Origin of the sequence: Pandoraea sp. PE-S2T-3 (assembly GCF_002179965.1) — a bacterium.
In the GTDB taxonomy this organism is placed as follows: domain Bacteria; phylum Pseudomonadota; class Gammaproteobacteria; order Burkholderiales; family Burkholderiaceae; genus Pandoraea.
In genome coordinates this window covers 343,636-401,306 of the sequence record NZ_NGUQ01000035.1, presented here as the reverse complement: position 1 = coordinate 401,306, position 57,671 = coordinate 343,636, and the positions used below count along the sequence as shown (strand labels likewise).

Here is a 57,671-nt window from a genome sequence, read left to right as displayed (position 1 = left end):
TGGCCCTTGCATGCGGGGCAACGCACCGGCGGCGCCATGGGCGGCATCTCTCGTGAAAAGGCACACCTCACGGGCCTGCTCGAGAACATCGTCAACATGGGCTTGCGCACCACGGTCTCAGTGCTGGAATCGTCGCTCGTCGGCGCCAGCGACGCGGTGGCCGACGCTCTCGCGCTCGCCCCCGGTGCACCGGTCTACAAGAGCATCCGTGTGCGAAGCACGCAAGCGGGACCGCTCTCTTACATCACCACGCACGTGCCCGAGGGCATTGCAAAGATCAGTCGCGAAGAGCTGGAGCGCAAGCCGCTGCTCATGCTTCTCGAAGAAGCCGGTGTCGAACTCGGTGGCGCCACCCAAACCATCTCTGCGCGTCTGGCCGATGCCGTCGTGGCGCGCCATCTCGACATTGCCGTCGGCTCCGCGTTGCTGGCGGTCACGCGCCTCGTACGCGACGTTGCCGAGCGCCCGGTGCAACTGCTGCAAGGCCTGTATCGCCCCGATCGCTACCAGTACCAGCTTCAGCTCTCGCGCGTCGGCGACATCGACGCCAAGGTCTGGGTCAGCGAAGAACTATCCGCTCAATTCCACTGATCCACCGCTTGTAACTGCCCACTACCGCACACCACCGCACACCACCGCACATCACCGCACACCACCGCTTAAGCCCGGAGAATCGTCAATGAGTTCGCGTCGCACGTTCCTGCGTCAGTCCACCGCTCTGGCCGCGCTCGCCGCTGCCACCACCGCCCCCTTTGCCGCGCGCGCAGCGGGCAAGCCCGTCAAGATCGGCGTATTGCACCCGGTCACCGGCGCGCTCGCGTATTCGGGCCAGCAGTGCCGCCTCGGCGCGCTGCTCGCCATTGACGACATCAACGCGGCCGGTGGCATCAAGTCGCTCGGCGGCGCACCCATCGAAGCCGTGCTTGGCGATGCGCAATCGCGGCCGGAAGCCGGCTCGGCCGAAGTGGAGAAGATGAACGAAGCGGGCGTGTCGGCAATCGTCGGCGCCTACGCATCGGCGATCTGTCTGGCGACGACGCAGACCGCAGCGAAGTACGGCCTGCCGCACGTAGTGGATGTCGGTGTCGCCGATCAGATCGTCGAGCGCGGTCTCACCAACACCTTCCGCTTTGGCCCGGGTTATCGCATGTGTTCGATGCGCGCGGTCGACGACCTTGCGGCACTGAACGACGCTGCCGGCAAGCCGGCCAAAACTGTGATGATCGTGCATGAAGAGTCGCTCTTCGGCACCGGTACCGCTGCCTTGTTGCAGAAGGAGTTGCCGGCGCGCGGCTTCGAAGTGAAAGAAGTCATCAAGCACGCCAACCCGACGCGCGACTTCAACAACATCGTGCTGCGCATGCGCTCGGTGAACCCGGACATCGTGATTCCGGCGAACTACTACAACGAATACGCGCTGCTGCTGCGCGCCATGAAGCAGCAGAAGATTCGCCCGAAAGCAATCTACTCGGTGCTGGGCGGTGCGGCGTCGAGCTACAAGTTCCTGAAGGAGTTTCCCGAGATCGCCGACGGCATCATCGATTGCAACCACTGGTTCAATCCGAAGGATGCGCGCGTGGCCTCGCTCAAGAAGCGCACGGAAGCCAAGGGCGCGTTCTTCAGCTACGAAGTCTTCATGACGTACACCGCCATGATGCTGCTGGCCGACGCCATCGAGCATGCCAAGTCGGTCGATCGCGCGGCGATCACGGCGGCGCTCGCCGCCAGCACGTTCAGGGATCACCTGATGCCTTACGGCGCCACGAAGTTCGTGAACGGCCAGAACACGGGCGCGCAGCCGCTGCTCACGCAAGTCTCCGGCGGCGATATCAAGGTGATTCTGCCGGACAGCTACCGTCAGGTCGCCCCGGTCTTCCCGCTCAAGGCCTGACGCGATGCTCGACCCGGTCATTCTGCTCTCGGCCCTGCTCAACGGGCTGACGACCGGCGCGGTGTATGCCCTTATCGCGCTCGGTCTCACGCTCGTCTACGGCGTGTTGCACATCATCAACTTCGCGCACGGCGCAGCGCTCATGGTGGCGCTGTACGCCGTCTGGCTGCTTCGCGAGAAGCTCGGCATCGACCCCTATCTGGCGCTGCCGTTCGTCACGCTCGGCATGTTTGCGCTCGGCTATGCGTTGCAGCGAGTGGTCATCGAGCGGGCGAGTCATGGCAAGGACGAGAACATTCTGCTCGTCACGCTCGGGCTGGCCATCGTGCTCGAGAACCTGGCCCTCGTGTGGTTCAAGTCGGACACCCACACCATCGACACGCCGTACACGCTCGCCACCGTCGACATCGGGCCGGTCATGCTGGCCGTGCCAAAGCTGATCGCCTTCGGCGGTGCGCTGGCGACGGCCGCGATCCTGTTCTGGATCATGCGCGCCACCGATCTCGGCCGCGCGATCCGTGCGGTCGCGAAAGAGAAGCACGGCGCGAAGCTCATGGGCATCGACGTGGAGCGCGTGTATGCGGTGTCGTTCGGCATCGGTATGGCCTGCGTCGGGGCGGCGGCGTGCTTCCTGTTGCCGACGTACTACGTCAATCCGCAGGTGGGCGGTGGCTTCGTGCTGGTGGCCTTCACGATCGTCGTGCTTGGCGGCATGGGCAGTTTTACCGGCGCGCTGGTCGGCGGCTTGCTCATCGGTGTGGTCGAGTCGCTCGGTGGCCTGTGGCTGGGTGATTCGCTCGGCCAGATGGGCATCTTCGCCATTTTCATCATCGTCGTGCTGCTGCGTCCGCAGGGGCTGTTCGGTGCGCGCGCCTAGGGGGCCTGAAGACATGTGCAGGAGCAAACGATGAAGGATCTTCGATTAATTGTGCTGTTCGGCGTCGTCGTCACGGCGCTGCTCGCTACGTTGCAGTCGGGCGTGTGGTTGTCGTTTCTGATGATGACGCTCTATACCGTGCTGCTGTCGCAGTCGTGGAACATTCTGGGTGGTTTTGGCGGGCAACTGTCGTTTGGCCATGCGCTGTTTTTCGGCGTGGGAGCCTACGCGCAGGCGATTGCACAACTGCAATGGGGCTGGAATCCGTGGCTGGCGATGCCGTTCGCCATTGCGATGGGCACGCTCGTTGCTGTGGTTGTGGGGGCAGTGACGTTCCGCTACGGCCTCAAGGGTTCGTACTTCGCGCTTGTGACGCTGGCGTTTGCCGAGGTTTTTCGCATTCTTGCCGTGTCGTTGCCGTTCACCGGCGCAGGCGTCGGCTTGATGGTGCCGCTGCATCAAAGCGCCGCGAATCTGCAATTCGCTTCGCCGCGCGGCTACGCCTTTGTGCTGCTGACCTTCGTCATGGGCGCCTTGCTGGTCACGGCATGGTTGCGCCATTCACGCTTCGGCGCGTGGTTGCAGGCCGTGCGTGATAACGAAAACGCGGCCCGTGCAGTCGGCGTCAACCCGCTGCGTGTGAAGCTCGGAGCCATCGCGTTGTCGGGCGCGTTCATGAGTGCGGCAGGCGTTTGCTACGTGCAGATGTTCCAGTACATCGACGCCGGTATTGCTTTCGGCTCGACCATCTCGGTCGAGGCGCTGGTGGGCGTGATCGTCGGCGGCTTGGGCACGTTGTGGGGGCCCGTGCTTGGCGCGGCCGTGCTGTACACGCTCGGCGAACTTACACGCAACCTGTTTGGCGAATTGCCCGGCCTGTCGATGGTGATCTATGGGGCGGTGCTGATTCTGATCGTGATGTTCCTGCCGCGCGGCATCACCGGCGCGGGCGCTTCGGTGCGCCGTGCACTGGGCATGGGGAAAGACAAGCCGCAAGCGGATGGCACGTTCCGCGCGAGCGACGCCAGCATTGCGAGCGCTACGAGTGTTGCGGCAAGTAAGGAGAAGGCCCGTGTCTGACGCCTTGTTGAAAGCCGATGGCCTGTCCATCACGTTTGGTGGTCTGAAGGCCGTGCAGGACGTCAGCCTGAGCATTCGGCCGGGCACGCTCACGGCGCTCGTGGGGCCCAACGGTGCGGGCAAGACGACGTTGTTCGGTTTGCTCTCGGGGTTTTTGACACCCACTGCTGGCCGCGTCGAGTTTCAGGGGCGGGACATCACCGGACAGGCACCGTTTGTGACCGCGCGTCAGGGCCTGACCCGTACGTTTCAGATCGTGCAGCCGTTCGGCGCACAAACCGTGCGCGAGAACATTGCCGTGGGCGCGCATCTTCACCAAGGCAATCGCCGCGCGGCCTTGCACGAAGCCGAGGAGATCGCGTTTCGCACGAACCTGCAAGCGCAGCTGGATAAACCGGCCGCCGACCTGACCGTGTGCGGGCGCAAGCGTTTGGAACTCGCGCGTGCACTGGCCACTCGCCCGCGCTTGCTGCTGCTCGACGAAGTGCTCGCCGGGCTGAATCCGAGCGAGATCGACGAAATGATTCCGGTGGTGCGTGAGATTGCGGCAAGCGGTGTGACGGTGCTGATGATCGAGCACGTCATGCGCGCCGTGATGAGTCTGGCCGAACATGTGTGGGTGCTGGCGCAAGGCAAGCTGATTGCCGCAGGTACGCCGCAGGAAGTGACGTCCGATCCGGCAGTGGTGGAAGCTTATCTCGGGCATGGCACAGCGGCGCGGCTGGCGGCACAGGCGGCCCAGTCGGCACAGGCCGGAGGTGCGCGATGAGCCATTTGCTCGAAGTCGAAGGCCTGCGCACAGGTTACGGACGCGTGGAGGTGCTGCGCGGCGTCGATCTGACGGTCGGCGAAGGCGAGATCGTGGTGCTGCTCGGCAGCAATGGCGCAGGCAAATCCACGCTGAACAACACGCTCTCGGGGATCAATCCGGTCTGGGCGGGGAAGGTGCGCTTCGACGGTCATGACCTGACCGGCCGCCACTACCGCGAAGTGGTGAAGGCCGGGTTGATTCAGGTGCCTGAAGGGCGTCGCATTTTCCCGAACCTGAGTGTGCGTGAAAACCTGGCGCTCGGTGCGTTCGCGCGAGGCCGCGCCGGTCGCGAGCGCAGTCTGGAACGCATGCTCGATCTGTTTCCGCGTCTGCGTGAGCGCATCGCGCAGCCGGCCGGGACGATGTCCGGCGGCGAGCAGCAGATGCTGGCCATCGGGCGAGGGCTGATGGCCGAGCCGCGACTGCTGATTCTCGATGAGCCGTCGCTGGGGCTCTCGCCCCTCATGGTCGAAGAGCTGTTCGCCCTGATCGCACGTCTGCAACGCGACGGCCTGTCGATTCTGCTCGTCGAGCAGAACGTGGGGCAGTCGCTCGAAACCGGCCAGCGTGGCTACGTGCTGGAGAACGGTTCGATCCGTCACAGCGGCACGTGCGCGGAGTTGCTTGCGAGCAGCGAGCTTCGCCGTGCCTATCTCGGAATGTAAGGGACTTACCGTGGCTCAAACTCTGACGCAAAAGCTGCTGGCCGCCGCCTGCGGGCGCGCCGAGGTAGCGGTGGGCGAGATCGTGACCTGCCGGGTCGATCTCGCGATGTTTCACGACTCCAGCGGCCCGCGCCGTCTGCAACCGATGCTCGAATCGCTCGGCGCGCAATTGTGGGACAAGTCGAAGGTCGTGCTGGTGATCGACCATTACGTGCCCGAATCGGACGACGAATCGCGCCGCATCGTGCGCATCGCCCGCGATTGGGCGCAGGCACAGGCGTTGCCCAACGTCTACGACTCGGTCGGTATTTGTCACGTGGTCGTGCCCGAGCACGGACACCTTCGCCCCGGCATGTTCTGCGTGGGCGGCGATTCGCACTCGCCGACGGGCGGTGCGTTCGGTGCCTACATGTTCGGCATCGGCAGCACGGAGATGCTGGGCGTGGCGGTGTCCGGCGAAATCTGGGTGAAGGTGCCCACGACGATCCAGATGCGCTGGGACGGCCGTCTGGCCGACGGTGTGACGGCCAAAGACATGATGCTGCACATGATCGGCTGCTTCGGCATGAACGGCGGACGCTATCAGGCGATCGAGTTTTGTGGCGAAGCCGTGCGCGCGCTGTCGATGCAGGAGCGCATGACGCTCTCGAACATGAGTGCCGAGCTGGGCTCGCAGGTGGGATTGGTCGCGCCGGATGCGACGACCGTCGAGTATCTGCGCTCGGTTGGTGTCACCGATGGCATCGACGCCATTGACATCGCGCGCTGGCAAAGCGATGTGGACGCGGTGGCCGAAGTGCACACGTTCGACGCCAATACGTTGGCGCCGCAAGTCGCCGCGCCGCACAGCCCGGCGAACACGCGCGCGATCGATGCCTTTGCCGACATCCCCGTGGACGTGGCCTATCTGGGCGCATGCACTGGCGCGAAGCTCGAAGATTTGCGGGCGGCCGCGCGCGTGCTCAAGGGCCGCCGCGTGGCCGAGGGCATGCGCTTCGTCGTCGCACCGGCCTCCGCGCGCGATCAGGCGCAGGCCGCGCGCGAGGGCGTGATGGACGTGCTGGTGGCGGCTGGCGCACAGGTGCTCGCCAATACCTGCGGCGCTTGCGCGGGCTATGGCGGCTCGATTCCCGAAGGGGCAACGGTGATGTCGAGCACGGCGCGCAACTTCAAGGGCCGCATGGGCGCGGAGACCGCACAGGTCTATCTCGGTTCGCCCTACGCGGTGGCCGCTGCCGCGCTCACGGGCCGCATTGCCGATCCGCGCGACCTTCTCGCCTGAACCCGTTCTTTCAACGCCACTCATGACATTGCCAACGTCTTCTACCGACGCACTCGCTCCCGGCCACCGCACCTGGGTGGTGGGGGCCGACATCGACACCGATGCGCTTGCCCCGGGCGCCTACATGAAATTCGGCATCGACGAGATCGCTCGCCATTGCCTGCATCGCGTACGCCCTGAATTTGCCGCGCAAGTCAGACCGGGCGACGTGCTGGTGGCCGGGCCGAATTTCGGCATCGGCTCGTCGCGCGAACAGGCCGCCGCTGCGCTGGTGCATCTGGGCGTGCGTGCCGTGATCGCACCGTCGTTCAACGGACTCTATTTTCGCAACGCCTTCAATGTGGGGCTGTTGCTGCTGACCTGCGCCGACGCGCAGTGCATTGCCGAGGGCGAGACCCTGCGGCTGGCACCGCGCGATGGTTTTATCGAACGCGCCGACGGCAGCCGGCTCGCTTGCGAGAACGTGCCCGGCTTCCTGCTCGACATGGTCGAGGCGGGCGGCCTGCTCAATCTGCTCAAGCGGCGCAGTTCGACATCTCACGCGACACCTAACGGAGCTTCTTCATGCTAGATCCCGTCACCCTGGCGGTCCTCAAGGGCCGGCTGGAGCAGATCGCCGACGAAATGGACGCGACGCTCTACCGCAGTGCCTTCAACCCGATCATTGCCGAGGCGCACGACGCCTGCCACGGCATCTACGACGCGGCGACCGGTGCCACGCTCGTGCAAGGCAAGTCGGGCCTGCCGGTTTTCGTCGGTGCGATGGCCTTCGCCGTGCAGGCGGCGGCGCGCGCTGCGGCCGAGCGCGGCGGCATGGTGGACGGCGACGTGTGGCTCTTCAACGATCCGTACGAAGGCGGCACGCATGCCAACGACTTCAAGCTCGTGCGCCCCGTGTTTCGCAATGGCAAGTTGTATTGCTTTCTCGCGTCTGCCGCCCATTGGCACGACGTAGGCGGTGCGGTGCCGGGCAACTACAACCCGGCGGCCACCGAGTGCTGGCAAGAGGCCGTGCAGATTCCGCCGGTACGCATCCTGCGACGCGGTGAACTCGACGCCGATGTGCTCGCGATTCTCAAGGCCAACACCCGCTTGCCCGATAGCCTTTGGGGCGATTTGAACGGGCAACTGGCGGCGCTGGAGCTCGGCGCACGACGGCTGGCCAACCTGCTCGACGAGTACGGCGACGGCACGGTGCAGGACGCGCTGGTGCAACTGCGCGAGCGGGCGGTGAAACTCATGCGCGCGCATGTCGCGGCGCTGCCCGATGGCGAATATACCTATCACGACACGCTCGACAACGACGGCGTACGCGACGAGCCGCTGACCATCGCGCTACGCATGCGTGTGGCGGGCGACACGCTGACGCTGGACTTCACCGGCACGTCGCCGGCTTGCATGGGGCCCGTGAATATCTCGCGCGCCACGGCCATTGCGGCGTGTTACGTCGCGCTCAAACATCTGTTCCCTGATGTCCCGGCCAATGCGGGCGTGCTCGATGCCGTGAAGTTCGAACTGCCCGAAGGGCTGCTGATCTCGGCGCAGCGGCCGCGTCCGGTCGGTGGCTACACCGAAACCATTCTGCGCATGATCGACGTGATCTTCTGCGCGATGGCGCAAGCCGCCCCCGAGCGGGCGATGGCGCAGGCCTACGGCACGATCAACGCCCTGTCGATTGCGGGCTATCGCACGGACGCCGAGCGCAAAGGCCAGCGCTGGGTGATGTTCAGCTTCTTCGGCGGCGGCCACGGCGGGCATTGCGATGGTGACGGTCTCTCGCACGGCAACGCGCCGATTTCGACCGCCACGATTCCGCCGGTCGAGATTCTCGAGGCAGCGTATCCGGTGCGCTTCACGCAATGGGCGCTGCGTCCGGACTCGGCCGGTGACGGTGAGCATCGCGGCGGGCTCGGGGCTATCTACGAAATCGAATTGCTGGAAGACAGTGCCGAAGCGTTTGTCTTCGGCGAGCGTGGACGCTCGGCACCACAAGGCATCGCGGGTGGCGAGGCGTCGGTGCCTAACGTCTTCCAATATCAGAACGAAGGCGAGTGGCATACGCCGCCGATGGCCTCGAAGATGCTCGGCATCAAGCTCGCGCGCGGCGAGCGCGTGCGTCTTGAGACGCCGGGCGGGGGCGGGTATGGCGATCCGGCGCGGCGCGATGCAGGCGCGCGTGCGCACGATCGGGCGATGGGGTATGTGACCAACGCGGTGACCAAAGCGGTGACGAAAGCAGTGACGAAAGCAGTGACGGCGGCGGGCGAGAGCACGGTCGTCGACGCCAAAGCAACGAAGGAGCAACAGGCATGAGCGCAGCAGCCAACCCGAACCCCTCGCTGGTCGTCGGTGTCGACGTCGGCGGGACGTTTACCGATCTGTTCGTGCTCGACGAAGCGGCCGGCGTGGCGCGCATCGTGAAGGTGCCGTCGACGCGTGGCGAAGAGGCGCGCGGCTTCATGAACGGTATCGAACGTGTCGAATCTGCCGGGCGCGGCGGGGCGGCAGCGATTGCCACCATCGTGCACGGCACGACGGTGGGCACCAACGCACTGCTGGAGCGCAAGGTGGCGCGTACCGGCATCATCACCACGACGGGCTTTCGCGACGTGCTGGAAATGCGCCGCCGCGACCGGCCGGCAACGTGGGGGCTGCGCGGCAATTTCACGCCCATCGTGCCGCGCGATCTGCGTCTGGAGGTCGATGAGCGCGTGTTGGCCGACGGCACAGTTCACACCGATGTCGATATCGCGCAGGTGGAAGCGGCCGCGCGTGCGCTGCTCGAAGCCGGCTGCGAGGCCGTGTGCGTGTTCTTCGTCAATGCATACGCCAACCCGGTCAACGAGCAACGCGCAGTGGCGGCGGTGCGCGCACTCTGGCCCAACGGGAATGTGACGGCGGCCACGGAAGTGCTGCCGGAAATTCGCGAATTCGAACGCTGCTCGACGGCAACCCTCAACGCGTCGCTGCAACCGGTGGTCGGCGGCTATCTGACGCGTCTGGCGCGCGATCTGAAAGCGCAAGGTTTTGAGGGCGAGTTGCTGGTCGTGCAGAGCAATGGCGGGATCATGTCGCGTGAGACAGCAAGCGATGTGCCGGTGCGCACAGCACTTTCCGGGCCGGCGGCCGGGGTGATCGCCTGCGCGGCCATTGCGCGCGCAGCAGGCTTCCCGAATGCCGTGACGGGCGACATGGGCGGTACGTCGTTCGATGTCTCGCTGGTGGCGGGCGGCGAGGCGTCGCTCTCGGCCCAGACGTCCATCGAATTCGGCATGGTGGTGCGCTCGCCGATGATTCAGATCGAAACGATTGGCGCCGGGGGCGGATCGATTGCCTCGGTCGATGCCGGTGGCCTGCTTCAGGTGGGGCCGGAATCGGCTGGCAGTATTCCGGGGCCCGCGTGTTACGGGCACGGCAATCTTCGCCCGACGGTGACCGACGCCAATGTGCTGCTTGGACGTATCGCCGCCGACCGGCCGCTCGGTGGCGGTCTGCTGGGCAAGCTCGATAGCGATCTCTCGGCGCAGGCCATCGGCAAGCACGTGGCCGAGCCGCTCGGGCTCGATGTCTACGCCGCCGCCGAAGCCATTCTCACGGTCGCCAACGCCAAGATGGCCGGGGCGATTCGTCTGGTGTCCATCGAGCGCGGTCACGATCCGCGTCAGTTCGCGTATATGCCGTTCGGCGGCGGTGGTGCGCTGCACGTGTGCGCGATGATGCGCGAAGTCGGGACGACCACCGGCATCGTGCCGCGCTATCCGGGGGTGACCTCGGCACTGGGCTGTGTGATCGCCGACATGCGCCACGACAGCGTACAGACGCTCAACAAGCCGCTCGCCGCGCTCGACACCGACGATCTCGTCGCCCGCGTCGAGGCGTTGCAGGTCGCGTGTCAGCAACGTCTCGATTCGGCGGGAGTGCGTTTCGATGCGGTCAAGGAAGTCATCGAACTCGACATGCTCTACGTGGGCCAAAGCCACACGGTGCGCGTGCCGGTGGCGCGTGAGGCGCTGCACCGCGAAGGCATCGCGCAGGCATTCGAGACGGCGTATCGCGAAGCGTTCGGCCGCGCGCTCGACGGGATTGCCGTGCGCATCATGAATCTGCGTTATGCCCGCATCGGCGTGCGTCCGAAGTTCGATCTCGGTGTGCTCGCACCACAAGCCACCGAGATGCCGTCATCGCTCGGCACGCAGCGGGTGTATCACGCCGGGCAGTGGTGGGATGCCGTACGGTTTGCGCGGCTCGATCTGCCGGTCGGCGCGAGCGTTGCCGGTCCCGCGATTCTCGAGCAGTCGGACACGACGATCTGGCTCGAACCGGGGTTCTCCGGGCGCGTGGATGCGCTGGGCAACCTCCTCATCACGCGCGACGCGTGAACTGCCTCCCGGGAGTCATGTCATGAGCCAGACTAACGTGCTCGATGCGGCGCGCACGGCGCTCGTCATCGTGGATTTGCAAAACGACTTTATTACCCTCGGCGGGGCTTATGACCGGGGCGGCGCGGCAACGCCGCAAGCGCAGGCGCTGCCGGCGCGCATTGCGCCGATTGCCCGCTCGCTCAAGGCGGCAGGCGGTTTTGTTGCGGCGAGCCAGTTCACGCTCTGGCCGGATGCACAGGGCGAGCCGATGATTTCGCCGCACCTGAAGCAATTGCGGCCGTTTCTGCGGCGCGGTGATTTTGTGGCCGGCTCGGATGGGCATGCGACGGTGGCGTCGCTCGCGGAACACGTGGATGTCTCGGTGTGGAAGGTCGCGTATTCGGCGTTCTTCAACACGCAACTCGACTGGGTGCTGCGACGCGCGGGCATCGAAACGGTGGCCGTGTGCGGCATTGTGACCAATGGCGGCGTGGCCAGCACTGCGCGCGATGCCCACATGCGCGACTACCGTGTGCTGGTGCTCTCGGACGGCTGTGCCGCGCCCACGCCGGTGGCACATGACGCGGCACTGGCCGACCTGCGCACGGTCGGTGAGATCGTGACCTGCGAGGCCTTCGCCGGCCGGATTACGGCATGAGCGCGCCGCTTGCCCCGGTGATTCGCAAGGGGCGTCCGCCCGTCGACGATTTGCCGCAACTGAGCGTGGTGATCGTAGGCGCGGGGGCTTGCGGGCTGACCGCCGCGCTGGTCTTGCAGGACGCTGGCATCGACTGTGTGCTGCTGGAGCGTGACGCGGTGCCGAGCGGGTCGACGGCGCTGTCGTCAGGTTTCATCCCGGCCGCTGGCAGTGAGGTGCAGCAGGCGGCAGGTATCGACGATAGCCCGGCGCAGTTCGCACACGACATCTTGCGCAAGACCGAGGGCACGGCGGCCGCCCATCTGGTGGATGCGTATGCGCGGGCGTCCGGGCCGGCCATGGACGCGTTGGCGCGCCACGGTCTGACGTTCGAGATTCTCGATGGGTTTCTGTATCCGGGACATAGCGTGCGCCGCATGCACAGCTTGCCTGAGCGCACCGGGGCTGCGCTGATGGCGGCGCTCGAGCGCGCCGTGCAGGCGACGGATGCACCTGTGCTGACGCGAACTGTCGTGCGCGAACTCTGGATCGATGACGACGGCCGCGTGAGCGCCGTGGGTGGCGTGCGGCCCGACGGAGCGATGGAGTATCTGGGCTGCGACATGCTGCTGCTCGCCTGTAACGGCTTCGGCGGGAATGCCACGCTCAGGGCCGAGTGGTTGCCTGAGATGGCGCAGGCGGTCTACGGCGGTCACGAAGGCAACGACGGCAGCGCGCTGCTTTGGGGGCAAGCGCTGGGGGCGGCACAGGCTGATCTCGGTGGTTATCAGGGACACGGCTCGTGGGCGACGCCGCACGGTGTGCTGATTTCGTGGGCCGTCATCATGGACGGCGGCGTGCAAATCAATCGCGACGGCAAGCGCTTTCACGACGAGACGCATGGCTATTCCGAAGCTGCGGTGAATGTGCTGGCGCAGCCCGGCGGCGTCGCATGGAACGTGTTCGACGCGCAGACGCTCGCGCTGGCGCGCACGTTTCCCGATTTTCAAGAGGCCGAAGCGGCGGGGGCGCTCAAGACCTGCGGCGATATCGATGCGCTTGCCGCGGTCATCGGGTGCGACGCGCAGACGCTGCGCACGACGCTGAACGAGATTGTCCCGGGGGGCACGGCAGATGACGGACGCCGGTTTGCCCGTACGTTGAGTGCACCGTATTACGCCGTCAAGGTCACCGGTGCGCTGTTCCACACGCAGGGCGGCCTCGATATCGACGCCCACTGTCGCGTGTTGCACCCGGACGGCAAACCGTTTCCGAACTTGCTTGCCGCCGGTGGGGCGGCACGTGGGGTGTCGGGCAATGCCGTGTGGGGCTACTTGTCGGGCAATGGACTGCTCTCGGCCGTCGCGGGCGGTTATCTGGCGGCGAAGACTGCCATCGATGCGTTGTCCGGCGCTTCAGCGTCGGCACTCGCCACCCAATCAAAGGAGATTTCCGAATGACGTTGTCGTCATCTCTCAAACACCGGCTCGGCGAGGGTGTGCTGCTCGCGCCGGGTGTCTACGATGCATTGTCGGCGCTGATCGCCGAACAAGCGGGCTTCGAAGCGCTTTACCTCTCCGGTGCGTCGATCGCCTATACCCGGCTTGGCCGATCGGACATCGGACTGACGACCTATCCGGAGGTGGAGGACACCCTCGCGCGAATCGCAGAGCGTGTGTCGGTGCCGGTGATCGTCGACGCGGATACGGGCTTCGGCAATGCGCTCAACGTCAAGCGCACCGTGCGCGGGTTCGAGCGCGCGGGTGCGGCGATGATCCAACTGGAAGATCAGACGTTTCCGAAGCGTTGCGGGCATCTCGACGGCAAGGGCGTGGTGAGCTTGCAGGAAATGACGGGCAAGGTACGCGCGGCCGTTGATGCACGTCACGACGCCCGTACGCTCATTCTGGCGCGCACCGATGCGGTCGCGGTTGAAGGTCTCGACGCCGCGCTCGATCGTGCGGAACAGTATCTGGAAGCCGGTGCGGACGCGTTGTTCATCGAGGCGCTGCGCACGACGGAACAGATGGTGGCGGCATGCGAGCGATTTGCGGGCCGTGTGCCATTGCTCGCCAATATGGTGGAGGGCGGCAAAACGCCGGTGCAAAGTGCGCAGGCGCTGGCCGACATCGGCTTTCGTATCGTCATCTTCCCGGGTGGCACGGCGCGTGCCGTGGCGCACACGTTGCGGGGTTACTACGCCAATTTGCACACGCAAGGCACGACGGCCGCATGGCGCGAACGCATGCTCGATTTCGACGGACTCAATGCCGTCATCGGCACGCCGGAATTGCTGGCAGAAGGGAAGCAGTACGAGTAAGCAAGATGCGTGAGGTGCCCGCCCAGTAGGGCGGCGGGCACGGCACCGAAAGCATCGGCGCGTGACGTGGGTCGCGCTGGTAGGTGAGCCCGTCGCGGATGGCTTCGCGACGGGCCTTTTTCGTGTCAGACGATGCCAGTCTCGCGCAGCGCCGCGATCTTCGCTTCGTCGAAGCCCAGCCGTTCACGCAGAATGTCGTCGCTGTGCTGGCCGAGCGTGGGCGGTGCCGTGCGTGCGACCGGCGGGGTTTCGCTCATCTTCATCGGGCTGGCCACGAGGCGCGCGACGCCGCCTGACGGATGCGGCAATTCGATGGCCATTTCCCGTGCGACCACTTGCGGGTGGGCAAACACTTCCGGCAGCGTGTTGATCGGGCCGCACGGCACGCCTGCGGCTTCGAGCTTGTCGATCCACACGTCCTTGCTGAACTTGCGCACCATCTCGACGAGGATCGGCACCAGCACTTCACGATGGCGCACGCGCGACGGATTCGCGGCAAAGCGCGCGTCGTCCGCGAGCGCGGCTTCTTCACCGGCTTCCACGAACTTGCGGAACTGGCCGTCGTTGCCCACGGCGACGATGATCCAGCCGTCGTCGCCCGTCTGGAAGGTTTGATAAGGCACGATGTTCGGATGCGCGTTGCCCCAACGTACCGGCGCCTTTTCACTGGCGAGATAGTTGGTGTTCATGTTGGCGAGCATGGCGACCTGCGTGTCGAGCAGCGCCATGTCAATGTACTGGCCCACGCCGGTGCGGTCGCGATGGGTGAGGGCGGCCATGATCGCCAGACTCGCGTACATGCCGGTCATCAGATCGGCAATCGCTACGCCGGCCTTTTGCGGGCCACCGCCGGGCAAGCCGTCACGCTCGCCCGTGATGCTCATGAAGCCGCCAATCCCCTGAATGATGAAGTCGTAGCCGGCGCGTGAGGCGTGCGGGCCATTCTGGCCGAAGCCGGTAACCGAGCAGTAGACGAGATCGGGTTTGACGGCCTTGAGCGAGGCGTAGTCCAGACCGTACTTCGCGAGCTGGCCCACCTTGTAGTTCTCGACGACGACATCGCTTTGCGCGGCGAGCGCACGGACGATGGCCTGCCCCTCAGGGCGCGAGATATCCAGCGTGAGCGAGCGCTTGTTGCGGTTTGCCGCGAGGTAGTAGGCGGCCTCGGCGGTATCGTGGCCGTCGGCATCGCGCTGGTAGGGCGGCCCCCAACTGCGTGTGTCGTCGCCCACGCCGGGACGCTCGACCTTGATCACGTCCGCGCCCAGATCGGCCAGATTCTGCGTGGCCCATGGACCGGCCAGCACACGTGAAAGGTCCAGCACCCGGATATGACTCAGCGCGCCCATCGTTATCTCTCTCCTTGATCGCTTCGCGCGGTGACGGCGTTGCACGTCATGTGCGAAACATTGTTTTGCAATGCGGAACTTGTGGCGAAGAGTCTATGGCGGAGTCTCGGCGTCTGACCAGCGCCGTTTCGCACTGCGGTTGGCGCGCCGACGCTGTGTGGGTGCCGATTTCCCGTATAATCAAAAGTTTGCAAAATATCCCGCCAGGCGCAGCCAGCCCGGCCCCCACGCTCTCAAGCACGCTATGAAAGTCGCAGACATTCGGGAAAAATTTCTTAACTTCTTCGAGTCGAAGGGCCACACGATCGTGCGCTCGTCGAGCCTCGTGCCGTCCAATGACCCCACGCTGCTGTTCACGAACTCCGGCATGGTGCAGTTCAAGGACGTCTTCCTCGGGCTTGAGACGCGCCCCTACAAGCGAGCGACCACGGCACAGCGCAGCGTGCGCGCCGGCGGCAAGCACAACGATCTGGAGAACGTGGGCTACACCGCCCGTCACCATACGTTCTTCGAGATGCTGGGCAACTTCTCGTTCGGCGACTACTTCAAGCGTGAAGCGATCCAGTACGCATGGGAACTGCTGACCACGGTCTACCAGCTTCCCAAGGACAAGCTCTGGGTCACCGTCTATCAGGAAGACGACGAAGCCTACGACATCTGGGCGAAGGAAGTCGGCGTGCCGACCGAGCGCATCATCCGCATCGGCGACAACAAGGGCGCGCGCTACGCGTCGGACAACTTCTGGCAGATGGCCGACACCGGCCCGTGCGGTCCGTGCTCGGAAATCTTTTTCGACCACGGCGCCGACGTGTGGGGTGGCCCGCCGGGATCGCCGGAAGAAGACGGCGACCGCTACATCGAGATCTGGAATCTCGTGTTCATGCAGTTCAACCGCGACGAGCAGGGCAACATGACGCCACTGCCCAAGCCGTGCGTTGACACCGGCATGGGGCTGGAGCGCATCGCCGCTGTGCTGCAACACGTGCACAGCAACTACGAAATCGATCTGTTCCAGCACCTGATCAAGGCCGCTGGCCGCGAGACCGGCGTGACCGACCTGAGCGCCAACTCGCTCAAGGTGATCGCCGATCACATCCGCGCGTGCTCGTTCCTGATCGTCGACGGCGTGATTCCGGGCAATGAAGGCCGCGGCTACGTGCTGCGCCGTATCATCCGGCGCGCCATTCGTCACGGCTACAAGCTTGGCCGCAAACAACCGTTCTTCTACAAGCTGGTGCCGGATCTGGTGGCCGAGATGGGCGTGGCCTATCCGGAACTGGCGCAGGCACAGCAGCGCGTGACCGACGTGCTCAAGCAGGAAGAAGAGCGCTTTGGCGAAACCATCGAGAACGGCATGGAGATTCTCGAAGGCGCGCTGGCCGATCTGGCCAAGCGCGGCGTGACGACGCTCGACGGCGAACTCGCGTTCAAGCTGCACGACACGTACGGCTTCCCGCTCGACCTGACGGCAGACGTCTGCCGCGAGCGCAGCATCACGGTCGACGAGGCTGCCTTTGACGCCGCCATGGCGCGTCAGCGCGAGCAGGCCCGCGCGGCCGGCAAGTTCAAGATGGCCACGGCGCTGGAGTACGACGGCGACAAGACGCGTTTCCAGGGTTACGACCGCCTCGCGATCGAAGGCGCGAAGGTCACGGCACTGTATGTCGACGGCACGAGCGTGACCTCGCTCAAGGCCGGCCAGCAGGGCATCGTGGTGCTCGATACCACGCCGTTCTACGCCGAGTCGGGCGGTCAGGTGGGCGATCAAGGGTTGATCACCACGGCCGGTGCGCGTTTCGGTGTGTCTGACACGCAGAAGATTCAGGCCGACGTGTTCGGTCACTACGGCAAGCTCGAATCGGGCGAGTTGACGGTGGGCGAAACGGTGACGGCGCAAGTCGACGCCGTGCGCCGCGCGCGCACCGTGCGCAACCACTCGGCCACTCACCTGATGCACAAGGCCCTGCGTGAAGTGCTCGGCGGCCACGTGCAACAGAAGGGCTCGCTGGTCGATGCCGACAAGACGCGTTTCGACTTCGCCCACAACGCAGCGATGACCGCTGACGACATTCGCCGTGTGGAAGACATCGTCAATGCGGAAGTGCTGGCCAATGCGCCGGTGCAGGCGGCGCTGATGTCGTTCGACGACGCGGTCAAGGGCGGTGCGATGGCCCTGTTCGGCGAGAAGTACGGCGACGAAGTGCGCGTACTCGACATCGGTTCGTCGCGCGAACTGTGCGGTGGTACGCACGTGGCACGTACGGGCGATATCGGTCTGTTCAAGATCGTGATGGAAGGCGGTGTTGCCGCCGGTATCCGTCGCGTGGAAGCGATCACCGGCGACAACTCGGTGCGCTTCGTGCAGAAGCTCGACGATCAGGTGAATGAAGCTGCTGCGGCCCTCAAGACGCAGCCCGCAGAACTGACGCCGCGTATCGCGCAGGTGCAGGAACAGGTCAAGTCGCTCGAGAAGGAACTGGCCGCGCTCAAGTCGAAGCTCGCATCGAGCCAAGGCGACGAACTGGCCGAGCAGGCCGTGGACGTCAATGGCCTGAAGGTGCTGGCCGCGCAACTCGAAGGCGCCGACGTCAAGACGCTGCGCGAGACGATGGACAAGCTCAAGGACAAGCTTAAGAGCGCGGCCATCGTGCTGGCCGCCGTCGAAGGCGGCAAGGTCAGCCTGATCGCGGGCGTGACGGCGGATGCCACGGGCAAGGTCAAGGCGGGCGAGCTGGTCAACTTTGTGGCCCAGCAGGTGGGCGGCAAGGGCGGTGGCCGTCCCGACATGGCACAGGCGGGCGGTACCGACCCGTCGCAACTGCCGCAGGCGCTCGCCGGCGTGCAGGGCTGGGTGGCCGGCAAGCTGTAATGCCGGTGTGACATCGAGGCGTGCGGCGGCACTGGCAGTACGGTTGCCGCCTCGCATGCCCCGGCCGTCATTTGCCCCGCAGGGTGTTCTCGCAAACGCGCGCTTCGGCGCGCGTTTTGCATGGGTGTGTCGATGGCGCACCGATTGCCCCTGATGCCTTAGGGGAACAATCGCTTTCCGTGATGTTTTCCATGTAAAGTATTCGCCACGATGGTGCGCGTCGACGTGAGTCTGCGTGCGGTGGTTGCGCGCGTTTCGGACTAGATGGCCTGACCGACTGCGCCGCACCTTTCCAAGCTTCCCCGAGCCTCCCTGATACCGCCCGTTCGCGGGTTAGCCAACGCCATGTCAGCCACACTCGCCGATTCCGCCCGACCTGCCTCGTCGCATCAACCGTCGCCGGAACGCGCGGCCTGGCGCATTGCGCTGTCGTGCATGCTCGCGTTGTCGATCGCGATGGGCATCGGCCGCTTCGCCTTCACGCCGATGCTGCCGCTCATGTTGCATGAGCACCTCGTGGACATTCAGCACGGCAGTTGGCTCGCATCGCTCAATTACGCGGGTTATTTCATCGGTGCACTCTCGTGCATGTGGCTGCGTTTCACGCCGACGTTCCTGATTCGTTTTGCCCTCGCCGCGACCGTTGTGCTCACACTCGCCATGGGGCTGCTGGAGTCGTTCGTGGTGTGGGCGATCGTGCGCACACTGGCCGGCGTGATGAGCGCGTGGGCGATGGTGTTCTCGGCCGGATGGGGCTTTCGCAAGCTGGGCGAGTTGCGCATGCCGAGTCTGGGCGGCGTGATCTTCGCGGGGCCGGGGGCGGGCATCGTGGTGACCGGCTTGCTCGCCAATCTGAACAGCGCATTCGGTTGGCCGGCGCGTGGCGGCTGGCTGCTGTGCGGCGTGCTCGCGCTGATATTGCTGGCGGTGATCTGGCGCACGTTTGTTGCCGATGCACCGGCTGTGGCCAAGCCAGAGGGCGATGCCCCCGCTCATGCGACACCGCATGCCGTCAATCACGGCAGCGGCGAGAACGTGATTCCGATTACGGTGTTCTATAGCTTCGCCGGGTTCGGCTACATCATTACCGCGACGTTTCTGCCGGTGATTGCGCGTCACGCGTTGCCCGGCTCGCCGTGGCCCGATCTGTTTTTCCCGCTGCTCGGCTTGATGGTGATTCCCGGCGCGATCATCGGCGCGCGCGCCCCTGTGTCGTGGGATAACCGCCTGTTGCTGGCCGTCTGCTACGTCATGCAGGGGCTGGGCGTGGGCATCGGGATCGTGTTGCCGAACGTCGTGGGTTTCGCGCTTGGGAGCGTTCTCGTGGGCTTGCCGTTCACCGCGATCACGGTCTATACCGTGCGTGAATGCCGCCGGCTGCGTGGGGACAATGCCAATGGCCTGATCGGGCTTGTGACGGCATCCTATGGCATCGGGCAGATCGTCGGGCCGCTGGTGGCGGCACCGCTGGTCGAGACGACCGGCAGCTTCACGGCGGCGCTGTTATGCGCCACTGCCGTGCTCGCGCTGGGTGCCGTTGGCTTCGTCTGGGACTGGCGGCGCTCGCTCGAACGCGCCCCCTGAGTCCGCCTCTTGAGCGGCGCTTCTCAAATTGCGCAGGAGCATTTCACATGGCATTTACATTGCAGGCGGGCCGCAAGGCTGCCACGGGCATGAGCGACGCCGAGCAGCGCATGCGCGTCGACCTTGCAGCGTGCTACCGGCTCGTGGCGATGCACGGCTGGGACGATCTCATCTACACCCATATCTCGGCCATGGTGCCCGGCGAGCCCGGGCACTTCCTGATCAATCCGTTCGGACTGGCGTTCGATGAAGTGACGGCGTCGAATCTCGTGAAGATCACGATGGACGGCGATATTGTCGGCGACAGCGAGCATCCCGTGAACGTGACGGGCTTTGCGCTGCACGGCGCGGTGCATGCGGCGCGTCCGGACGCCGTTTGCGTCATGCATTTGCACAACACGGCGGGCATCGCTGTCTCGATTCAGCCGCATGGTCTGCTGCCGATCTCGCAACACGCGCTGCGCTTTCATGAGCGGATCGGCTATCACGACTACGAAGGTCTGGCGTTTTCGCCGTCGGAGGGCGAGCGTCTGGTGGCGTCGCTCGGCGCGTATCCGGCGATGCTGCTGCGCAATCACGGCACGCTCACGGTTGGCCGTACGGTCGCGGAAGCCTTCGTGTTGATGGCCACGTTGATTAAGGCATGCGAGATTCAGTTGCAGGCGCTGGTGGGCGGTGCACCGCCTTATCTGCCGAGCGCTGCGGTGCAGGACAAGACGGCCGTGCAACTTGAAGACGGCGGTGCCATCGAAGGCGAGATGGAGTGGCCCGCATTGCTGCGCAAACTCGATAAAATGGACAGCTCGTTTCGAGACTGATGGCATCGCATTGCAGCGGTTGCAGCGAGTCGCATCGGATCTGAGCGAGTCACGACAACAACATCAGGAGAGAGATAGCAATGCCAACGTTTCACGTCGAGTTGTTCGAAGGCCGTACGGTCGATCAAAAGCGCGCATTCGTGAAGGCCGTGACCGCCGCCGCGGTCGAGACCCTCGGTTGCACGCCGGAGTCGGTCGATATCATCATTACCGACACCAAACGCGAGAACTGGGCCACGGGCGGCACGCTCTGGTCGGACCCGCGTCCCGAGTAAGCCGGCCGCAAGGCCCAAGGTCGGGGGTCGACCGGCGATCCCCGTTGTATTGAAGAGGTCGTCATGTCGCAACACCCCGCCAATTCCTCACTTTCCGCCAACGCTGCAACGCCTGCCGCAGCCCACGCAGCGCAGGACGTGCCGCAACACTTTGCCTCGGATAACTACGCGGGCATCTGCCCGGAGGCGCTGCACTATCTCACCGAAGCCAATGCCAGCGGTCACGAAGTCGCCTACGGCGACGACACATGGACGCAGCGCGTTTGCGACGGTGTGCGCACGCTGTTCGATACCGATTGCGAGGTGTTCTTCGTCTTCAACGGCACGGCAGCCAATTCACTGGCGCTGGCGTCGCTCTCGCAGTCGTATCACTCGGTCATCTGCCATGAACTGGCGCACGTCGAGACGGACGAGTGCGGTGGCCCGGAATTCTTCTCCAACGGCGCCAAGCTGCTGACCGCGCGCGGCCGCGAGAACGACGGCAAGCTCACGCCGGATGCTGTCGAGTCGGTGATCAGCCGCCGTTCCGATATTCACTTTCCGAAGCCCAAGGTGGTCACGCTCACGCAGGCCACGGAAGTCGGCACGGTGTATTCGGTCGATGAAGTCAAGGCGATTGCCTCGGTCGCCAAGCGACGCAATCTGCGCGTGCATATGGACGGTGCGCGATTCGCGAATGCTGTCGCGACGCTCGGCTGCCATCCGGGCGATGTGACGTGGCGCGCCGGGGTCGACGTGCTGTGCTTTGGCGGCACCAAGAACGGCTTGCCGGTCGGCGAAGCGGTGGTGTTCTTCAACCGCACATTAGCGGAAGATTTCGCCTATCGCGTGAAGCAGGCGGGGCAGTTGGCGTCGAAGATGCGCTTCATTTCCGCGCCGTGGCTGGGCATGCTCGAAAACGATGTCTGGTTGCGCAACGCGCGGCATGCGAATGCGATGGCGCAGTTGCTGGCCGAACGGATTCGCGACGTGCCGGGGGTCTCGATCATGTTCGAGACGCAGGCCAATGCGGTGTTTGCCGAGTTGCCGCTGCACGTGATCGAAGCGCTGCGCGCCAAGGGGTGGAAGTTCTACACGTTCATCGGCGCAGGCGGTTGCCGCTTTATGTGCGCATGGGATACGCGTGCGGAGACGGTGGAGCGTCTGGCAGCCGATATTCGGGTGCTGAGTGTGACGGGGTGATTTTTTTGGGCAGTAAAACTAGTTGATCGAATAGTTTTTGTGAGATATGCCTCGTTTTTATCAAATACTGTTCGATCGTATAGTTTTTATCTGACAAGACTATCGTGAGTCGTTAAACTGTGCGATCAAGTAGTTTTTATCTCGATCTCATGGTGCATTCTCGGAGCGGCGACATGCGATATCAAATCGAAGACGCGACACAAATCGGTGGTGTCATCCGTGCGGCCCGCAAGACGCAGCAACTCAGGCAAGTCGACGCGGCAGGTCTGCTCGATGTCAGTGAGTCATTCATGGTGAAGGCTGAGCGAGGCGGGGAGACGATACAGTGGGGCAAGCTTTTCCAGATTCTGACCGGGCTTGGTGTGCGCGTTGAATTCGATATTCCTGAAGCGACGCACGAAATGATCAGCAAGCAAGTGGGCGAAGCGAATCGCCGTGCAGAGGCCCGACGTACGCGGTTGAAGCATTCGGAGTCCAAGGCGTCGGTGTCCCGAGACCAGGAGCGCAAATGAATGAGCGCGAGATGGCCGTGTGGATCGACGAGCAACGCATAGGTACGTTACGGGAGAGGCAGAGCTTGTGGGCGTTCGAATACACGGACGCTTGGCGTAGTCATCCCGCACACTTTGCCCTGAGTCCGCATATGCCGGTTGCTGAGGCGGCGTTGGTCGATGGTGCGACGGTTCGCCCGATACAGTGGTATTTCGACAATCTCCTGCCAGAGGAGTCGGCGCGGACCCTGCTTGCCAAGGATGCGAAGGTCGCAGACGTCAGTGACGCATTCGGGCTGCTCGAATACTACGGCAGGGAGTCGGCCGGATCGCTTACGCTCTGCTCACCAGAGGATCCGGTGGAAACCCGCAGCGGGATGCGAGCGCTACCCGACACCGAACTCAATGAGAGAATCCGCCAACTTCCGACGCTGCCCCTGACGCACGGTGCACCCAAAAAGATGTCGCTCGCCGGCGCGCAACACAAGCTCGCTGTGATCGTGCGCGATGGCGAGCTCTTCGAGCCGGAGGGGCAAGCGGCCTCGACGCATATTCTCAAGCCAAATCATCCCCAAGTTGATGACTATCCCCACTCCGTCATCAACGAGTGGTTTGTGATGAAGCTGGCCAAGCGCGTCGGCCTGGATGTTCCCCAAGTCGACCGGCGCTACGTACCTGCACCCGTTTATCTGATTGAGCGTTTCGATCGGGTGATTGGAGAGAATTCAGTGCGACGCCGACACGCGATCGACGGGTGTCAACTGCTTAATCTCGCCGCGAGCATGAAGTATTCGGCGTGGTCGGTCGATGCCCTGAGTGCGCTCGCCGATGCGTGTCGGACGACGGCGCTGGCCCGGTTGCGCATTTATCGTTGGCTCGTATTCTGCGTAATCGTAGGAAATGGCGACTGTCATCTCAAGAACTTGAGCTTTCTTGTGGGGCACGATGGCGTAGCGCTTGCGCCGCATTACGATCTTCTTAGCGAAAGCGTCTACGAAACACCGGCATACAGCGCGCGCGGCAGATGGCCAGACCTGGTGGAGTTCACTCGCCCCATCGACGGCGTGCAACGCTACTCGCAAATTACGCCCGAAATTCTCTTAGGTGCCGGAAAGGCATTGGGTATCAACGAGGCCGTGGCGCGTCGCAACCTGGGCGAAATGGTACGTATCGTGACTGTGGCGGCCGACGAACTGTTGGCCGACGTGGCGAAGGAAAATGACGCCATCATGGAGAAGCGCCCGGAACTTGCTGCAACGTTTGGTGGGGAAATGCGCTGCTTGCGCGCCATTCGTCATACCGTGATTGAGGAGGCGATCCGGCGTCTCGACGCTTAATCGTGTCGGGAGAGGGATGCGCCTGGCGCCCTAACCCTTCGGCGTTGCCGGCGTCTCCGGCGTGAGAAAGCGGTGCGCGAGCGTGTGATAGAACGACGGCGAGAACGCCTTCGAGACTTGCGTGGCGAGCAACGCAACGGCCATCAGCGGGATGACCATCTGGTGGCCGTCGATCATTTCCATGACGATCACGAACGACGTGATCGGCGATTGCGTCACTGCCGCCAGATATCCCACCATGCACAGCGCGGCCATTGCGGGTAACGGCACCACGGCCGTGACGTGCGACATCACGTTGCCGAGCCCGGCGCCGATCGCGAGCGACGGGGCAAAGATGCCGCCCGGAATGCCCGACAGATACGACACCGACAACGCGCCGAATTTCAGCAGCGCATAGAGCGGCGAGAGCGCTTCGTGCGATTCGAGCAGCCCGCGTGCCTCGGCGTAACCGCTGCCGAAGGTGGTGCCGCCAGAGACGATGCCGATCACGGCAATCACGACCCCGCACAGGAAGGCAAAGCGCACCGGATGCGCGCGCCGCATACCCACGAGCGACGCAGGCATCCAGCGTGGCACGTTAAGCATCAGCCAGCAGAACACGCCGCCTGCCACCCCGGTCAGCAGACTCGCAGCGATCAGCACGGGGATCAGCGTCCATTGAAACTCGCTGATCGCCTTGATCTGCCCGAAGTAGAGATAGTTGCCCTGCAAGCCGAGTGCGACGACGCCGGAGAAGATGATCGCGGTGATCAACGTGCCGCTGTTGCGCGCCACGAAACTGCGGCTCAATTCCTCGATGGCGAAGACCACCCCGGCGAGCGGCGTGTTGAAGGCTGCCGCGAGCCCGGCCGCCGCGCCTGCCAGCGTCAACTGCCGTTCAATGTGAGCGCTGCTGCGACGGTAGCCGCGTCGCATCGCATACATGAGCGATGCGCCGATCTGCACCGTCGGGCCTTCACGTCCGATCGTGAAGCCGCACAGGATGCCGAGAAACGAGATCGCGATCTTGCCGAACATGATGCGCAGCGTCAGCAGCGAGCGGGAGAGGCGGCCGTCCTGAAGCGTGGCGATGACCTGCGGAATGCCGCTGCCTTCCGAGCCTTTGAAGAATTTTTGCGTCAGCCAGATGGCGAGCGCAGCGCCCAAGGGCGTCACGATCAGCGGCAGCCAGAAGCCGTGCGCCAGCATGCGCTGAAACAATTCGAAGCCGAAATCGACCAGCTTCGCATAGGCCACCGACACCAGACCGACGAGCACCGCGCCCAGCCAGAACACGCCGTAGTTGTGCCACAGACGGCGCGAACGATGGGCGCCGGTGCGTGCGATTCTCACAGGGAGCGAGGCCGCAGGGGGCACGCTGGGTGGCGCGCTGGGGGGCGGTGAAGACGCCTCGGAAGCGGGGGGGGTGTCTGACACGGGGCGGGGGCGAATGTTGAAAGACGTCGGCCGATTATACGCTTCGGATTTCGGGACGCCGGCCCGCTACGTCCCGGAAATTACCGAATGTGCAGCGCGTCATGAGTTCATTTAAGATATTCGGATTCGCCGAAGAACGATCATGAACGAACTCACTTTTTGTCCCCGCTGTGCCTCCCCGCTCGACTCACGTGATGTTGCCGGGCGCATTCGCCGGGCATGTCCCGATACGGCTTGCGCTTTCGTCCACTGGGATAACCCGCTGCCGGTCGTGGCGGGTCTCGTCGAGTATCGCGGACAGATTCTGCTGGCCCGCAATGCCGCGTGGACGGAAGGCATGTTCGCGCTGATCACCGGTTTTCTGGAGCGCGACGAAACGCCCGAAGACGGTATCCGTCGCGAGATCAAGGAAGAGACCAATCTCGAAACCGACGCGATCTCGCTGCTCGGCGTCTACGAATTCATGCGCAAGAACGAGCTGATCATCGCCTATCACGCGGTGTGCGATGGCGACATTCTTCTCTCGGAAGAGCTCGCGGAATTCCGTCTGGTCGCACCGGAGCAAGTGCGTCCATGGCCCGCAGGCACGGGGCACGCGGTGGCGGAATGGTTGCGGCGGCGTAATCTGCCGGTCGAATACGTGGAGTCGGCGCGGTTGTCGATTGCCGGTTGAGATCGTGCGCCACGGTGTGCGCGCGACGACTACGGTAGAATCGACGTTTCCGGGCAACGCCCGGCAGAAAATACGAATGAGACCGACAAGAGGGACATGAGCATGGAATTCCAGAAAGAAGTCGACGCACGCGGCCTGAATTGCCCGCTGCCGATTCTGCGCGCCAAGAAGGCACTCGCCGACATGCAGAGCGGCGAAGTCCTGCGCATCGTGGCAACGGATCCGGGTTCGGCGCGCGACTTCGCTGCTTTCGCAAAACAGACCGGCAACGAGTTGCTCGAATCGCGTGAAGAAGAAAAGACCTTCTACTTCCTGATGCGCCGCCGTTAAGCGGCAACCGCCGCGCCATCAAGCTATCTCAGGCGCAGCAGACACAAAAAAGCCGACGGACATGCCGTCGGCTTTTTCATGGGTGCTGATCCTGCCGGTGACCTTGCTGATAACACCTCACCGGTCCAGACCCTGCACTCACATCACTTGAGGTCGCCGTGCGTATCGCGCAGATACTCGCGGAAAGCGTCCTTCAGTTCCGGGTGGCGCAGCGCAAATTCCACCGTCGCCTTCAGGTAACCCAGCTTGCTGCCGCAATCGAAACGCGTGCCCTTGTAGCGATAGGCCAGTACGACTTCGTCGTGCAGCAACTTCTGAATGGCATCGGTCAGCTGGATTTCACCGCCTGCGCCCGGATCGATTTCACGGATGCAATCGAAGATGCGCGGACGCAGCACGTAGCGGCCCACCACACCGAGGTTCGACGGCGCGACTTCCGGTGCCGGCTTCTCGACGATGTTGGTCAGCTTGACGATGTCAGTCTCGCCCCATTCCTTGCCTTCGACAATGCCGTAGGAGCGGCTTTGCTCGATGGGAATCTCTTCAACGCCGATGATCGAGTTGTGATACTGGTTGTACAGATCGACCATCTGCTTGAGCACGGGCGGCTCGCCGTCGAGCAAGTCGTCGGCGAGGATGACCGCGAACGGCTCGTCGCCCACGAGCTTTTCTGCACACAGCACGGCGTGACCCAGACCCAGTGCTTTGGGCTGGCGCACGAAGAAGCAATCGACGTTCGCGGGCTTGATCGAGCGCACGGCGTCGAGCAGTGCAAGCTTCTGCTTCGTTTCGAGTTCGTATTCGAGTTCGAACGCGGTGTCGAAGTGATCTTCGATCGCGCGCTTGTTACGACCCGTGACGAAAATCATCTCGGTGATGCCGGCCGCTGCCGCTTCTTCGACCGCGTACTGAATCAGTGGCTTGTCGACGACCGGCAACATTTCCTTCGGGCTCGCCTTGGTCGCCGGGAGGAATCGGGTGCCGAGGCCCGCAACGGGGAAAACGGCTTTGGTGACAACTGTTTTCATTGGTATCTCCCTCTTGGATAGCGCAGATCTCAGGCGGGCAGGCGGGCGAGCTGGGCCTGCAATTTGCCGAGAACCGCTTCAAAGTCGACCAATCGTTGCTTCTCAAGTTCCACCACGTTAGCCGGGGCGCGTGCCACGAAGCTCTCATTGGACAGCTTGCCGTGGCACTTCACGATCTCGCCTTCAAGGCGTTTGACTTCCTTGCCGAGGCGTTCGCGTTCCGCGGCGACATCGATCTCCACCTTCAGCGCTAGCTTGTTGGCACCCACGATGGCCAGCGGTGCGCCAGCGGCTTGGGCGTCAAGCGAGGCCTCGTCGGCCAGCACCTGCACTTCGGAAAGCTTGGCCAGCGTTTGCAGATACGGGGCAATCGACTTGAGGAAGTCGACGTCGCCCGCGACCAGCAGCGGCACGCGCAGTGCCGGCGACAGATTCATCTCGCCGCGCAGGTTACGGCACGCGTCGACAGCGGCCTTCAACTGCTGCATCCACGCTTCGTCGCTCTCGTCGATCTTGCTGGCATCGGCTACCGGATACGGTTGCACCATGATGCTGGCTTCGCCCGGTGCCTTGTCGGCGGGGTAGCGCCCGGCAAGCGGTGCCACCTTCTGCCACAGCGCTTCGGTGATGAACGGAATCACCGGGTGCGCCAGACGCAGCACGGTCTCCAGCACGCGCAGCAGGGTACGGCGCGTGGCGCGTTGCTGCGCCGGCGTGCCGTTCTGAATCTGCCACTTGGCCAGTTCGACGTACCAGTCGCAATACTCGTCCCACACGAACTTGTAGATCGTGGTGGCGATGTTGTCGAAACGATAGTCGGCAAAGCCCTTCGCGACGTCGGCTTCCACGCGCTGCAACAGCGACACGATCCAGCGGTCGGCGCGCGAGAAATCGAGTTGACCTTCCGGGCCGCAGTCGCCCACGCACGGGGCCATGCCGCAGTCCTGACCTTCGCAATTCATCAGCACGAAACGCGTGGCGTTCCAGAGCTTGTTGCAGAAGTTGCGATAGCCTTCGCAGCGGGCCAGATCGAAGTTGATGTTGCGGCCCAGCGTGGCCATCGACGCGAACGTGAAGCGCAGCGCGTCGGTGCCGAACGGCGCGATGCCTTCCGGGAATTCCTTGCGCGTCTTCTTCTCGATGGTCGCGGCCTGCTTCGGGTTCATCAGCCCCGTGGTGCGCTTGGCCAGCAAGGCGTCGAGGGTCACGCCGTCGACGATGTCGATCGGATCGAGCGTGTTGCCCTTCGACTTGGACATCTTCTGGCCTTCGGCATCACGCACGAGCCCGTGCACATACACGGTCTTGAACGGCACCTTGCCGGTGAAGTGCGTGGTCATCATGACCATGCGCGCCACCCAGAAGAAGATGATGTCGAAACCGGTCACGAGCACCGACGACGGCAGGAAGTGCTTGAGTTCCGGCGTTTCCTGCGGCCAGCCCAGCGACGAGAACGGCACCAGCGCCGACGAGAACCACGTGTCGAGCACGTCTTCGTCGCGCTTGAGTGCGCCCGTGTAGCCGGCGGCGCTCGCCTTGGCGATGGCTTCTTCTTCCGAGCGTGCGACGTAGACGTTGCCCGCATCGTCGTACCACGCCGGAATCTGGTGGCCCCACCAGAGCTGACGCGAGATACACCAGTCCTGAATGTTTTCGAGCCACTGGTTGTACGTGGTCGTCCAGTTCTCGGGCACGAACTTGATTTCACCGCTGCGGACGACGTCGAGCGCGGTTTCGGTGATCGACTTGCCCGGATGGAACGTACCTTCCGGCGCCGGCTTGCTCATCGCCACGAACCACTGGTCGGTAAGCATCGGCTCGATGACCGTGCCCGTGCGGTCGCTGCGCGGCACCATCAGCTTGTGCGCCTTGACGGATTCGAGCAGGCCTTGGGCATCCAGATCGGCAACGATCTGCTTGCGCGCGTCGAAACGATCGAGGCCACGGTACTTTTCCGGGCCGTTCTCGTTGATCTTCGCGTCGAGCGTGAGAATGCTGATCTGCGGCAGGTTGTGGCGCTGACCGACTGCGTAGTCGTTGAAGTCGTGCGCCGGCGTGACTTTCACCACGCCCGTGCCGAATTCGAGATCGACGTAGTCGTCGGCGATGATCGGGATTTCGCGGTCCGAGAGCGGCAGCTTGGCCATCTGGCCGATCAGGTGCTTGTAGCGCTCGTCTTCCGGGTGAACCATCAGCGCGACGTCGCCCAGCATCGTTTCCGGGCGCGTGGTCGCGACCGTGAGCGAGCCCGAACCGTCAGCCAGCGGGTAGCGGATGTGCCACAGCGAGCCTTCTTCTTCCTCGCTCACCACTTCCAGATCGGACACGGCCGTGAGCAGGGTCGATTCCCAGTTCACGAGACGCTTGCCACGATAGATCAGCCCCTGCTCGTGCAGCGTGACGAAGACGTCGCGCACGGCCTGGGACATTTTGTCGTCCATCGTGAAGTATTCGCGGCTCCAGTCGATCGAGGCGCCCAGGCGGCGAACCTGGCCGGTGATCGTGTTGCCCGACTTTTCTTTCCATTCCCACACGCGCTCGACGAACTTCTCGCGGCCGAGGTCGTGGCGCGAGACTTTCTGGGCATCGAGCTGGCGCTCGACGACGATCTGCGTGGCAATGCCCGCATGGTCGGTGCCCGGTACCCAGAGGGTATTGGCGCCTTTCATGCGGTGATAACGCGTCAGACCATCCATGATCGTCTGGTTGAACGCGTGCCCCATGTGCAGCGTGCCGGTGACGTTCGGCGGCGGCAACTGGATGCTGAAATCTTCGCGGGCGTCGTCGAACGTCGGCCGGGCATAGCCCCGGCGTTCCCATTCGGGGCCCCAGTGGGCTTCGACGTCCTGCGGCTCGAAGCTCTTGGCAAGCGTATTGTCGCTGTCGCTCATGGATTGGATGACCGTGTAATGCGTGAAACCTTGAATTATAAAAGATTCGGGGCGTTTTCCGCGCCGCAGCAGGATTTATAATCGGGCTTCACTCGAAAAACATTCCCGACATGCCCGATTTGCTAGCTAATCTGAACCCGGAACAACTGGCCGCCGTGACCCTGCCCGACGAGCCTGCCCTGATTCTCGCGGGTGCGGGTTCCGGCAAAACGCGCGTGCTGACCACCCGTATCGCGTGGTTGATCCAGCAGGGCCACGTGGGCCCCGCCGGCATTCTGGCAGTGACTTTCACGAACAAAGCCGCCAAGGAAATGCAGGCGCGTCTGGGCGCGATGCTCCCGATCAGCCCCCGCGCCATGTGGATCGGTACCTTCCACGGGCTGTGTAACCGGATGCTGCGCGCGCATTTTCGCGACGCCGGGCTGCCGCAGAGCTTCCAGATTCTCGATCAGGCCGACCAGCTCTCCGCCATCAAGCGGATGATGAAGGCCGCCAATGTCGACGACGAGAAGTTTCCGCCCAAGAATCTCCAGTATTTCATCAATAACGCCAAAGAGCAGGGCCTGCGCCCGCACGAGGTCGAGGCCAACGACGCCTTCAACCAGAAGTTTGTCGAGCTGTACGCGTCGTATCAGGAGCAATGTCAGCGCGAGGGCGTGGTCGATTTCGCCGAGCTGCTGCTGCGCTGTTTCGAGCTGCTCAAGCACAACGAACCGCTGCGGGTGCATTACCAGACGCGCTTCCGCCACATTCTCGTCGACGAGTTTCAGGATACGAACAAGCTGCAATACGCGTGGCTCAAGATGCTGGCGGGCGGCAACAGCGCCGTGTTCGCCGTGGGCGACGATGATCAGAGTATCTACGCGTTTCGTGGTGCCAACGTCGGCAATATGGCCGACTTCGAGCGCGAATTCCGCGTTCGGCACCTGATCAAGCTGGAGCAGAACTACCGTTCGCATGGCAATATTCTCGACGCTGCCAACGCGCTGATCTCAAACAACGCCCGCCGTCTGGGCAAGAATCTGCGCACCGATGCGGGGCATGGCGAGCCGATTCGCGTTTATGAGGCTGCAACCGATCTTCAGGAAGCGAGCTGGCTGGTCGAGGAAATCAAGGCGCTCGTGGCGCAAGGGCTGTCGCGGCAGGATGTCGCCATCCTGTATCGCAGTAACGCGCAGTCGCGCGTGATGGAACATGCGCTTGTGGGCGCGGGCATTGCGTATCGCGTGTACGGCGGCCTGCGCTTCTTCGAGCGTCAGGAAGTGAAGCACGCGCTCGCCTATCTGCGCCTCATCGAGAATCCGAACGACGACACGGCGTTCGTGCGGGTGGTCAACTTCCCGACGCGCGGTATCGGCGCTCGCTCGCTCGAACAACTGGCCGACGCGGCGCGTTTGTACAACTGCTCGATGTACGCCGCCGTGCCCTATATGACAGGCAAGGCAGGCACCAATCTGACGGCGTTCGTGCGCCTGATCGAACAGATGCGCCGTGAGACGGAGCGCCTGACGTTGCCGGAGGTGGTGACGCATGTGGTCGATGCGAGCGGGCTGATCACGCACTACCAGTCGGAAAAGGAAGGTCAGGACCGCATCGAGAACTTGCAGGAACTGGTACACGCGGCCACGGCGTTCATCGCGGAAGAAGGCTATGGGCTGGACGCCCCGGCCCGCCTGATCGCCATGCGCCCCGCGTTGCCGGGCGCGCCCGATGTGCTGGCGTCGCCCGATGGCGTGGTCGATGCCGATACGCCGGTGGAGATGACGCCGCTGGCGGGCTTCTTGTCGCACGCCTCGCTCGAGGCCGGTGACAATCAGGCCGAAGCCGGGCAGGACGCCGTGCAACTGATGACCGTGCACGCCGCCAAGGGGCTGGAGTTCACGGCCGTCTTCGTCACGGGGCTGGAAGAAGGGCTGTTCCCGCACGAAAACAGCGCGCAGGAGCTCGATGGGCTCGAAGAAGAGCGTCGTCTGATGTACGTGGCAATCACGCGAGCCAAGGAGCGCCTGTATCTGTCGTTCACGCAAAGCCGCATGCTGCATGGCCAGACGCGCTACAACGTGCGCTCGCGCTTCTTCGAAGAAATCCCCGAGGAAGTGCTGAAGTTTCTGACGCCGCGTGCCCAGCCGGGCGCGCGTGCGGCGCAAACCGAACCGGCGTGGGGGCGTGACTGGTTCTCGCGTCCGCAGGTGAGTGCGCCGCGTCAGGAAGAATGGGCAGCCACGAAGTCGGAGCAGGCGCTGGCGGACCGTTCCCGCTCGGCCGGGACCGGCTTCAAGGTCGGGCAGGGCGTATTCCACACCAAGTTCGGCGAAGGCAAGATCATCGGGCTGGAAGGCGCGGGCGATGAAGCGCGTGCGCATGTGAAGTTCGGCCGTCACGGTGAGAAGTGGCTGGCACTGGCCGTGGCGAAGCTTCAGCCGATCGAATGATCGTTTGCGTGTACCTTCGCAGATGAACAAAGGGCACCCGAGGGTGCCCTTTGTTTTGCACTGACTTGCGTCGGCGGCTTACGCCTCCGGCGGTGCTACGTTCGGATCGATTGCGCCGATCTCCTGCACGCCGAAGCAGCCGCGGTAGCTCGCATAGAACGAGCAATACAGCACGGCGGTGAACAGGATCGAGTAGGGCATCAGCACGATCATCGCGTACTTGCCTGCCCCAATCACCGTCATGACCAGCGCGATGATTACCGGCAGCACCGTAGCGACGAGCGCCGTGCAGATGCCGTAGACGACAAACGCGCGGATGTTGCGCACACAAGCGGTCCAACTGAAGAACAGGGCCTTGACGGGGGAGACGTCATGCCAAGCCACGAGCACCGGCGCGAACCAGAACGCCATCGCGACCGGCACGTAGGCGACGGCTGCCGCCAGCATGGCCTGCGGCATCGAGCCGCCCACGAGCGAATCTTCGTCGATGCGAGTGCCGAACAGCATCTTGCCCAGCAGATCGCCGTCGTCGAAGAGCGCGGAGAACAGAAACACCACGATCATCGCGGCGATGTAGTAACCGCCCAGCGCGAGCAGCCGGCGCGCGACGTCCTTGCCGTGGCCGCGGAACCCGTCGAGCAGCACAGGCGGCAGGACAGGCTTGTTTTTGATGATGTCGCGACACGCCGCCATAAAACCGACCGACAGGCCGGGAATGAACAGTAGCGGCAAAAACGCGCCCACGACCGGCAGGATCGAGAGCAGCATCACGCCGAACAGATAGGCGAAGAGCAGCGTCAGAATGGCGAGCGGGTTCTTGCGGAATAGCCAGATACCCTGGCGCAGCCACACATAACCACTCTTCGGCGGGACTTCAAGCAATTGCATAGGGTTCGATTTGCTCCGATTGGGCGTCGGGTCACAGCCAGGGAATGGAAACGGCTTCGATGCGTTCGCGCAGGATTCGTTCGAAATGCCCCGGATCATGCGGTTTCAGCATCTCGGCCGCGCGCGGCAGATGAAAATCATACAGGCGCGAGAGCCAGAAGCGCAGCGCACCCGCTCTGAGCATGTCGCGCCAGTGCGACGCCTCGATGTCCGTGAGCGGGCGCACGGTCTCATAGGCACGCAGCATCGCGTGCACGCGGGCGTCGTCGAGAACGCCCGTCGTCAGATCGCAGCACCAGTCGTTGACGGTCACGGCAAGATCGAACAACCACTTGTCGCAGCCGGCAAAGTAAAAGTCGAAGAAGCCGCCCAGACGCGGTTCGCCCGCTTCGTCCTTGTCGAACAACACATTGTCGCGGAACAGGTCGCAATGGCACGGTCCTGACTGCATGCCGCGATAGTCGTCGCTGGCGAAAAACGCTTCCTGATGCGCCATCTCGCCTTCCAGCAGCGCGAGTTCTGCGGCGCTCAGATATGGCTTGACGGCCGGAGCCGCTTCGCGCCACCAGGGCAAGCTGCGCAGATTGGCCTGCTCCAGCGTGTAGTCGCGACCCGCCAGGTGCATGCGCGCGAGCATGGCGCCAACGTGGGCGCAGTGCGCAGGCGTGGGCGCCAGTTCCGAACGGCCCGCCAACTTGGTCACGATGGTGGCAGGCTTGCCATTCAACTCACCGAGAATCTCACCCGTACGATCCGGAATCGGGTCGGGCACCGGCACGCTGTGGTGGGCCAGATGCCCCATCAATTGCAGATAGAACGGCAATTGCGTGGCGGTGAGCTTCTCGAACAACGTGAGGACGAACTCGCCACGCTCGGTGGTCAGGAAGTAATTGGTGTTCTCGATACCGGAGCTGATGCCCCGAAAGTCGAGAACTTTCCCCAAATCGTAGCGTTGCAGCCACTGATCGAGCTGCTCGGGCGAGACGGAAGTGAAAACGGCCATGCGTGCGTCGGGTGGATAAGACTCAAACAAACGGCCCGCGCACGTGCAACGGGCCGCTTGGCGAAAGCTGCGGCGCGGGCGGAAAACATTGGCGCCCGCGTGGCAGCGGTGAGTGGGGCAGGATAACAGAGGTCTCGGCAGAGACCCCTGCGGCAGGTATCAGAACTTCAGGCCAACCGAAGGCAGACGATCGGTTTGCGACGTGTTGTCGCGGATCTTCGGCGCATTGTCCTGCGGCGTGGTGAGTTGGTAATTGGTGCCGAAGCGCGAATGCACGTCAATTTCGGTGGGCTTGCCGCGATCGCGGTACTCGGTCACGGTGGTGCCCTTGTCGTCGACGTAAAAGCTCGGCTTGCGTTCCTGATTGACGTCGACCGTCGACGTGCTGGTGGCCGCAGCGCGCGCGTCAGCTTCGCGTTTGGCGGCTTGCGCGGAAGTCTCGTTGGTGTCCTGCGCGAAAACCTGACCGGCGAACAGCAGACTGGCGCCAAGGGCCAGGGGGAGGGCGCGTGACAAGAGCGTTTTCATCATTATTCTCCGAGGGCGGGAACGCATCCGTGCCGGGGCAGCTGTGCGGCGTGCCGACGCAATGGGTTCCAATATGTGCATTCTATCAAACGTGCCTTACTTCGCATCGTGAAATATGGCGCCAAGCACCGTGGTTGCTTGCGTTCAGGCAGTTTCAGCGTGTTTCTTCACAATTGATAACAACAGCGCGCGTGCCACGCTGCGAAACCGAAGTGCATTCCGGCGATTTACTTATTACCTGAGCTTATAAGGGAATCACGAATCGTTCGTTTTCGAGGGCGAAGGGTTCTGGCATGCTGCGAAGTTGTCTCAATGGGTGGCCCGGTGCCACCCATCTGCATTTTCGGAGTTTGCAAGCCATGTCGTCTTCCGCCGCCTCGGCCGCCGTCAAAACGGCGCCCCCTTCGCCGTCGTCCCCTACGTCGTATAACGCACGTCCGCTGGCCATTGCGCTGGTACTGATTGCCATCGGCATCGCCTATCTGCAAGCCACGGTTGGGCCGAAGCAAGCCGCCCTCGCCGGTGTTGGCGCGCTGCTTGGCGTTGCGCTTTATCACGCCGCATTCGGCTTCACGTCGGCGTGGCGCGTGTTCATCGCGGACCGTCGCGGCGCCGGGTTGCGCGCGCAGATGGTGATGCTCGCCGTCGGCGTCGTGCTCTTCTTTCCGGCGCTGGCCGACGGGACGTTGTTCGGCAACAAGGTTGTGGGGCTGGTCTCGCCGGTAGGCGTATCGGTGGCGTTCGGGGCGTTTATCTTCGGCGTGGGCATGCAGCTCGGCGGCGGGTGCGCATCGGGCACGCTCTACACCGTAGGCGGTGGCAGCACACGAATGATCGTCACGCTCGCGGCGTTCATCGTCGGCTCGGTGGTGGCAACGGCGCACCTGCCGTGGTGGGAATCGCTGCCGCACATCAAGCCGGTGTCGCTGGTGAAGGTGTGGGGCCTGTGGCCGGCACTGATCGCCAATCTCGCCTTGTTCGCCGCTATCGGCGCGTTCACGTTGTGGGCCGAGAAGCGCCGTCATGGCCGTGTGGTCGGTGTGCCGATGACGCAAAGCGCCAAGGGCCGTCCCGCCCTGTTGCGCGGTCCGTGGCCGCTGCTGTGGGGTGCGCTGGCCCTCGTGCTGCTCAATTTCGCAACGCTCGCGCTGGCTGGCCGTCCGTGGGGTGTTACGTCGGCATTCGCCCTGTGGGGGGCCAAGGCCTTCATGGCGATGGGTGTGGACGTGGCGTCGTGGCCGTACTGGGCTAAACAGACGGCTGTGCTTAACGCACCGGTCGCGCAGGACGTCACCACGGTGATGGACATCGGCATCATCCTCGGCGCACTGGCCGCCGCCTCGATTGCCGGCAAGTTTGCGCCGATCTGGAAGATTCCCGTGCGCTCGCTGCTCGCGGCGGTCGTGGGCGGCTTGCTGCTCGGCTACGGCGCGCGTCTGGCGTACGGCTGCAACATCGGCGCGTACTTCAGCGGCATCATCTCGGGCAGTCTGCACGGCTGGCTGTGGTTGGTGGCGGCGTTCTTCGGCAACGTGTTCGGCACGCGCCTGCGTCCCTTCTTCGGGCTGGAAGTCGAGACCACGCCGCGCGAGACCGGCTGCTGAGCTAGCCGTCTGAGCGGCTTGGCAGAATGAGAAACGGCGCCTTGCGGCGCCGTTTTCTTTTGAAGCATCGAAGCTTCCGGGAAAGCGTTACAGATAGAACATCTTCTCGCTCGTCTCGGTCTCTGGCTCGATGTGTCCGTCGTAGAAGTCGAACACGGCCTTGAGAATCTCGTCGGGATCGTCGATGACCTGCACCAGATCGAGATCCTTCTCGCCGATCAGGCCCATCGGCAGCATCGTCGAGCGCACCCAGTCGAGCAGCCCTTTCCAGAACTCCGTGCCGACCAGAATCACCGGCACGTGGCGCGATTTCTGCGTCTGGATGAGCGTCAGCACTTCGGACAACTCGTCAAGCGTGCCGAAGCCGCCCGGCATGATGATGAACGCATCGGAGTTCTTCACGAACGTGACTTTTCGCGTGAAGAAGTGCCGAAAACGCAGCGAGATGTCCTGGTACTGATTGCCCTTCTGTTCGTGCGGCAGCTCGATGTTCAGGCCCACCGTCGGCGAGGCACCGCCGTGCGCGCCCTTGTTGGCCGCTTCCATGATGCCGGGGCCGCCGCCGGAGATCACCGCAAAGCCGCTGTCGGAGAACTTGCGGGCGATGGTCATCGTCAGTTTGTAGAACGGCGACTTGGGTTTGATGCGCGCGCTGCCGTAGATGCTCACGGCCGGCCGGATCTCGGACAGGTACTCGGTCGCCTCAATGAACTCTGCCATAATCGTGAACATCTGCCACGACGCGCGCGCCTTCTTGGCTGTGGCGCGCTCATGGTCTGCCAGCATGCGCAGACTCGGTATCACTTTTCTTCTCTTGGTCATATGTCGGAACAGCAAAGTCTGGAAGGTAAGACGCTCTTATTGGTCGATGGTTCGAGTTATCTTTATCGAGCCTATCACGCCCTGCCGGATTTGCGCGGCCCCAATGGCGAGCCCACGGGCGCGCTCCACGGCATCGTCAACATGCTGCGTCGCATGCGTAAAGATGTACATGCAGAGTATAGCGCCTGCGTTTTCGACGCCAAGGGCAAGACGTTTCGCGACGACTGGTACCCCGAGTACAAGGCGAACCGTCCGTCGATGCCCGACGACCTGCGCGTTCAGATCGAACCGATTCACGAAGCGGTGCGTGCCATGGGCTGGCCGCTGCTCATGATCGACGGCGTGGAAGCCGACGACGTGATCGGCACGCTGGCCAAGCGCGCGTCCGAACTCGGCATGCGCGTGGTGGTGTCTACCGGCGACAAGGATCTCGCGCAGTTGGTGAATGATCGCGTCACGCTCGTGAACACGATGACGAACGAGACGCTCGACGCCCCGGCGGTCGAAGCCAAGTTCGGCGTGCCGCCCGCGCGCATCGTCGACTACCTGACGCTGGTCGGCGATACCGTCGATAACGTGCCGGGCGTCGACAAGTGCGGCCCGAAAACGGCCGTGAAGTGGCTCACGCAATACGGCGACCTCGACAATCTCGTGGCGAACGCGGCAGAAGTGAAGGGCGCTGTCGGCGAGAATCTGCGCCGCGCGCTCGACTGGTTGCCGATGGGCCGCAAGCTCGTGACCGTCGCGCTCGATTGCGATCTCACGCCGCAAGTGACTTCCATCGAAGCCAGCTTGCAAACCCAGCCGGAAGACACGGCAACGCTGCGCGATTTCTTCGCACGCCATGGCTTCAAGACGCTGCTGCGCGAAGCCGAGGCGGCCGTCGCCGTGAAGGCCGGTGAGGATGCGCCTGCACCTCAAGCCGATACGCTTGAGCGCCACTACGAAGCGGTGCTCACGTGGGAACAGTTCGACGCGTGGATGAAGATCATCGAAGCCGCCGAGCTCACTGCGTTCGATACGGAAACCACGTCGCTCGACGCCATGCAGGCACAGTTGGTGGGCCTGTCGTTCTCGACCGAACCGGGCCGTGCCGCGTATATTCCCGTCGCTCACCGCGCACCGGGCGAAGTCGAACAACTGCCGCGCGACGAAGTGCTCGCGCGCCTCAAGGGCTGGCTCGAAGACCCTGCCCACAAGAAGGTCGGGCAGAACCTCAAGTACGACGCCCATGTGCTCGAGAACTACGACATCCATCTGAACGGTATTGCCCACGACACGTTGCTCGAATCGTACGTGCTGGAATCGCACCGCAGCCACGATATGGATAGCCTCGCGTCGCGCCATCTGGGCGTGACGACGATCAAGTACGAAGACGTGTGCGGTAAGGGCGCGAAGCAGATCGGTTTCGACGAAGTCAGCGTGGAGCAGGCGACGCAGTACGCCGCCGAAGACGCCGACATCACCCTGCGGTTGCACCGCGCCCTGTTCCCGGATCTGGCGCGCGAATCGACGCTTGAATTCGTCTACGCCGATATCGAAATGCCGACCGCACGCGTGCTGCAACGCATCGAGCGCAACGGCGTGCTGGTGGATACGGCGAAGCTCGCGGCGCAGAGTGACGAAATTGGCCGCCGACTGGTGACGCTTGAAGCCGAGGCCTACGCGCTGGCCGGCCAGACGTTCAATCTGAATTCGCCCAAGCAGATCGCCGATATTTTCTTCACGCAACTGCAACTGCCTGTCGTCAAGAAGACCGCCAGCGGTGCCCCGTCAACCGACGAAGAGGTCTTGCAGAAGCTTGCCGAGGACTATCCGCTGCCGAAGGTGCTGCTGGAGAACCGGGGCCTCGCCAAGCTCAAGTCGACCTACACCGACAAGCTGCCGAAGATGGTGAACCCGAACACGGGGCGCGTGCACACGAACTATGCGCAGGCGGTAGCCATCACCGGCCGGCTCGCATCGAACGATCCGAATTTGCAGAACATTCCGGTGCGCACGGCTGAAGGGCGCCGTATTCGCGAGGCGTTCATTGCGCCGCCGGGCAGTCAACTGGTGTCGGCGGACTATTCGCAGATCGAATTGCGCATCATGGCGCATATTTCGGGCGACGAGAGCTTGCTGCGTGCGTTCGCCAATGGCGAGGACATTCACCGTGCTACGGCGGCCGAAATCTTCGCGGTGACGCCGCTCGAAGTGTCGTCGGAGCAGCGCCGCTACGCCAAGGTCATCAATTTCGGCCTGATCTACGGCATGAGCGCGTTCGGTCTGGCGGCCAATCTCGGCATCGAGCGTGACGCGGCCAAGCAATACATCGACCGCTATTTCATGCGCTATCCGGGCGTGGCGCGCTACATGGACGAGACGCGCAAGAGCGCCAAGGCGCGCGGTTTCGTCGAAACGGTATTCGGTCGCCGCTTGTGGCTGCCCGACATCAACGGCGGCAACGGGCCGCGCCGTCAGGCGGCTGAGCGCGCGGCCATTAACGCACCGATGCAAGGCACGGCGGCCGACCTGATCAAGCTGTCGATGATTGCGGTGCAGCGCTGGCTCGACGACAGCGGTTTGCAAACGCGTCAGATCATGCAGGTGCACGATGAACTGGTGCTCGAAGTGCCGGATCACGAGCTGGCAGAAGTCAAAAAGCGCTTGCCGGAGCTGATGTGCGGCGTGGCGAAGCTGCGCGTGCCGCTGGTGGCCGAGGTGGGCGTGGGTGAGAACTGGGAACAGGCTCACTGATTTTTTGAGCCAGTTTTAAGCGGTTTTTGAATCGGTTTTACATGGCTTTTGAAGGCGTTTGTACGGGCTCAACATGAGCCCAGCAATGGGGCCGGTAGGGGTTTGCAACGGTTGCGCAATAGCGGAAATAGGGATTGAGCCATACCCTATGACCGCACTCTGCGGTAAGGTGATCGCTATTGCCGGGCGGACAAGTGCCGACCGGCCGGACGGTTTTCCAAGCACGGGGAGTTATCGTGAGTGTGCATCGTATTGTGGTGGTCGGCGGTGGTGCCGGCGGTCTGGAGCTTGTTACCCGGTTGGGCGACAAGTACGGGCGTGGCAAGGACGTTCAGATTACGTTGGTCGATCGTTCGATGTCGCACATCTGGAAACCCCTGCTGCATGAAGTCGCAGCCGGCGTGATGGACACGGCGACGCATCAGCTCTCGTACGTTGCGCAAGCCAACTGGCATCACTTCGAATTCGCTGCCGGCGAGATGATCGGTCTCGATCGCGCGGCGAAAACGATCCGGCTCGCCGCGCTTCCTGCCGCGGCTGACGAAGGCGAGGGCGATCTGCTGCCCGAGCGTACGCTGCCCTACGACACGCTGGTGCTCGCCATCGGCAGCACGACCAACTTCTTTGGCGTGAAGGGCGCGCAGGAAAACACCATCGCACTCGATACCGTCGAACAGGCGGAGCGCTTCCGTCGCCGCTTGATGGCGGCCTGCGTGCGTGCCCAGAATGCGGCGCAGACGCCGGTGGTGCCTGTGGTTGCCAAGGCTGCGGCCGTGACACCGCCCGCCGAGGTGGGTTCGCCCGGGGCGGCTACGGGCGCGTTGTTGAATACGCCCAGCACTGCGAGCAATGCCATCAGTGCCGAGGATCGCCGCAAGGTCAATCTGGTGATCGTGGGCGCGGGGGCGACGGGCGTGGAGCTTTCGGCGGAACTGCGCAACACCGCTGAAGTGTTGCGCTCTTACGGCCTGAAGCTCGATCCCCGCAAGGACGTGCGCATCACGATCATCGAATCGAGTCCGCGCATTCTCAAGGCGTTGCCGGAGCGCGTGTCGAGCGCAGTGGCCGGTCTGCTCGGCAAGCTCGATGTCGACATTCTGTGTGGCGATTCGGTGGCGGAAGTGCGCCCGAACGAAGTGACGACCACGGCAGGCAAAGTGCTGCCTGCGGATATCACCGTGTGGTCGGCGGGCATCACGGCACCCGCCGTGCTGGGCACACTGGGACTCGCGGTCAATCGCCTGAATCAGATCGAAGTGCAGCCGACGCTGCAAAGCGTGACCGATCCGGATATCTTCGCGTTCGGCGACTGCGCCAGTTGTGCGTGGCCCGATCACGGCTTCGTGCCGCCGCGTGCACAAGCCGCTCACCAGCAGGCGAGCTTTCTGGTCAAGGCGATCGACGCGCGGTTGAAGGGGCAAAGCCTGCCGACGTTCACCTACCGTGACTTCGGCTCGCTCGTCTCGTTGGGCAAGTTCAGCGCGGTGGGCAACCTGATGGGCGGGCTCATCGGCGGCAGCATGTTCATCGAGGGCCTGTTCGCGCGGGTGATGTACACGTCGCTCTATCGCATGCACGTGGCGGCGCTGCACGGCGTGTGGCGCATGATGCTCGACACTGTGGCCAATCGCCTGCGCCGCTCGACGGTGCCGCGCGTGAAACTGCACTAACGTTGCCCATTGAGGCAGATGCGGCAGATGCGGCCTCGTGTGGCCGCATCATCGCTGCTGCTTCGCCAGATATCTGTTCAAAATTCGGACACTTCCGAGTGCTGGCGAGGTTCTCTCCGAGTGCAAGTTCTGCACACTTTCTAGTAATATCCGAACGTACTGTCGCGCCTGGAATCAATGGCGCGTAGCGACTGTTCGAGGCCGTTCCGGGCTGTTCAGTCGTTTATCTTCGGTTCCCCTCGTTTTCCTCCGTTTTCATTACCCACTGCTCTTCTCCTGGAGTGCGACATGTCGCAAGCAGATCTGGATAGTCTCGTGCCCGAAGTGGCGCCCCGTAACCGGCGCGATTTTCTGAAGACGGCCGTCGGGTCGGCGTTCGCACTGGCGGTGCTGCCGGTGGCGGCCGAAACCATCACCACCGACACACAGGGGCTCGACGCGGGCGAGGTCATGCTCGATGTGCCCGGCATCAAGATGCCGGTGTACTACGCCAAGCCGGCGGGCAAGACCCATCTGCCGACGATTATCGTGGTCTCGGAGATCTTCGGGGTGCACCAGCACATCGCCGATATCTGCCGCCGCTTTGCCAAGCTGGGCTACCTCGCGCTGGCCCCGGAATTGTTTGCGCGCGCCGGTGATCCGCAATCGCTGGGCACCATCGCTGAGATCCAGTCGCAAATCGTCTCCAAGACGCCCGATCAGCAAGTGTTGACCGACATCGACGCCACGGTGAAGTGGGCCACGGCCAATGGCGGCGACGAGAAGCGTCTGGGGATCACGGGCTTCTGCTGGGGTGGCCGCATTACCTGGCTGTACGACGCCTACAACCCGAACGTGAAGGCTGCCGTTGCGTGGTACGGGCGTATCGTGGGCGATCCGAGCGCCAGCTTCCCGCGCAACCCGATCGACATTGCCGGCCAGCTTCATGCGCCGCTGCTCGGTATGTACGGCGGCAAGGACACCGGCATTCCAGTGGCCAGCGTCGAGCAGGCGCGCGCGGCCCTTGCCAAGGGCAACGCGGCGTCGAAGGCCTCGGAGCTGGTGGTGTTCCCGAACTCGGGCCACGCGTTCTTCGCCGACTACCGTGCCAGCTATGTGGAGGCCGACGCCAAGGCGGGCTGGGCGAAGGCGCTCGAATGGTTCCGCAAGCATGGCGTAGCCTGATTGGCCTTGCACGCCGGGGCCATCCCAAGCCACATCAAGCCACATCAAGCCACATCAAGCCACGCGAGGCCGTACCAAGCACTCTGCCGGGCAAACCATCGTGGCGCGTAGCGACGATGGTTTGCCTGCCAACGGAAAAGCTGGTTAAATCGCCGGCTTGCCTGCGGGAGAACCACCATCGACGCCACGCTTGTTTTCATTTTCATCGCCACGCTTGCCTCGGGTGTGCTGAGTCTCGCCGGTGCGGCATCGCTCTCGCTGGGCTTGCTGTCGCGGCTTATCGACAAGATGGTCAGCTTCTCGGCGGGCGTGCTGCTCGGCACGGCGTTGCTGCATCTGCTGCCCGAGAGTCTGGAGTCGCACGTCGACGCCCACATCATCACGCGCTGGCTGCTGGGCGGCTTACTTGGGTTCTTCTTGCTGGAGAAGCTGGCGCTGCTGCGTCACAGCCACCATCACGAAGGCGACGGACATCATCACGAGCACGGCCACGACGCGCATGAGGCGGGCAAGGGCGGCTGGATGATTCTCGTGGGCAGTGCGATTCACAACTTCGCCGATGGCGTGGTGATTGCGGCTGCGTTCTTGACCGATCCGAGGCTGGGTGTGGCCGCCACCGTGTCGATCACGGTGCACGAGGTGGCGCATAAGCTGGGCGACTTCATGGTGCTGCTCAACGCGGGGTTCAAACGTCGCAAGGCGCTGGTGCTCACACTGGCATCGAGCCTGACGGCGTTGGCTGGCGGCGTGCTCGGCTACTTCATGCTCGACCGCTTGCAGAGCCTGATTCCGTACCTGCTGGCCCTGGCGGCAAGCAGCTTCATCTACATCGCCGTATCGGACCTGATGCCGCAGATGCAGCGCCGCACGTCACCACGGGACGCCTTGCCGCAGATCCTGCTGATCGCCGTGGGGCTGGCACTGGTGGTCTGGTTGAATGGTCACGACCATGAGCATGGTCACGGGCACGACCATGACGGCGGTGGCAGTGCGCTGGCGTTGGTCGGTGGTCACGACACGGCGAAGCCGGCGGGGCAGTAACTGCCTGACCGGGTGCGAAGCACGTAGATCAAGGCGACGTCGGCCGCATGCGGGAGATCGGCGGTGCGGCCCTCACGGTCATACGGGTTTCGAACGATCATTGCAGTGTCCCGCAAAGTAAAAAGAGCATCCCGAGGGATGCTCTTTTTATTCCTGCATTCAGCAAGGCTGAGCCGGTATCGACATCATCCGGTTCAGGGTTGCGCGCCCGTCGACACGGGGCGGCGCTTGTCGGCGCACCATTCGCTCCACGATCCCGGATACAGGCTGGCGCCATGCAGACCGGCGACTTCCATCGCAAGCAAGTTATGGCAGGCAGTCACGCCTGAGCCGCACTGCGAAATCACGCGCTCGGGCAGGCGGTCCTTGCCGATGACCTGAATGAATTCTTCGCGCAGCGTTGCGGCTGACTTGAACCGGCCGTCTGCGCCGAGGTTGTCTTTGAAGAATCGGTTCGCTGCGCCCGGAATATGTCCGCCGATCGGGTCGATCGTTTCGTTTTCGCCGCGATAACGATCCGGGGCACGGGCGTCGATCACCAACCGCTCGTGCGAGCTGAGATTGCGCTCGATCGCCGCCGCGTCTGCGGTGGTGGCCAGCGGCTCGCCCGGCGTGAAGTCGCCTTCGGGCGGCGCTTCAGGTGGGGCGGCGTCGAGCTTGAAGCCGGCGCTTTCCCAGGCTTGCAGGCCACCGTCGAGCACCGCTACCGACTCGTGGCCCAGCCAGCGCAGCAGCCACCACAAGCGGGCGGCGTACATGCCGCCCTGTGCGTCATACGCAACAACCTGTTGCCCCTTCGACAAGCCGCACGCGGCCAGATGCCGGATCAGGGTGTCGCGATCGGGCAGGGGGTGACGGCCGTTCTTGCCCGTGGGCTTACCGGACAGGTCGCGTTCGAGATGCGCGTAAAACGCACCGAAGATGTGCCCTTCTACGTAAGCGGCTTCGCCGGCCGCCGGGTTGGCGAGATCGAAGCGGCAATCGAAGATGATCACCGGGGCGCCGCCACCGGCGGCCGTTTGCATCAGTGCGTCGAGATTTTGCGGGCTGATGAGCGTGGTGAAGTGGGTGTGAACCATGACGTCTCCGCAGGCGGGCGTGGGGGAGGGCGGGCGAAGCCGCGACGGCCACTCAGGAAGTGGTCGTGGGCCGGCGCAGGGCGGTCATGCCACTCGCCACGATGAGCAGCATGCCGATCCAGCCAGCCAGCGCGGGCCAATCGTCCCAGACAAGCATGCTGATCAGTGTAGCGAAGATTACGCCGGAATATTGCAGATTCGCGGTGACCAGTGTATTGCCGAGGCTGAACGCCCGTGTGAGCGCGGTTTGTGCAATGAGTGCGGCGATGCCGATGGCCAGCATTAGGCCGGTGCCGCGCCAGGTCAGCGGGTGCAAGCCTTCGATAGCCACCCAGCCCAACCCCAGCAAGACACCCCCGGCAGAGAAGTAAAAGACGATGCGCCAGTCCGGTTCGCCGGCCGCGCCTAAATCCTTCACCTGCATATAGGCGATGGCGGAGAACATCCCGGAGATCACACCGGCGACCCCGCCGCCCCATGCCTGACTGTCGACTGTGGGCTGCAACAACAGCGCGACGCCGACAAACCCCGCAAAGATGGCCGCCACCAGCCGGAAATCGGTGCGCAGGCTGCCGCGCATGGCCGCCGTCGCCATCACGATCAGCGAGATCCAGATCGGCGACATGTAGTTGAGCGTCATGGCCGTCGAGAGCGGCAACTGGGTGAGCGAGTAGAACCAGAGTCCGAGCGAGATCACGCCGGCGGTACTGCGTTTGACGTGGGAGCCGAAGTGGCGCGTGCGGATCGTCTGACCACGCATCCCGGCGATCGCCAGCAGCACGATGACGCCGATCAGGCTGCGGTAAAGGACGATTTCGCCGGTGTTGTATTCGTTTGCCGCCAGCTTGATGCAGAGCCCCATCAACGTGAACATGAAGGCGGAGACCAACATCCAGAGCGATTGCATGGCGAATTGTGGCCGATGGATCGGCGATGAGTAGCTATCGGGAGCGTATCTGCGCGTAACTGACCGGCTGGCGCAGGGAAAGACAGGCAGGCGAGATCGAGGGGAGCGATGCAGAAGTCATGCGGCCATGCTGATAGCCGTGCTGGCGTGCGGTTGTCTCCTCAGAGCTCTGCGTCTCCTGATGCTTTCGTCGCCCGGTACTTATCGAAAGCATGGCGACGATTCTAACGAAAACGGCGGGCACTTGGCCCGCCGTCTTCACTTATTTCGGCAAATATTTAATTCAGTCTCTCGCGCGCGACATGGCTGTCTCACCAGATGAGATTTTGTGGGCAATGGCTCAAAAATCGCCCATCTGGCGCCGCAGGAATTCATGGAAGTGCTGCATGCCGTCTTCCATCGGACTTTGGTACGGTCCGACTTCGGATACGCCGCGTTCGTACAACGCGCGGCGTCCGGCATCCATGCGCTCGGCGATCTCGTCGTCTTCGCGCGCGGTTTCCATGTACGCCGCCCGTTCCGCTTCGATGAATTCGCGCTCGAAAAGGGCGATTTCCTCGGGGTAATAGAATTCGACGATGTTCGTCGTCTTCTGCGGGCCACGCGGAATCAGCCACGACACCACCAGCACGTGCGGATACCACTCGATCATCAGATGGGGGTAGTACACCATCCAGATCGCGCCGAAGTCCGGCGGTACGCCTTCGCGGTAGCGCAGCAGTACGTCGTGCCACTGGCGGTAGATCGGGCTGCCCGGCTTGCCCAGGCCTTCATGCACGCCTACGGTCTGCACGCTGTACCAGTCACCGAACTCCCAGCTCAGGTCCTCGCACGAGACGAAGCTGCCGAGGCCGGGGTGAAACGGTACGACGTGATAGTCCTCGAGATAAACCTCGATGAACGTCTTCCAGTTGTAGTTACATTCGTGCACTTCGACGTGATCGAACATGAAGTTCGAGAAGTCGAGATGGTGCTTCACGCCGAGGCGCGAGAGATCGGCCTGCACATCGCGGCCTTCTGCCTCGAAGAGCAAGCCATTCCAGCGTTGCAGCGGGAACTTGCTGAGATTCAGGCAGGGCTTTTCCGGGAAATGCGGCGCGCCGAGCAGTTCGCCCTTCGTGTCGTAAGTCCAGCGGTGAAGCGGGCACACGATGTTGCGCGCGTTGCCACGGCCATTGAGCATGACCGCCTGGCGGTGGCGGCAGACGTTGGAGAGCAGTTCGATGCCGCCGTGCTCGCCCGCACCGTTGCGGACCAGCATGCGGCCTTCCTGCTCGGCCGGAAGGGCGAAATAATCGCCGGCTTCCGGGATCATCAATTCATGGCCCACGTAGCGGGGACCATGCTGGAAAAGGGCTTCACGCTCGCGGGCCAGGAGGGCCTCGTCGAAGTACGTGTAGACCGGCAGTTGGCTCGAGGCCGGTTTCAATTGCAATGCGCTGCTTAGATTGGACATTCCCACTCCCGTCGAGCTTGGAAAGCAGTGAACAACCCAACCATCGAAAAATCGATTTAGGGGAACCGACGATTATACCCGGTATGCGCGTCAAGCGGCCGCTAAGTCCATGATTTGCGTTAAATATTGTCCGAAAAATGTCATCACTTGCGCTTTTGAAGCGATTCGCGCTCTGCGAGCCGAGACGCTTTTGCCGTAAAATGGAACATTCGACCCGAATTTTGCGTTTATGGCCAAGACTGCAAAGTCGCAAGACGCGGCACCTGAGGTGCCGCAAGACCTGCCCGAAACCTATGAAGCCGCACTCGCCGAGCTCGAACAGCTCGTCGGCCGGATGGAAGGGGGCGAGCTGGGTCTGGAGGAATCGCTGGGGGCATACCGGCGTGGCGCGGCCTTGGTGAAATACTGCCAGGGTCTGCTCGAAAAGGTTGAGCAGCAGGTCAAGGTGCTCGAGGGCGAAACATTGAAGCCGCTCGAGGCGGACCGCGACGAATAAAAGGCGCGCGAATTACGCCGAATTACGCCGCATGGCGACCCATAACACGCACGGCCGGACCGGTACGTGCAGGATGAAGACGATGGCGGATCAGAATATCAAGGCCTGGATGCAGGCTGTGCAGGCTCGTGTAGAAGAGGCGCTCGACGCCGCGTTGCCCAAGGCTGCCGATGGCGGCTCGGCACGACTGAACGACGCGATGCGTTACGCAGTACTCGGTGGCGGCAAGCGTGTGCGTCCGCTGCTTTGCTTTGCTGCCGGTGAAGTGACGCAGGCCAGCGAAGCGGCGCTCGACCGGGCGGCCAGCGCGGTGGAAATGATTCACGCGTACTCGCTCGTGCACGACGATCTGCCGTGCATGGACGACGACGATCTGCGTCGCGGCAAGCCGACCGTGCACGTGCAATATGACGAAGCCACGGGCTTGCTGGCTGGTGACGGACTGCAAACGCAGGCGTTCGCGTTGCTCGGTGAAGCCACCTCGGACCTGAGCGCAGCACAATCGCTCGCGCTGGTGCGTGAACTGGCGGTCGCCTCAGGCGCGCTCGGCATGGCCGGCGGCCAGGCCATCGATCTGGAGAGCGTCGGCATCGAGCTCAACCAGTCGCAACTCGAAAATATGCATCGCCTGAAGACCGGCGCGTTGCTGCGGGCTTCGCTGCGTATGGGCGCGATCTGCGGCCGCGCTCTGTCGGATGACGAAAGCGCGGCACTCGACGCATATGCGGCGGCGGTCGGATTGGCATTCCAGGTGGTGGACGACATTCTCGACGCGACGGCCGATTCGGCCACGCTCGGCAAGACGGCTGGCAAGGATGCCGCCAACGACAAGCCGACGTACGTATCGCTGATGGGGCTTGATGGGGCACGTGGCTACGCCGAGAAGTTGCGCGCGGATGCCCACAAGGCCAGTGAATCGCTGGGTAACGCCGAGCGCCTTCGTGCGCTGGCCGATTACGTGGTCGATCGTATCAACTGATGGTGAGTAGGGCAGATCTTCCGGCTTCAGTCGGTAACGCCCGTGAACTATCAGGAGTGGCGAAAAGCTGCTCAAGCATGAAGTGAACAGATTTAGAGGCGGTTTCGGCTGAGGATTACGGGACCCGGAGCCGCCTGCGGTAGTGACAAGCAAGGGCAAGGAGGGTCGGCGCGGTCTCCCCACAGAACGCACCGGCAGGACATCGGCGACAGCGCTCAGGGGGTGCTGCCCGACAATACGCCTATATATGGAACGACGATGTACGAACTGCTAAATACCATCGATGACCCGGCCGCATTGCGGCGTCTGGAGCGTCGCCAACTGGCACCGTTGGCCGAAGAGCTGCGCGCTTTCGTGCTTGAGAGCGTGTCGCGCACTGGCGGGCACCTGTCGTCCAACCTCGGCACGGTCGAGTTGACGATTGCGTTGCACTACGTGTTCAACACGCCGGAAGATCGCATCGTCTGGGACGTGGGCCATCAGAGCTACCCGCACAAGATCCTGACCGGTCGCCGCGGGGACATGGGCACGCTGCGCCAGTTGGGCGGCATCTCCGGTTTCCCGAAGCGTGATGAATCGCCTTACGACACGTTCGGCACGGCGCACTCGAGCACGTCGATCTCGGCTGCACTCGGTATGGCGCTCGGCGCACGTACCAAGGGCGAGCACCGTTTCGGCATCGCCGTGATCGGTGACGGCGCGATGACGGCCGGCATGGCGTTCGAAGCGATGAACAACGCCGGCGTGCACGAAGACGTGCCGCTGCTGGTCATCCTGAACGACAACGATATGTCGATCTCGCCGCCGGTCGGCGCGCTCAACCGCTATCTCGCCCGCCTCATGTCGGGCCGTTTTTATGCGGCCGCGAAGAAGGGCGTGGAGAAAGTGCTGAGCGTGGCACCGCCGGTGCTGGAACTGGCGCGCAAGTTCGAAGAGCATGCCAAGGGCATGGTCGTGCCGGCCACGATGTTCGAAGAGTTCGGCTTCAACTACATCGGCCCGATCGATGGTCACGATCTCGATTCGCTGATCCCGACGCTTGAAAACATCAAGAATCTGAAGGGGCCGCAGTTCCTGCACGTGGTAACGCGCAAGGGCTATGGCTACAAGCTGGCGGAAGCGGATCCGGTGCTGTATCACGGCCCGGGCAAGTTCAATCCGGCCGAGGGCATCAAGCCGAGCACGAGCAGCAAGAAGACGTACACGCAAGTGTTCGGCGACTGGCTGTGCGATATGGCCGCTGCGGACAAGCGCGTCGTCGGTATCACGCCGGCCATGCGTGAAGGCTCGGGTATGGTCGAGTTCGAAAAGCGCTTCCCGGAGCGTTATTACGACGTCGGCATTGCTGAGCAGCACGCGGTGACGTTCGCGGGCGGCATGGCAACCGAAGGCCTCAAGCCGGTGGTCGCGATCTACTCGACGTTCCTGCAACGCGGCTACGATCAGCTGATTCACGACGTCGCGCTGCAAAACCTGCCGGTAGTGTTCGCGCTGGACCGCTCCGGTCTGGTGGGCGCTGACGGTGCGACGCACGCGGGCGCGTACGACATCGCCTTCATGCGCTGTATTCCGAACATGGTGGTGATGGCGCCGTCGGATGAGAACGAGTGCCGCCAGATGCTGTACACGGGCGTGAAGATCGACGGTCCGTCGGCAGTGCGCTATCCGCGCGGTGCGGGTACGGGTGCCGCGATCGAGCAGACGATGACGGCTCTGCCGATCGGCAAGGGTGTGGTGCGTCGTGAAGGTCAGGCCGACGCCGGTCGCCGCGTCGCGATTCTCGCGTTCGGCAGCATGGTTGCCCCTGCACTGGCTGCGGCGGAACAACTCGATGCGACGGTCGCCGACATGCGCTTCGTCAAGCCGATCGACGACGAGTTGATCGCACGCCTGGCGCAAACGCACGACTATCTCGTGACCGTGGAAGAGGGCAGCATCATGGGCGGCGCAGGCTCGGCCGTCGCGGAATCCCTGCTCGCCGGTGGGGTTACTCGCCCCGTACTACAATTGGGCCTGCCCGATCGCTTCATCGATCATGGCGACCCCGCGCTGCTGCTGGCTTCGGTCGGCCTCGACGCCGCGGGCATCGCGAAGTCGATCAACGAGCGATTCGACCTCAAGTCGCAAGACGCGGCCGAGGGATCGAAGACATCGAAGGCATCGGACGAGGTGACGACAAAGCTCGTCGCCTGATTGGTCGGTCGTTAGCCATACCTGAACGATCCGGCTTTCGCGCCGGATCGTTTTGTTTTTGAGAAGCGCTTCCCACATCCCGTGCCGGGGCTCTCCGGCACGTTCCCGATGACTCTCGCCAGCGGCTCGCGAGCCCGGCATCGGAATGCGTTTGCCCATTGCCTCCCCCCAAGTCGGCTTGCCGGCACAGAAGGATGAATTGATGAACCAGATGAACCCCGCTTTCGTAATGCCGGACGTGCAGAGCAGCGTCGATACCCGGCAGATCCCGATTCAGCGCGTCGGTGTGCGCGGTGTGCGTCACCCGCTGTCGGTGCGTCTGGCCGGCGGTGACGTGCAGGCGAGCGTCGGCCTGTTCAATCTCGATGTGCATCTGCCTGCCGATCAGAAGGGCACGCACATGTCGCGCTTCGTCGCGTTGCTCGAAGAAAATCGTGCACCGCTCGATCTGGCGGCATTTCGCACGATGCTCGACAGCATGCTCGTCAAGCTGGAGGCCGAAGCCGGTCGCATCGAAGTGACGTTCCCGTATTTCATCAACAAGACGGCGCCGGTGTCCGGCGTGCAAAGTCTGATGGACTACGAGGTGACGCTCACGGGCGATGTGCGCAACGGCGTGTCGCGCATCTGGCTCAAGGTGCTGGTGCCGGTCACGAGCCTGTGCCCATGCTCGAAGAAGATCTCGCAATACGGTGCGCACAACCAGCGCTCGCACATCACGATCGATGCCGAACTTTCCGGTGACGTCGCGGTGGAAGAGTTGGTGCGGATGGCCGAAGAAGAAGCCTCTTGCGAACTGTGGGGCCTGCTGAAGCGTCCGGACGAGAAGTTTGTGACCGAGCGCGCGTACGAAAACCCGAAGTTCGTGGAAGATCTCGTGCGTGACGTGGCGACGCGTCTGAACAACGAGCCGCGCATCGTGGCGTACGTGCTTCAGGCGGAAAACTTCGAGTCGATCCACAATCACAGCGCCTATGCGGTGATCGAGCGCGACAAGCGCGCGACGGCATAAGCTGCTCCGGTCGAAAGCCATAAAAAAACCGCTCTTCGGAGCGGTTTTTCTTTGGACGCTGGCGGGCTGCCGATTCGAACGGGACCGAATCAGGCAGTGCGCACGATATCAGCCAGATCCCAACGCGGGCGCACGGTGTAAGCGTATTCGCTGTCGGCTTCGTCCGGCCAGTGCTTGAGGCGCATCGCCCCGGCAAACGCGATCATCGCGCCGTTATCGGTGCAAAACGCCAGATCGGGGTAGTGCACGCGATAACCGCGTCGCTTGGCGGCTTCGTTCAGCCCCTCGCGCAACTGCTTGTTCGCGCCGACACCGCCGGCGACCACCAGCGTTTTCATGCCAGTCTGCTTGAGCGCTGCCATCGACTTGGCGACGAGCACATCCACGATGGCATCGACGAAGCCGCGGGCGAGGTCCGACTTCTCTTGCTCGCAGACGTTGCCGCCAAGATTGCGCACTTGGGTGAGTACGGCGGTTTTCAGTCCGCTGAAGCTGAAGTCGAGATTGCCCGAGTGTTTCATCGGACGCGGCAGGTCAAAGCGCCCGGGCGTACCGAATTCGGCCAGCCGCGAAACAGCGGGGCCGCCCGGGTAACCGAGGCCGAGCAATTTGGCCGTCTTGTCGAAGGCTTCGCCTGCGGCGTCGTCGAGCGTCTCGCCGAGCATGGCGTATTGGCCAAACGCGCGCACTTCCATCAATTGCGTGTGACCGCCCGAGACGAGCAGCGCGACGAACGGGAAACCGGGCGCATCGGGTGCCAGCAGCGGCGAGAGCAGGTGGCCTTCCAGATGGTGGACGCCAACGACCGGCCGGTCGAGCGCAAACGCCAGCGCATTTGCCACGCTCGCGCCGACCAGCAGCGCGCCCGCGAGGCCGGGGCCTTGGGTATAGGCGATGGCGTCGACGGCGCTGAGCGGCTTGCCGGCTTGGGCGAGCACTTCTTCGGCCAGCGGCAGCGCACGCCGGATATGGTCGCGCGACGCCAGTTCGGGCACGACGCCGCCGTATTCGCGATGCATGGCGATCTGCGAATGCAGGGCGTGCGACAACAGACCGGCCTCGGTGTCGTAGAGGGCGAGTCCGGTTTCGTCGCAGGAGCTTTCAATGCCTAGAACCAGCATGGCGGGAGGAGAGGCGCGCGGCGTCTGTCAAAAAGGGGAACCGAGAAGTATACCAGTCACCCCCGCCGCCCGCCGGTTACAATGCGCGCCATGGAAAAGTTCGATGTAGCGATTGTGGGTGCCGGTGCTGCCGGCCTGATGTGCGCGGCCGCGGCCGGGCAACTCGGGCTGCGCGTCGTCCTCATCGATCATGCGACGCGTCTGGCGGAGAAGATCCGTATCTCGGGCGGCGGGCGCTGCAATTTCACCAATATCAACGCGGGGCCGGCCAATTACCTGTCGGACAATCCCCGCTTCTGCCGTTCGGCGCTGGCACGTTACACACCGCGCGATTTTCTGGATCTGCTCAAGCGCCACAAGATCGCGTGGCACGAGAAACATCGCGGGCAGCTGTTTTGCGACGAAAGCGCCGAGGACATCATCGAAATGCTCCGCAAGGAGTGTGCGGCGGGGCATGTGCACTGGCGCATGCCTTGTTCGGTGCATACCGTCGCGTATACCGACGCGGGTGGCGCTCACCCGTACCACTTGACGACAGATGCGGGTCATATCGCGGCAAAACGGCTCGTGATTGCCACGGGTGGCCTCTCGATCCCCAAGATCGGGGCAACCGATTGGGGCTATCGCATTGCCCGTCAGTTCGGTCTGGATGTCATCGAGCCGCGCCCGGCGCTGGTGCCGCTAGTGTTCGACGCTGCGACGTGGGCGCCGTTTGCTGGTCTGTCCGGGCTTTCGCTGGAAGTGGACGTTAGCACGGGGAAGGGCAAAGAAGCGGGCAGTTTTGTGGAAGATCTGCTCTTTACGCACCGAGGTCTGTCGGGGCCCGCGATCTTGCAGATCTCCAGCTTCTGGACGCCGGGGCAGCCCATTTCCCTGAATCTGGCGCCCGCGACGGACATCGAGGCGGCGCTTTTCGAGGCGAAAGCCAACTCGAAGCGGCACCTCGCGAATCTGCTCGCCCAGTGGGTGCCGGCACGGCTGGCCGACGCGTGGGTGGCCAATAGCGGGCTTTCGCCGCAGGCACGGGTGCAGGAGCTGTCGGACAAGGCGCTGCGCTCGCTCGCGGAGGCATTTTCCGGGTGGACGCTCAAGCCGTGCGGCTCGGAAGGCTGGCGCAAGGCGGAAGTGACGCGCGGCGGCGTGGACACACGTGCGCTGTCGTCGGCCACGCTAGAGGCACGGGCGCAGCCCGGCTTGCACTTCATCGGCGAAGTCGTCGACGTGACCGGCTGGCTGGGGGGATACAACTTCCAGTGGGCCTGGGCGTCCGCTGTCGCTTGCGCGCAGGCGATGTCCGAAAGCGTACGGGCGGCCTCTACCGGAGGTGACGCCCTGTCGTAGACGGCCCCTGGGTCGCCGTGATACGCTCTCTCCTTCGTGGAGACGGCGCTTTCCGACAGTCAGATCGTCCGTCGAACCCGTTCCGATGCCGCCGACGTGCGGCATCTGCGTCTCCATCGAGCCCGCTTGTGAATTGTCTTCCAAGCGGGTTTTTGTGTTCTTTACCACTGTTTGTGGCCAGCGCCAGCGTTTCGGCTGCGGCCGCAGGCGGTGTGTGCCAAGCCTTGCCGGCCGTCCTTTTCTTTAGGGCGGCATGCACTACACTGAAACGTATTCGAATTCCGGAATCCCAGCTCATGAGTCTGAAAGAACGCATTACCGAAGACATGAAGACGGCCATGCGTGCCAAAGCCGCCGAAAAACTGGGGACCATCCGCTTGCTGCTCGCCGCGATCAAACAGAAGGAAGTCGACGAGCGCATCTCGCTCGACGACACGGCGGTCGTGACCGTGATCGACAAACTCATCAAGCAACGCAAGGATTCCGTCAGCCAGTTCCAGGCCGCCGGCCGAACCGATCTGGCCGACAAGGAAGCCGCCGAAATCGAGGTGCTTCAGGTTTATATGCCGCAGCAACTCTCGGCAGAAGACGTGGCACAGGCCGTCAAGGCTGCCGTGGCGCAGACCGGCGCGGCGGGTCCGCAGGACATGGGCAAGGTGATGGGCGTGCTCAAGGGCCAACTGGCCGGGCGCGCCGACATGACGGCCGTGTCCGCGCAGGTCAAGGCTGCGCTGGCCGCGTAATCCGGATATGCGGTCTGGCGCCGTCGCTTTTGCGATGGTTCGCGACCGCGTTGCAATGGCATCTATCCAGTGATTCCCCAGTCGTTCTTGCAGGACTTGCTCAACCGCGTCGACATTGTCGAGGTGGTGGGTCGTTACGTGCAGTTGAAGAAGGGTGGGGCGAACTTCATGGGACTTTGTCCCTTTCATAATGAGAAGTCGCCCTCATTTACAGTCAGTCCGACCAAGCAGTTCTATCACTGCTTCGGGTGCGGCGCGCACGGCAGCGCGATCAGCTTCCTGATGGAGCATGCCGGCCTTGGTTTCGTCGAGGCCGTTGAAGAGTTGGCCCGCAATGTCGGGCTCGATGTACCCCGTGAGACGCCGCTGCCGGGCGCGCCCCCTGCGGCGCAGCAGCGGGCCCAGACCCTCGGTCTGGTGGATGTCATGACGCGCGCGTGCGACTACTACCGCAAGCAATTGCGTGGCGCACGTACGGCGATCGACTATTTGAAGGGACGTGGCCTGACGGGTGAAATTGCCGCTCATTTTGGTCTGGGGTACGCCCCGGAGGGCTGGCAGAACCTTGAGGCGGCGTTCCAGGACTACCGCGACGATCAGTTGCTCGAAGCCGGGCTGGTGATTGAAAGCGACAAGGGCGAGCCGGGCAGTACGAAGCGCCGTTACGACCGTTTTCGCGATCGGATCATGTTCCCGATCCGGAACACGAAGGGCCAGGTCATCGCCTTTGGCGGACGTGTGCTGGACAAGGGCGAGCCGAAATATCTGAATTCGCCGGAGACGCCGCTGTTCAGCAAGGGCAGCGAGTTGTACGGCCTGTTCGAGGCGCGCGTAGGGATTCGCGATGCGGGCTACGTGCTCGTGGTCGAGGGCTATATGGACGTGGTGGCGCTGGCGCAACTGGGCTTTCCCCAGGCGGTGGCGACGCTGGGAACGGCGTGTACGCCCATGCATGTACAGAAGCTGCTGCGCCAGACCGAGACGGTGGTGTTCAGCTTCGATGGCGATGCCGCTGGCCGCCGTGCGGCGCGACGTGCGCTCGAAGCGTGCCTGCCGCATGCCGACGACAACCGGAGTTTCAAGTTTTTGTTCTTGCCGACCGAACACGATCCGGACAGCTATGTGCGTGAAAACGGCGCTGACGCGTTTGCGGGCGAAGTCTCGCGCGCCATGCCGTTGTCGCAGTTCCTGATCGGTGAAGTCACGTCGGGCAAGGATATGCAGCAGCCGGAGGGCCGTGCACGGGCGCTGTTCGAAGCCAAGCCCCTGTTGCAGCAGCTTCCCGCGAACGCATTGCGCGGACAGATTCTGCATGCGCTGGCCGAGCGCGTCGGCAATTCCGTGGAGGAAGTGGCGGAATTGTGCGAATTGCAGGTGAGTGCTGCACGCCGCGCTAATGCTTGGGACAAAGCACCTGCCAAGCGTGAAAAACGACGCGTCGTAGGTACCGAGCACCGGGCCTTGCAGAACCTGCTGATGTTTCCGGCGCTTGGAAACGAATTGACCGAGGAAGAGACCAAGATATTGGCGGATGTCACCCAGCACGCGGAGATTTTCTCGGAAGTGCTCGGACATTGCCGTGAGTTGGGTGCGCAAGCTGAATTCCGATATCTGCACGATCGTCTGCGAGCTTCGCCGAATTGGGCTAGTTTTGATGACATCATCCGGGAAATCCTCTCGTTCGAGGAAAATGCCCGCGATCTGATGCTGTTCGACCCTGCCGACGAGGAGCAGGTCGAACGTCGTGAGGAACAAGTGTCGTTGCGCTTGACCGAACTGCGTAGCGCGATCCGGCGCATGCAGTACGAAAGTCTGTGTAGCGAACTCGAAACGATTTTCAAGCGGACGTCACTGACGCCCGATGAAATCCGCCACGCTCAGGCGGTGTCGCGGCAACGCGACGAACTGAAGCGGCTGCTGGCTCCGGTCGGCACAGGGGGCGCGCGAAGTTGAGGTAAGTCAGCGTGCTACAATAGAAGGTTTTCAGTGGGCTGTTTTCTGGCAAGCGAGATCGCTATGGCAAAGATGACAACGACCAGCGGAAAAAAGACGGTTATCCCTGCACCGAAGGCAAAGCGCGCGACAAGCGCGGCGGCGGCATCTGGTGGGAAGGGGGCGTCTCGCTCTGCGGAGGCTGGCGTTGCAGTAAAGGCCACAAAGGTATCGCAAGCCACGAAGAAGACAGCCAGCCAGGCAAGTTCGGCGAAACGTACTACGCAAGATAAGGCAGCCGCCGGCGCAAAACCAAAGACGACCGGCAAGACGGCTGCGAAGGTGACCGATGTC

48 protein-coding genes (2 of these 48 only partly in view) are annotated in these 57,671 nt (G+C 63.4%); 35 read left to right on the top strand and 13 right to left on the bottom strand.

Annotation, left to right across the window (positions count from 1 at the left end):
- The 13 genes from CDV46_RS22215 to CDV46_RS22155 form a co-directional block, all read left to right on the top strand.
- Positions 1-591, top strand: the 3' portion of a protein-coding gene (locus CDV46_RS22215) for a GntR family transcriptional regulator (protein ID WP_087686839.1). It extends 207 nt beyond the left edge of the window; only the last 591 of its 798 coding nucleotides appear in the window; its start codon lies beyond the left edge, outside the window; it ends in the stop codon at positions 589-591.
- Positions 592-679: 88 nt separating this feature from the next.
- Positions 680-1,891 carry an ABC transporter substrate-binding protein gene (locus CDV46_RS22210; protein ID WP_087725019.1) on the top strand — a complete coding sequence of 404 codons (1,212 nt, stop codon included), beginning with the start codon at positions 680-682 and terminating at the stop codon, positions 1,889-1,891.
- Between the two features lie 4 nt (positions 1,892-1,895).
- Positions 1,896-2,768, top strand: coding sequence for a branched-chain amino acid ABC transporter permease (locus CDV46_RS22205; RefSeq protein ID WP_087725017.1), 873 nt, complete (start codon positions 1,896-1,898; stop codon positions 2,766-2,768).
- A 30-nt stretch (positions 2,769-2,798) separates the two neighbouring features.
- Positions 2,799-3,848 carry a branched-chain amino acid ABC transporter permease gene (locus CDV46_RS22200; RefSeq protein ID WP_087686842.1) on the top strand — a complete coding sequence of 350 codons (1,050 nt, stop codon included), beginning with the start codon at positions 2,799-2,801 and terminating at the stop codon, positions 3,846-3,848.
- Positions 3,841-4,617, top strand: coding sequence for an ABC transporter ATP-binding protein (locus tag CDV46_RS22195; protein ID WP_087686843.1), 777 nt, complete (start codon positions 3,841-3,843; stop codon positions 4,615-4,617). Before CDV46_RS22200 ends, CDV46_RS22195 begins: the two co-directional genes overlap by 8 nt.
- Positions 4,614-5,324: an ABC transporter ATP-binding protein gene (locus CDV46_RS22190; RefSeq protein WP_087725016.1), complete on the top strand. Its 711-nt coding sequence runs from the start codon at positions 4,614-4,616 to the stop codon at positions 5,322-5,324. The genes CDV46_RS22195 and CDV46_RS22190 overlap by 4 nt, the downstream gene beginning before the upstream one ends.
- A 10-nt stretch (positions 5,325-5,334) precedes the next feature.
- Positions 5,335-6,606: a 3-isopropylmalate dehydratase large subunit gene (locus CDV46_RS22185; RefSeq protein ID WP_087725014.1), complete on the top strand. Its 1,272-nt coding sequence runs from the start codon at positions 5,335-5,337 to the stop codon at positions 6,604-6,606.
- A gap of 22 nt (positions 6,607-6,628) precedes the next feature.
- A complete protein-coding gene (locus CDV46_RS22180; protein ID WP_087686846.1) occupies positions 6,629-7,177 on the top strand; it encodes a LeuD/DmdB family oxidoreductase small subunit in 549 nt (182 codons plus the stop codon).
- On the top strand, positions 7,171-8,919 hold the full coding sequence (locus CDV46_RS22175; protein WP_087725012.1) for a hydantoinase B/oxoprolinase family protein: 1,749 nt from the start codon (positions 7,171-7,173) through the stop codon (positions 8,917-8,919). The genes CDV46_RS22180 and CDV46_RS22175 overlap by 7 nt, the downstream gene beginning before the upstream one ends.
- Positions 8,916-10,985: a hydantoinase/oxoprolinase family protein gene (locus CDV46_RS22170; RefSeq protein ID WP_087686848.1), complete on the top strand. Its 2,070-nt coding sequence runs from the start codon at positions 8,916-8,918 to the stop codon at positions 10,983-10,985. The genes CDV46_RS22175 and CDV46_RS22170 overlap by 4 nt, the downstream gene beginning before the upstream one ends.
- A 22-nt stretch (positions 10,986-11,007) precedes the next feature.
- Positions 11,008-11,625: a cysteine hydrolase family protein gene (locus CDV46_RS22165; protein ID WP_087725010.1), complete on the top strand. Its 618-nt coding sequence runs from the start codon at positions 11,008-11,010 to the stop codon at positions 11,623-11,625.
- Entirely contained in the window at positions 11,622-13,064 is a 1,443-nt protein-coding gene (locus CDV46_RS22160; protein WP_087725008.1) for an FAD-dependent oxidoreductase, read from the top strand. Before CDV46_RS22165 ends, CDV46_RS22160 begins: the two co-directional genes overlap by 4 nt.
- The gene (locus CDV46_RS22155) at positions 13,061-13,924 is read left to right on the top strand and encodes an isocitrate lyase/PEP mutase family protein (protein WP_087725005.1); all 864 of its coding nucleotides are present in this window, start codon (positions 13,061-13,063) and stop codon (positions 13,922-13,924) included. The genes CDV46_RS22160 and CDV46_RS22155 overlap by 4 nt, the downstream gene beginning before the upstream one ends.
- 125 nt (positions 13,925-14,049) lie before the next feature.
- On the opposite strand, the gene CDV46_RS22150 is transcribed toward CDV46_RS22155, so the two are convergent.
- Positions 14,050-15,273, bottom strand: a complete 1,224-nt coding sequence (locus CDV46_RS22150) for a CaiB/BaiF CoA transferase family protein (protein WP_087725003.1) — start codon at positions 15,271-15,273, stop codon at positions 14,050-14,052.
- A gap of 244 nt (positions 15,274-15,517) precedes the next feature.
- Here CDV46_RS22150 and alaS point away from each other — a divergent pair, with 244 nt between their 5' ends.
- The 7 genes from alaS (at position 15,518) to CDV46_RS22115 (ending at position 23,829) form a co-directional block, all read left to right on the top strand.
- Positions 15,518-18,142 carry an alanine--tRNA ligase gene (gene alaS / locus CDV46_RS22145; protein WP_087725001.1) on the top strand — a complete coding sequence of 875 codons (2,625 nt, stop codon included), beginning with the start codon at positions 15,518-15,520 and terminating at the stop codon, positions 18,140-18,142.
- A gap of 345 nt (positions 18,143-18,487) precedes the next feature.
- Positions 18,488-19,726, top strand: coding sequence for a YbfB/YjiJ family MFS transporter (locus tag CDV46_RS22140; protein ID WP_087686854.1), 1,239 nt, complete (start codon positions 18,488-18,490; stop codon positions 19,724-19,726).
- Between the two features lie 47 nt (positions 19,727-19,773).
- A complete protein-coding gene (locus CDV46_RS22135; RefSeq protein ID WP_087724999.1) occupies positions 19,774-20,544 on the top strand; it encodes a class II aldolase/adducin family protein in 771 nt (256 codons plus the stop codon).
- Positions 20,545-20,606: 62 nt separating this feature from the next.
- Positions 20,607-20,819 (top strand): 4-oxalocrotonate tautomerase, encoded by a 213-nt coding sequence (locus CDV46_RS22130; RefSeq protein WP_254916163.1) that lies wholly within the window; start codon positions 20,607-20,609, stop codon positions 20,817-20,819.
- Positions 20,820-20,882: 63 nt separating this feature from the next.
- Positions 20,883-22,001 (top strand): threonine aldolase family protein, encoded by a 1,119-nt coding sequence (locus CDV46_RS22125; RefSeq protein ID WP_254916158.1) that lies wholly within the window; start codon positions 20,883-20,885, stop codon positions 21,999-22,001.
- 173 nt (positions 22,002-22,174) lie between these two features.
- Positions 22,175-22,513 (top strand): helix-turn-helix domain-containing protein, encoded by a 339-nt coding sequence (locus tag CDV46_RS22120; protein ID WP_087724997.1) that lies wholly within the window; start codon positions 22,175-22,177, stop codon positions 22,511-22,513.
- Complete coding sequence (locus CDV46_RS22115; protein WP_087724995.1) at positions 22,510-23,829, top strand: HipA domain-containing protein; 1,320 nt, start codon at positions 22,510-22,512, stop codon at positions 23,827-23,829. Before CDV46_RS22120 ends, CDV46_RS22115 begins: the two co-directional genes overlap by 4 nt.
- A gap of 30 nt (positions 23,830-23,859) precedes the next feature.
- Here CDV46_RS22115 and CDV46_RS22110 read toward each other — a convergent pair whose 3' ends face one another.
- Complete coding sequence (locus CDV46_RS22110) at positions 23,860-25,185, bottom strand: chloride channel protein (protein ID WP_441339353.1); 1,326 nt, start codon at positions 25,183-25,185, stop codon at positions 23,860-23,862.
- A 202-nt stretch (positions 25,186-25,387) separates the two neighbouring features.
- Between CDV46_RS22110 and CDV46_RS22105 the strand changes: the two genes are divergently transcribed.
- The gene (locus CDV46_RS22105; RefSeq protein ID WP_058377954.1) at positions 25,388-25,918 is read left to right on the top strand and encodes an NUDIX domain-containing protein; all 531 of its coding nucleotides are present in this window, start codon (positions 25,388-25,390) and stop codon (positions 25,916-25,918) included.
- Between the two features lie 102 nt (positions 25,919-26,020).
- On the top strand, positions 26,021-26,248 hold the full coding sequence (locus CDV46_RS22100; RefSeq protein ID WP_058380179.1) for a sulfurtransferase TusA family protein: 228 nt from the start codon (positions 26,021-26,023) through the stop codon (positions 26,246-26,248).
- A gap of 143 nt (positions 26,249-26,391) precedes the next feature.
- On the opposite strand, the gene galU is transcribed toward CDV46_RS22100, so the two are convergent.
- Together galU and CDV46_RS22090 are read right to left on the bottom strand one after the other, a co-directional pair.
- The gene (gene galU, locus CDV46_RS22095) at positions 26,392-27,276 is read right to left on the bottom strand and encodes a UTP--glucose-1-phosphate uridylyltransferase GalU (RefSeq protein ID WP_058377955.1); all 885 of its coding nucleotides are present in this window, start codon (positions 27,274-27,276) and stop codon (positions 26,392-26,394) included.
- Between the two features lie 29 nt (positions 27,277-27,305).
- Entirely contained in the window at positions 27,306-30,167 is a 2,862-nt protein-coding gene (locus CDV46_RS22090; RefSeq protein WP_087724991.1) for a valine--tRNA ligase, read from the bottom strand.
- Positions 30,168-30,277: 110 nt separating this feature from the next.
- Between CDV46_RS22090 and CDV46_RS22085 the strand changes: the two genes are divergently transcribed.
- Positions 30,278-32,599 carry a UvrD-helicase domain-containing protein gene (locus tag CDV46_RS22085; protein WP_087724989.1) on the top strand — a complete coding sequence of 774 codons (2,322 nt, stop codon included), beginning with the start codon at positions 30,278-30,280 and terminating at the stop codon, positions 32,597-32,599.
- Between the two features lie 78 nt (positions 32,600-32,677).
- Here CDV46_RS22085 and CDV46_RS22080 read toward each other — a convergent pair whose 3' ends face one another.
- The 3 genes from CDV46_RS22080 to CDV46_RS22070 form a co-directional block, all read right to left on the bottom strand.
- Complete coding sequence (locus CDV46_RS22080; RefSeq protein ID WP_058377958.1) at positions 32,678-33,487, bottom strand: BPSS1780 family membrane protein; 810 nt, start codon at positions 33,485-33,487, stop codon at positions 32,678-32,680.
- A gap of 31 nt (positions 33,488-33,518) precedes the next feature.
- Positions 33,519-34,490: a homoserine kinase gene (locus tag CDV46_RS22075; RefSeq protein ID WP_087686863.1), complete on the bottom strand. Its 972-nt coding sequence runs from the start codon at positions 34,488-34,490 to the stop codon at positions 33,519-33,521.
- A 159-nt stretch (positions 34,491-34,649) separates the two neighbouring features.
- Positions 34,650-35,018, bottom strand: coding sequence for a hypothetical protein (locus CDV46_RS22070; protein WP_087686864.1), 369 nt, complete (start codon positions 35,016-35,018; stop codon positions 34,650-34,652).
- A 359-nt stretch (positions 35,019-35,377) separates the two neighbouring features.
- Here CDV46_RS22070 and CDV46_RS22065 point away from each other — a divergent pair, with 359 nt between their 5' ends.
- Entirely contained in the window at positions 35,378-36,622 is a 1,245-nt protein-coding gene (locus CDV46_RS22065) for a YeeE/YedE family protein (protein ID WP_087724987.1), read from the top strand.
- A gap of 87 nt (positions 36,623-36,709) precedes the next feature.
- Here CDV46_RS22065 and CDV46_RS22060 read toward each other — a convergent pair whose 3' ends face one another.
- The gene (locus CDV46_RS22060) at positions 36,710-37,444 is read right to left on the bottom strand and encodes a TIGR00730 family Rossman fold protein (protein WP_058377961.1); all 735 of its coding nucleotides are present in this window, start codon (positions 37,442-37,444) and stop codon (positions 36,710-36,712) included.
- Between CDV46_RS22060 and polA the strand changes: the two genes are divergently transcribed.
- The 4 genes from polA (at position 37,445) to CDV46_RS22040 (ending at position 44,058) form a co-directional block, all read left to right on the top strand.
- Positions 37,445-40,183, top strand: a complete 2,739-nt coding sequence (gene polA, locus CDV46_RS22055; RefSeq protein ID WP_087724985.1) for a DNA polymerase I — start codon at positions 37,445-37,447, stop codon at positions 40,181-40,183.
- Positions 40,184-40,425: 242 nt separating this feature from the next.
- A complete protein-coding gene (locus CDV46_RS22050) occupies positions 40,426-41,853 on the top strand; it encodes an NAD(P)/FAD-dependent oxidoreductase (RefSeq protein ID WP_087725089.1) in 1,428 nt (475 codons plus the stop codon).
- A gap of 288 nt (positions 41,854-42,141) precedes the next feature.
- Complete coding sequence (locus CDV46_RS22045; protein WP_087724983.1) at positions 42,142-43,017, top strand: dienelactone hydrolase family protein; 876 nt, start codon at positions 42,142-42,144, stop codon at positions 43,015-43,017.
- A 177-nt stretch (positions 43,018-43,194) separates the two neighbouring features.
- A complete protein-coding gene (locus CDV46_RS22040) occupies positions 43,195-44,058 on the top strand; it encodes a ZIP family metal transporter (RefSeq protein WP_087686868.1) in 864 nt (287 codons plus the stop codon).
- 194 nt (positions 44,059-44,252) lie between these two features.
- Here the strand turns inward: CDV46_RS22040 and CDV46_RS22035 are convergent, their stop codons facing one another.
- The 3 genes from CDV46_RS22035 to CDV46_RS22025 all read right to left on the bottom strand — a co-directional run bounded on the left by CDV46_RS22035 (position 44,253) and on the right by CDV46_RS22025 (position 47,500).
- Positions 44,253-45,137 carry a sulfurtransferase gene (locus CDV46_RS22035; protein ID WP_087686869.1) on the bottom strand — a complete coding sequence of 295 codons (885 nt, stop codon included), beginning with the start codon at positions 45,135-45,137 and terminating at the stop codon, positions 44,253-44,255.
- Positions 45,138-45,189: 52 nt separating this feature from the next.
- Positions 45,190-46,044: a DMT family transporter gene (locus CDV46_RS22030; RefSeq protein ID WP_087724981.1), complete on the bottom strand. Its 855-nt coding sequence runs from the start codon at positions 46,042-46,044 to the stop codon at positions 45,190-45,192.
- Positions 46,045-46,384: 340 nt separating this feature from the next.
- Entirely contained in the window at positions 46,385-47,500 is a 1,116-nt protein-coding gene (locus tag CDV46_RS22025) for an aromatic ring-hydroxylating oxygenase subunit alpha (RefSeq protein WP_087686871.1), read from the bottom strand.
- A 229-nt stretch (positions 47,501-47,729) separates the two neighbouring features.
- Here CDV46_RS22025 and CDV46_RS22020 point away from each other — a divergent pair, with 229 nt between their 5' ends.
- From CDV46_RS22020 to folE2, 4 genes are all read left to right on the top strand, one after another.
- A complete protein-coding gene (locus tag CDV46_RS22020; protein WP_087724979.1) occupies positions 47,730-47,996 on the top strand; it encodes an exodeoxyribonuclease VII small subunit in 267 nt (88 codons plus the stop codon).
- Positions 47,997-48,078: 82 nt separating this feature from the next.
- Positions 48,079-48,975, top strand: coding sequence for a polyprenyl synthetase family protein (locus CDV46_RS22015; RefSeq protein ID WP_254916157.1), 897 nt, complete (start codon positions 48,079-48,081; stop codon positions 48,973-48,975).
- Between the two features lie 258 nt (positions 48,976-49,233).
- The gene (dxs, locus tag CDV46_RS22010) at positions 49,234-51,168 is read left to right on the top strand and encodes a 1-deoxy-D-xylulose-5-phosphate synthase (RefSeq protein ID WP_087724974.1); all 1,935 of its coding nucleotides are present in this window, start codon (positions 49,234-49,236) and stop codon (positions 51,166-51,168) included.
- A 202-nt stretch (positions 51,169-51,370) separates the two neighbouring features.
- Entirely contained in the window at positions 51,371-52,180 is an 810-nt protein-coding gene (gene folE2, locus CDV46_RS22005) for a GTP cyclohydrolase FolE2 (RefSeq protein ID WP_087687234.1), read from the top strand.
- An 89-nt stretch (positions 52,181-52,269) separates the two neighbouring features.
- Here the strand turns inward: folE2 and tsaD are convergent, their stop codons facing one another.
- On the bottom strand, positions 52,270-53,301 hold the full coding sequence (tsaD, locus tag CDV46_RS22000) for a tRNA (adenosine(37)-N6)-threonylcarbamoyltransferase complex transferase subunit TsaD (RefSeq protein ID WP_087686875.1): 1,032 nt from the start codon (positions 53,299-53,301) through the stop codon (positions 52,270-52,272).
- A gap of 81 nt (positions 53,302-53,382) precedes the next feature.
- Between tsaD and CDV46_RS21995 the strand changes: the two genes are divergently transcribed.
- From CDV46_RS21995 to dnaG, 3 genes are all read left to right on the top strand, one after another.
- Entirely contained in the window at positions 53,383-54,642 is a 1,260-nt protein-coding gene (locus tag CDV46_RS21995) for an NAD(P)/FAD-dependent oxidoreductase (protein WP_087686876.1), read from the top strand.
- Between the two features lie 296 nt (positions 54,643-54,938).
- The gene (locus tag CDV46_RS21990; protein ID WP_058377972.1) at positions 54,939-55,385 is read left to right on the top strand and encodes a GatB/YqeY domain-containing protein; all 447 of its coding nucleotides are present in this window, start codon (positions 54,939-54,941) and stop codon (positions 55,383-55,385) included.
- Between the two features lie 69 nt (positions 55,386-55,454).
- Entirely contained in the window at positions 55,455-57,338 is a 1,884-nt protein-coding gene (gene dnaG, locus CDV46_RS21985) for a DNA primase (RefSeq protein ID WP_087686877.1), read from the top strand.
- Positions 57,339-57,352: 14 nt separating this feature from the next.
- Here the strand turns inward: dnaG and CDV46_RS27725 are convergent, their stop codons facing one another.
- Positions 57,353-57,671: the 3' portion of a hypothetical protein gene (locus CDV46_RS27725; RefSeq protein WP_249277403.1), read on the bottom strand. The gene runs 245 nt beyond the window's last position; only the last 319 of its 564 coding nucleotides appear in the window; its start codon lies off the right edge, out of view; its stop codon occupies positions 57,353-57,355.

Coding starts and splice junctions, on each gene's coding strand:
- CDV46_RS22210 (WP_087725019.1), top strand. CDS start 680: ATGAGTTCGCGTCGCACGTTCCTGCGTCAGTCCACCGCTCTGGCCGCG.
- CDV46_RS22205 (WP_087725017.1), top strand. CDS start 1,896: ATGCTCGACCCGGTCATTCTGCTCTCGGCCCTGCTCAACGGGCTGACG.
- CDV46_RS22200 (WP_087686842.1), top strand. CDS start 2,799: ATGAAGGATCTTCGATTAATTGTGCTGTTCGGCGTCGTCGTCACGGCG.
- CDV46_RS22190 (WP_087725016.1), top strand. CDS start 4,614: ATGAGCCATTTGCTCGAAGTCGAAGGCCTGCGCACAGGTTACGGACGC.
- CDV46_RS22180 (WP_087686846.1), top strand. CDS start 6,629: ATGACATTGCCAACGTCTTCTACCGACGCACTCGCTCCCGGCCACCGC.
- CDV46_RS22175 (WP_087725012.1), top strand. CDS start 7,171: ATGCTAGATCCCGTCACCCTGGCGGTCCTCAAGGGCCGGCTGGAGCAG.
- CDV46_RS22170 (WP_087686848.1), top strand. CDS start 8,916: ATGAGCGCAGCAGCCAACCCGAACCCCTCGCTGGTCGTCGGTGTCGAC.
- CDV46_RS22165 (WP_087725010.1), top strand. CDS start 11,008: ATGAGCCAGACTAACGTGCTCGATGCGGCGCGCACGGCGCTCGTCATC.
- CDV46_RS22160 (WP_087725008.1), top strand. CDS start 11,622: ATGAGCGCGCCGCTTGCCCCGGTGATTCGCAAGGGGCGTCCGCCCGTC.
- CDV46_RS22155 (WP_087725005.1), top strand. CDS start 13,061: ATGACGTTGTCGTCATCTCTCAAACACCGGCTCGGCGAGGGTGTGCTG.
- CDV46_RS22150 (WP_087725003.1), bottom strand. CDS start 15,273: ATGGGCGCGCTGAGTCATATCCGGGTGCTGGACCTTTCACGTGTGCTG.
- alaS (WP_087725001.1), top strand. CDS start 15,518: ATGAAAGTCGCAGACATTCGGGAAAAATTTCTTAACTTCTTCGAGTCG.
- CDV46_RS22140 (WP_087686854.1), top strand. CDS start 18,488: ATGTCAGCCACACTCGCCGATTCCGCCCGACCTGCCTCGTCGCATCAA.
- CDV46_RS22135 (WP_087724999.1), top strand. CDS start 19,774: ATGGCATTTACATTGCAGGCGGGCCGCAAGGCTGCCACGGGCATGAGC.
- CDV46_RS22125 (WP_254916158.1), top strand. CDS start 20,883: ATGTCGCAACACCCCGCCAATTCCTCACTTTCCGCCAACGCTGCAACG.
- CDV46_RS22120 (WP_087724997.1), top strand. CDS start 22,175: ATGCGATATCAAATCGAAGACGCGACACAAATCGGTGGTGTCATCCGT.
- CDV46_RS22115 (WP_087724995.1), top strand. CDS start 22,510: ATGAATGAGCGCGAGATGGCCGTGTGGATCGACGAGCAACGCATAGGT.
- CDV46_RS22105 (WP_058377954.1), top strand. CDS start 25,388: ATGAACGAACTCACTTTTTGTCCCCGCTGTGCCTCCCCGCTCGACTCA.
- CDV46_RS22100 (WP_058380179.1), top strand. CDS start 26,021: ATGGAATTCCAGAAAGAAGTCGACGCACGCGGCCTGAATTGCCCGCTG.
- galU (WP_058377955.1), bottom strand. CDS start 27,276: ATGAAAACAGTTGTCACCAAAGCCGTTTTCCCCGTTGCGGGCCTCGGC.
- CDV46_RS22090 (WP_087724991.1), bottom strand. CDS start 30,167: ATGAGCGACAGCGACAATACGCTTGCCAAGAGCTTCGAGCCGCAGGAC.
- CDV46_RS22085 (WP_087724989.1), top strand. CDS start 30,278: ATGCCCGATTTGCTAGCTAATCTGAACCCGGAACAACTGGCCGCCGTG.
- CDV46_RS22080 (WP_058377958.1), bottom strand. CDS start 33,487: ATGCAATTGCTTGAAGTCCCGCCGAAGAGTGGTTATGTGTGGCTGCGC.
- CDV46_RS22075 (WP_087686863.1), bottom strand. CDS start 34,490: ATGGCCGTTTTCACTTCCGTCTCGCCCGAGCAGCTCGATCAGTGGCTG.
- CDV46_RS22070 (WP_087686864.1), bottom strand. CDS start 35,018: ATGAAAACGCTCTTGTCACGCGCCCTCCCCCTGGCCCTTGGCGCCAGT.
- CDV46_RS22065 (WP_087724987.1), top strand. CDS start 35,378: ATGTCGTCTTCCGCCGCCTCGGCCGCCGTCAAAACGGCGCCCCCTTCG.
- CDV46_RS22060 (WP_058377961.1), bottom strand. CDS start 37,444: ATGACCAAGAGAAGAAAAGTGATACCGAGTCTGCGCATGCTGGCAGAC.
- polA (WP_087724985.1), top strand. CDS start 37,445: ATGTCGGAACAGCAAAGTCTGGAAGGTAAGACGCTCTTATTGGTCGAT.
- CDV46_RS22045 (WP_087724983.1), top strand. CDS start 42,142: ATGTCGCAAGCAGATCTGGATAGTCTCGTGCCCGAAGTGGCGCCCCGT.
- CDV46_RS22035 (WP_087686869.1), bottom strand. CDS start 45,137: ATGGTTCACACCCACTTCACCACGCTCATCAGCCCGCAAAATCTCGAC.
- CDV46_RS22030 (WP_087724981.1), bottom strand. CDS start 46,044: ATGCAATCGCTCTGGATGTTGGTCTCCGCCTTCATGTTCACGTTGATG.
- CDV46_RS22025 (WP_087686871.1), bottom strand. CDS start 47,500: ATGTCCAATCTAAGCAGCGCATTGCAATTGAAACCGGCCTCGAGCCAA.
- CDV46_RS22020 (WP_087724979.1), top strand. CDS start 47,730: ATGGCCAAGACTGCAAAGTCGCAAGACGCGGCACCTGAGGTGCCGCAA.
- CDV46_RS22015 (WP_254916157.1), top strand. CDS start 48,079: ATGGCGGATCAGAATATCAAGGCCTGGATGCAGGCTGTGCAGGCTCGT.
- dxs (WP_087724974.1), top strand. CDS start 49,234: ATGTACGAACTGCTAAATACCATCGATGACCCGGCCGCATTGCGGCGT.
- folE2 (WP_087687234.1), top strand. CDS start 51,371: ATGAACCAGATGAACCCCGCTTTCGTAATGCCGGACGTGCAGAGCAGC.
- tsaD (WP_087686875.1), bottom strand. CDS start 53,301: ATGCTGGTTCTAGGCATTGAAAGCTCCTGCGACGAAACCGGACTCGCC.
- CDV46_RS21995 (WP_087686876.1), top strand. CDS start 53,383: ATGCGCGCCATGGAAAAGTTCGATGTAGCGATTGTGGGTGCCGGTGCT.
- CDV46_RS21990 (WP_058377972.1), top strand. CDS start 54,939: ATGAGTCTGAAAGAACGCATTACCGAAGACATGAAGACGGCCATGCGT.